The following is a 46,461-nucleotide window of genomic DNA, read 5'->3' as shown; positions in this document are numbered from 1 at the left end:
GGTAATCGGAAACCAGGCCCCGGCTTTTACTGTCGCATCATTCGCTACGACAATACACTGTTTTCCTTTAATGTAGCCGATTTTGACCACCACACCACCCGATGGGCAGCCTCCATGCTCAGCATACATGCCGTCACCTGTAAATGCACCGATTTCAATGCTTTTAGCTTTCTCGTCCAGCAGGTAATCGATGCGTTCCCGCGCCGTCATTTTTCCTTCGGCGTGAAGTTTCGCAATCCTTTTTTCGCCGCCGCCCAGTTTTACCTTAGCAAGTTTTTGCTTTAATTCAGACAATAATAGCCTGTTGTGATCTTCATTTTTGTTGAAGTTGATATCCATCGGTGTTGTATGAGTTTGTTATTATTTTGCGGAAGCTAAATTACGAAAACGTTTGATTCCTGAAAGTAATCAGTAAAAGGTATCCAAATTAACATTCTGTTAAAGTCATAATATTGACTTAACATTAGCTTAACATTACAGGAATACATTTGCGGCGTAATTTAACATCATTATGACTGTAAATAATTTCTTCCAGTTCCTGGTCCCGAAAGATAAAAAATTCTTTCCGTTATTTGAGCAAGCAACGGCTAACATGATCCTAATGGCAAGCACACTGCATGAAGTGGTTAACATGCAGCCATCAGAAAGGCATGAGCATTTCCTGAAAATTGAGGAAATGGAGCAGGCCGGAGAAGAGATCACGCGCAAAATTAACCTGGAATTGAGTAAGAACTTTATTACTCCTTTTGACAGGGAAGATATTTACGCACTGACAAAGGCCATTGATAATATTTCGGGCAATATCTACGGAGCGTCAAGCAGGATGCGTTTATACCACATCGAGAAAATTACAAAATCAATCCGTAAACTGACGGAGATCAACCTCGAGGCCTGCCAAAATATTGACCTCGCGGTGAAGGAATTAAAAGACCTTAAAAAAATTAAAAGGATTACTGACGCCTGCGCACGCATCAACAAGCTGGAAAATAAATCGGATACGGTTTACGATAAAGCCGTTGCCGATTTGTTCGAAAACGAGAATGATGCCAAAAACATTATCAAATACAAAGAGGTACTTTCCGTGCTCGAGTCTGCTGCAGACAGATGTAAAAGCGCATCCAATGTATTGGAATCTATTGCTGTAAAACATTCATAAGGACTCACTCCGAAAAATATGACGTTATTAATCATCATTATCGTTTTAGCCCTTATATTCGATTATATCAATGGTTTCCACGATGCCGCCAATGCAATTGCTACGGTTGTGGCTACAAAGGTCCTTACACCTTTCCAGGCTGTAATCTGGGCAGCTTTCTTTAATTTTCTGGCCTATTGGGTTTTTGGATTTGGAGTAGCTGATACGGTGGCGAAGACGGCGCACACGATGGAAATCAACCTCACCGTGATCCTCGCCGGCGTCATTGCGGCAATTATCTGGAATTTATTTACATGGTGGCAGGGAATCCCTTCCAGCTCGTCGCATACGCTAATCGGTGGTTTTGCCGGTGCTGCCATTGCTCACGCTGGCTTTGGCGTCGTTTCCTGGTACAAGGAAGGAAAAGACGGCGGATTACCGTCTGGGGTACTCATTATCATCGCATTTATCGTATTGGCGCCTTTACTTGGAGCCTTGGTATCGTACTTAATTTCGCTATGGCTGTTGCATTCCTACAAGAAAAGGGCATTGCCAAAATTATTCACCATCGGACTGATGGCGCTAACCGTTTGGTTTGTAGAAAGTCAGATTAAATATTACGACAAAATTGAAAAGCCGAGATTTGATTCACATTTCTGGAGTGTGGCGCTTGAGCAGCACAATATTAAGTGGTTCCTGATTGCATTCATTATACTTTCCGTAAGCACTTTCTGCCTGTTGTTCAGCAGATTGAACCACAACCAATCCGAGTATTGGCTGAAGAAAGTGCAATTACTGTCTTCCGCCGCCTTCAGTCTTGGCCATGGTGGAAATGATTCCCAGAAAGTGATGGGTATTATCGCAGCAGCAGTTGCGGTATATGTACATACAAACACAGGAACGACAGTGATGCCCGACTGGCTCAATGTGATCCTTCCCGATGAAAATGGCGATGGGGCACGCATGCCTGAATGGATTCCGTTAGCCTGTTATACTGCTATTGCAGCGGGTACATTGAGTGGTGGATGGAAAATTGTAAAGACAATGGGTTCCAAAATTACCAAAGTGACCTCGTTTGAAGGTGTTGCAGCGGAAACTGCCGGCGCATTGACATTATATTTCACAGAGCACCTTAAAATCCCTGTAAGTACGACGCACACTATTACAGGTTCGATCATTGGTGTCGGATTGACTAAAAGGATTTCTGCCGTGCGGTGGGGAGTAACCGTAAGCCTCGTGTGGGCATGGATTTTAACCATCCCGATTTCAGCGATACTGGCAGCGATTGTATATTACGCGCTGAGTGTTTTTATTTAAGTTTCAAAGTAGCAGCGTAGCAAAGCTTCTGCTGTTTGACCATAAAAAAAAGTCCCAAATTATTGGGACTTTTTTAATTTATATGATGCGCGCTCTGTAACGTCGCTACTATTTCGAAGAATCCCGAACCAGCCTTTTCAATATAGCCCACTGTTTTAATGCGTCGCGCGCCTCAACAGCTGGATACCCCAGCATTACCTTGCCAGCTTCTATGTCGCAGGTAACCCCTGATCCGGCTCCTACCGTCGCGCCATTTCCAATCGTGACGTGGTCCTTAATGGAAGCACTGCCGCCAATAATAACCCCATCGCCTAAAGTTACCGATCCTGCCAGGCCACTGTTTCCGGCCATAATGCAGAACCTACCCAATTTACTATTGTGCCCAATCTGCACCAGGTTATCAATCTTACAGCCATCTCCAACAATGGTAGAGCTGAATTTGCCACGGTCGACACATGAATTGGCGCCTATCTCCACACCGTTTCCTATAATGACATTCCCAATCTGCGGAATCTTCACCAGGCCTTTTTCAGCACAGGGCCTGAAACCAAATCCATCCGCGCCGATAGTGGCGTTTGGGTGGATAATCGTATGATGTCCGATCTGGCATCTTTCCCGAATCACCGTACCGGACCAGATCGTCGTGTGATTGCCAATTGTACATTCGTCTAAAATAGTCGTGTTTGGATAAATCGTGGTGTAATCGCCAATGGAAACATTCTTGCCGATGTAGCAACCCGCGCCAATCCTTGTGGATTTTCCAATGGTCACCGAAGCATGTACCACCGCACTAGGATCGATATCGACATCAAAGTCGGGCAGGGGTGGCGCAAACAGTTCCAATACCTGTGACATCGCCAAATCGGCATTGCCCACTTTGATAAAAGCCCTGTTCTCACCGGGTTCAATGGAGATGTCCTGATTGACCACGGCCACAGACGCTTTTGAAGTCGCCCACAACCGTTCGTATTTTTTGCTGCCAATGAACGTGATTTCAGATACAGACGCGGCTTCAAGTTGTTCCGGACCGGTAACCTGCAGGTCAGTACGCCCCACAAGCTCACCTTTTAAGAGGTCGTTGATTTCATTGACATTGAAAGTTTTCATTGGCTTTATTTGTTTAATAAAATCAAATAAAGCCTTTTAATGCCATTTTACCAAATTTGAGTCGCTGATTTATGATTTTAACAAATTATTCAACTAATGGTGACTATAATAAGCATTATCCTCAACAATCTCAACGAGTTTGTGTATCGTTTTCCAATTCCGTGAAGTGGCTTTCACTTTAAGCCTGCTTTCGATAACCGCATTTGTAAGTTTTGTCTTCCCAGCGCCGTTTTTAAAAGTCAGGTAAATGAATTTCTCCGCAACCACCAGTTTATCATGTCCAAAATCGATGCCTGCAAGCAGGGTAATATTTTCAATTGTGGGCTGCTCGGACAGGAACGCGACATAGGGTTGTGCGGGATCGGCAATCATTGCCATATTAATCGGATTGTTCGCTACGACAAATGCAAGTGATTTAGGGGTTATTACGATGACTGTGACATCAAAACCGAATTGTTCCTGAATTAAGGCAGCGATATTCGATTCCAGTGTTGGTATATCTGTTTGGCCACTCTGGAAAATAACATTCCCACTTTGGATGTATGTTTGTATACGCTGAAATTCCAAAGTCTCAAGCGCTTTTCGCAATAATTCCATCTTGATAAGCCTTTGCCCGCTAACATTAATCCCCCGCAGCAGGGCAACATAAACCTGCATTACTTTTTCAAAGTGAGTTCGATGTACACGGGAAGGTGGTCAGACGGGTATTTGCAGTCCTTTGAATCGCTGAGCACCGCGTACTTGTTGACCGCAATATCATCCTTACTGGTAAAAATATAATCAATCAGCAGGGTGACGGGTTTGTTGAATTCAAAGTTATTGAACGTACCCGTTGGCCCAAATGGGAGTTCTTCACTAATGACTTTGGAATCGTTCATCCACGAAGACAGGAAGTTGTAAGCAGTACTCTTAATCTCGCTATTGAAATCTCCTGTGAGGATTACCGGAACATTTTCCGTATTAATGGCGTTTATTTTCGAAATGATCATTTTCGCACTTTTGGACCTGGCGACTTCGCCCACGTGGTCAAAGTGGGTGTTGAAAACATAAAAACGCTGCTTGGTCCTGATGTTCTCAAATAAGCCATAAGTGCAGATGCGCTCAAACATCGCATCCCATCCTTTCGAGACTTTCTCCGGTGTTTCAGACAGCCAGAACGTGGATTGTTTCAACACCTTAAACTTTAGAGCGTTGTAAAAAATAGCACTGAATTCTCCCTGGTTCGCTGAATCGTCGCGTCCCCGTCCGATATAACTATAGTGTGTCATAATGCTGTCAATATACTTTAACTGGTGCATCTTTCCTTCCTGTGTACCGAAGAAATCCGGTCCGTAAAACTGGATTTGCCTGCACAGGAATTCTTTTCGCAGTTCCCAGCGGTTTTCACCGTCGGCGGGATTATCAAACCGCAGGTTGTAAGTCATTACCTTCAGATTCTGGCCAAAGGCCGTAACGGTAAACAAGAGTAAAAGGACGGTTTTTTGTAAGGTATTCATTTTATGTTTATTGGATTTGGTTTATTCGTCTGCAATTTTGATCGGGAGCGAAAATATGGCGCGTACTGGTTTGCCTTCCTGCATCCCCGGACTCCATTTCGGCATACTTTCCACCACCCTGATGGCTTCTTTATCGAGCCGTCGGCTTACGCCTTTTTTCACGGTCACCTCAGTCACAGTTCCATCTTTTTCCACTACAAACGTAACAATGATGGAACCGGTTGCGGTACCTTTTACGTGAAAATTATGGGCTACAAAAGCATAAGCTTCTTTGATACCGCCAGGATACTCCGGCATTTTCTCCCGAGGAAAGAAAGCTACTTCATTTCCGGATTCATCGTAGCTTTTGCCCACCACAAGCTGTCCATTGGAAAACGTTTCCTCGCGTTTCAAACGACCACCCGGCCAAAATGTTTTAGACTCGCCGTGGCGCGTTCCATCGCGATAATGGATAAACCACTCGACACTGCCGTCCGGATTGAACAATTGTGTCTTCCCATCAGGAACCCGTGTTTCCGATAGCAGCGAAACTTCACTGATCAGCACATCACCATCAGTTTTATACAAGCGCTTGATCTTGTGTATGGAATCGGGTAATCGCGTTTCCATTTGGTACTGTTCTGAGACCATATCTCCGGTAAGTTCTCCCTTGTTGTTCACATAAGTCTTCTGCTGGGCCGAAACCGACAGCACTGTAAAAAGTAAGGTAGAAACAGAAAGTAAAATCGTTTTCATGTTTGGGTAATTGGTTTCCAAAATTAGCTTTTTAAATACCATTCCCAAAAAATGTATCCGGAAAATGCACATCCAGTTCGAAACAATGTTTAAGCAGACAGCGGTTTTAAAGGTATTGTTTTACGGCGCTAACTTACCCTCACTTCAAAAAGGTATCCTACCAGAGCAGACATTGCCATCGCAAAGGTTCCCCAAATGCAGATGCGCATCACTGACCTGAATACGAGCGATCCGCCTGCCTTCGCGGCAAACGTACCCGAAACCGCAAGAAATAAGATCGAAAACCCGTACTGGAGCACAATCATTTGCTTCATCGGGGCGAATAAGGATAGGAGGAGCGGCAAAAGTCCGCCGGCGATAAACGAGATCCCGGAAGCAATAGCTGCCTGAAACGGCTTCGCCTGGGTGATTTCATTGATTCCCAGCTCATCGCGGGCATGCGCTTCGAGTGCATTATGCGCTGTCAGCTGTTTCGCGACAGCAATCGCCAGTGTTTTGTCCAACCCCCGTTTCTCGTAAATCATCGCCAACTCCTGAAGTTCACTTTCAGGGAAGTTTTCGAGTTCATCCTGTTCCCGAAGTAAATCTGCGGTTTCAATATCGGATTGTGAGCTCACAGAAACGTATTCTCCCGCAGCCATCGACAGCGCACCAGCAACGACACCGGCCAAAGTGGCCAGGATAATGGGTTCCCTTGTGGTACTGGCGGCAGCAACGCCGATAGCGAGACTGGTGGTGGATAGGATGCCGTCATTGGCACCGAGTACTGCCGCCCGAAGCCAGCCGCTTCTGTTGATGTAATGCTTTTCTATTTCCATGGTCAGCAGGTTGCGTTTTAATTTTTCGTGAAGTTAACAAAAACCACCGCAAGGAAATCATTCGGTTGAAATCTTTAGCAGAAATTAAGTGTTGTAAGAGGAAACATTACCACGATATCGGCCTGTAATCTTTCAAAAACTTTCCAGACCAGTGTTTTCCTGTATTGATCCCATCAAATAAAGGATCCATAACCCGTGCTGCACCGTCCACAATGTCCAGCGGCGGTTGGAAATCTTCTTCTTCCTGCTTCCTTTTTGCCAGTTCTGCCGGGTCTTCGTCCGTAACCCAGCCTGTATCCACAGCGTTCATGAAAATGCCATCTTTCGCTAACGTACCCGCTGCCGTATGCGTGAGCATGTTCAGTGCCGCCTTAGCCATATTCGTATGAGGATGCCGGTCGTCCTTATAGCCGTAATAGAATTTTCCTTCCATCGCCGATACATTGATAATGTGTTTCTTCCCGGTATGGTCTTTCTTCATCACTTCGGACAGCCTGTTGCACAGCACGAATGGCGCTACGGAATTCACCAATTGCACTTCAATCATTTCAGTAGTTTCAACCTGTCCAAGTTTCAGTCGCCAGCTGTTCGTCTTCCGCAAATCAACCTGTTGCAGATCCGCATCCAGCTGCCCTTCCGGAAATACTTCTTTAGCCACCAGGCCCTGGTCAAAAGAGTAGGGGATCTGAGACAACCTTGCTGAAGCACGCAGCCCGATGCCTGGTTCCGGTCCATGCCAGGTGACGGGCATGTTTTGTTGGTTGCCCGCGCCGACTGTCAATACGGCGAGCTCTTCCAGGCAACCTGCGTGGTCGGCCAATAAATCCTGCACATTTTGTGTTAACGATTTTATTGGCCTATCTTCATTTTGCATCAAGTGCGCGTAAAACCCTGCCGGACGGCGCACTGTCTGCGCAGCATTGTTGATCAGTATGTCGAGTCGGCCATATTTTTGTTCAATGAAATTGCAGAAAATCTCTACGCTGGGGATATGTCGCAAATCCAGGCCATGGATCTTCAGCCGGTCTCCCCAAATGGGAAAATCCTCCTCTCTTGCAAACCGCAACGCCGAATCCACCGGAAAGCGCGTCGTGGCAATGACCGTCGCACCGCCGCGCAACAGCATCAGCGTGATATGGTATCCGATTTTGAGGCGCGAACCCGTAACCACCGCAACCTGTCCGTTGACATCGGCGGTTTGGAAACGTTTGGCATAATTAAAGTCCCCGCAATCTGTGCACATCGTATCGTAAAAGTGGTGTAGCTTCGTAAACGGTGTTTTGCACACGTAACAGTTTCGCGGAGTTTCCAGTTCTGGTTGTTCCTTGTGTGAAAGATCGGCGGCGGCCAATAACTTCGGAGCCACAAAAACCGCAGCTTCACGCGCTGTCCTGATTCCAGTCACTTTACGTGCGGTCTTGTCCTTTTTTTCCATTTTCCGTTTCAGTGCCGACTTCCCATCCTTTTTTCTTCTGGCAAGCTCCTCTCGGTCAGGCCTTGAGAATTGTCCTGCCGCTTTGATAAGTGCAGTGCGCTGGTCTTTTGGAATGTCAAAGATCTGGTCGGTATCGGAGTTCAACTGTGTCAGCAGTGCAATACATTTCGCTATTTCTTCCGGGGTTATTGCTGTGGTGTTATTTATTCCGTCGTCAGTCATCATTAAAAAGGAGGTTTTCAGAGGACGTAAAGATAGTTTTTAATGCTTCAAACACAATGAAGCACAAAATCGTTAGCATAGTTTTTCGTGTAGGTCTTCGAAATTGGCAATTAAAAGTTTCCCATGGTTAAAAAACACAAAGCCTTCGGATGATCGCAGGCTTTTTTAGTGCAGCCGACAGGCAACTTCAACAATCATAAGAAAGATTGTATTTGCTGTTTACTTTGGCTATAATGAATAATTGAGGTTTACGCCCCATCTATAATTTGCCTTGACATTCCCACCGGTGAGGTTTTGGTGGATCGGCTGCATCAGGTTCAGACCTATCGAAAGCTTGTTACTTCCTACTTCAATGCCATATTTACCGAAAATGACGTCACCCGATGTGTTTGCCAGCGCCTGGCCGTATTGCGTGTTTCCTTCATACCGTTCGCCAGCGATCCCTGCCTGTGGCGCAATCCTGACCTTTCCACGGTTCAGGAGGTAAAATAACATGCTCCCGTAATTGAGCTGGTTACCGAACTGGTAATTTTTTTGATTCTCCGTTTTAACGGAATAGTTTACCATTGAATTCAGCCCGAGCTGTTTTCGCTTGATGACGTACTCCGCAACAATAAGGTAGTCCCAGCTTCCGGTACCGACCTGGAAACTGGGGTTTACACTTCCCAGATTGTTGGCACTGCTGTATTTTCCAGTAGGCGCTTTTACGCCACCGCCAAGCTGGAGTTTGTGGGAATAGGTAACGCTGTGTTTCATCGTCTGGATTATGGCATACATTGCCATGACCGTGATGTCGCCCAATCCTTCAATATTTTCTGTTCCGGTGGAAAGCGCGCGGTTGTGAAAGTGGTAAGGAATCAACGCAGATACCTGGATCCTTTTGGTGATCGGAGCGCGTGACCAGATTTGGATCGTATTGAAATGCTCGTCTACCCAGGGCGAATTCGCAAAAATACCGTCACGGCTGGAGTAGTTTTGGTAGAAATAACGCACACCCACAAAATTGTTGTTCAACATCGAGCTGAAACCCATGCTGCCGCCACTTGCAGAGCATCCGCAGGCATCACATTTTCCTTTGGCTGAGCCGAAATTCAGTCGCTTGAGTTCCATTGGATAAAATCGGGAATACGCCACGGAGTCTCTTTTCGCAAGTGAATCTTTCAAAGGGAATGCCAATCCCGGAGTACTAATCAAAAGTATCAGCAGTAATGCATGTATTTTATATTTCATATTTTTTAAAATTCTGAAAACCGCGTATCTGTGAGGAACTGGTTATCGGTTAATGTTTTTAAAAAGGCAATGAGTTGTTGTTTCTCATTTGCAGTTAACGGAATCCCGATGGCCCCGCCTTGTTTCAAAACTGGGTCGAGGGTCGCCGAATCGGTTACCCCGGACGCATAGTGATTAAGTACCGTTTCCAGTGTCCCAAACCTGCCGTCGTGCATGTATGGTGCGGATTTCTCCACATTCCTTAAACTGGGTACTTTAAATTTGTATAGGTCTGCGGGTTGTAGCGTCACCCGGTACCTTCCCACATCATTGACCAACGGATTAATGGCCAGGCCGTTGTTCCTGAAGGAATCGTCAGTCATTAGGTCTGTGGCATGGCAAGCCGAACATTTCGCGGTAAACAGCGAGTATCCAGCGAGTTCTTGCGGCGTCAGGGTGCCGCCGGGTTCATTTCGCCTGTACTTGTCAAATTTCGAATTCGACGAAGTTATTGCGACCATGAACTGTGCCAATGCTTTCAACATGTTTTCTGAATTTATGGCACCATCCCGAAAGGCCTGCTTGTATAGCGTCCTGTACGAGACGTCTCCATTCATCATGGCCACAATCTGATTCAGGTCGCCATTCATTTCAATCGGGCTGGTTAAAGGAATCACCGGTTGTAGATCCAGGTGTGTCGTTGCACCGTCCCACATGAATGCCTTTTGGTAGGCGAGGTTTTGGATGGATGGTGCATTCCGTGTACCTGACTGGTTGTCAACGCCATGGCTGACGGTATGCCCGTGGTGGGTAAATGCATATTCCTGTACATGGCAAAAGGCACAGGACACGAGGCCGTCAGACGAAAGCCGCCCGTCATAAAACAGCTTTTTTCCCAATTCAAAACCTTTCTGCGTCGGTGGGTTCAGTGCAATATCATACGCCATCGCAGGAAAATTGGAAGGCACTGCTACGTCGATTGGTACGTTAACGTATTCGCTATCGTCCTCCTGATTAGAACATGCCAGTATCAACGGCAGCAAAAGCCAAAGAAAATATTTTATTTTCATGGTATGTCTTATTTATAAAGCCACTGTCCCGTTTTTATTTCGGGACAGCTGCTCTATAATGTTTAGTCGTTGTGGACGTGTGCTACCGTAAACATGTTGTTTAGATTTGCGGTGATTAATGGCAGGTTTGCACCGCCCATGATCATCGCGCCCATTCCCATATCGTTGTTGTCAGACAACTTGACTTTATGGGTTCCATCAATAATTTTTGAAACATCGGCGATGACGTGAATCTCTGGTGTGATTGTGGTCCTGACCAGTGCTTTTGAGGGAAGGTCCAGCGTGACTTCTGTATAATTATAGTCGGTGCCGGTTTGCCCCGTGTGAACCATGAACGGCGTTTCAGTGGTGACAGATGCCGAAGTAAACGTTCCTTCGAACGCTAAAAACTTATATCCAGCGGACCAGCTCCACAGCATATCGGCGGCCTGTGCCTGCGCGAGGAAGTCGCCCTGTCCTGATGCTCCAAGGTTGAATTGCTCCTGGTCAACACCAATACCAAATTTAATCTTTACGTAGTCACCCGCAGGAATGTCAGTGAGTTCGAGTACATGGCTGTTTTCATCAGCTTCGCTGACGATAAAATAGCTTTGGCTTTTAGGGTAAGTAAACGTAGTGCCATCTTCTTTGGTCAGGACAACATTGCTTACAATGTAACGTACACTGTTGATGTGCAACAGCTCTCCCTCGGAGGTGCTGTTTGACTGCGTATTCAGGATCAGGTCGTTGCCTCCGAACGCGTTGTCGAATTCAACGCCCAAATTACCTGTCCCTGAAACCACAGGAGCGTCAGCGTCATCGTTGCAGGAAGTCATAGAACATGTGATCGCCAATAAGGCGAGGCCGTATTTTAGTATATTTTTCATCGTTTATAGGATTCTTAAATTTTTAATAAGTAAAAGCATACCGCAGTCATCAAATGATTCAAATCAAGTGATGGCGGGTGCAAACGGGTTGCCAATAAAATTTAAGCGGTGATGATGGGTGGGTGAAACACTGAAAAGTGGATGGGATTGTGGTAAAGATCGCTATAGCCTGCGTTCAATGAAGCCTTGAAGGGATTTGCGATGAAAAGGACATCATAATTTGCAAGCGCTGAAAAAAACAAATCGGAAGTTTCAATAACTGGGGTGTGTTTTTTATCCGAAGAAGCAGGCTTTTCTGTTTCGGCTGCCGCTGCCAGTTTTTTCATCAGATAACATTTTCCGTTGCAATGCATCTCGGGTTTGGCTTTGTTGACGCAAAGTTTCGTGCTGATGTAATCATAATTAATCACATATTCAAAAACCGGGACAATCGGCTTGATGAGTATTGTAAAACAGATTATGAACACCAGATTTTTCACGTTGCAAAATTAAGAAAACAGGCATTGATTCTCGCAGTTTCCGGGGATTTTTATGTGGCTGTCATTGCGATTTCTATAGTAATAAGAAAAACAGGAAGTTATCCGCATGAAAAGCGTAAAATTTGCGTCTAATAGATTGAAATGATGCTGGAGGCCTATCTTCGCATCATTAGAATTACTATATTATTTTTATGAACGTCAAAGTACTACTGTATGTATTTCTCGGGATTTTCGGTTATCAGTCACTGGCCGCGCAGACAGCAGCGGACACTATTGTCCTGAAATGCGATATCCGGTTTGGCGAAAAGCCGTTGGCGCTGCATCAGCATTATGTTTCCCGAAATGATACGCTGCAGTTCACGATGCTGAAGTTCTACTTGTCCGCACTTGAGTTTACATTTGCCGACGGAACCATTTTCAAAGAAAAAGACAGCTATCATTTAATCGATATTGAAAATAGCCAATCACTGCAAATCGTCGTTCCTTCAAAAGACAATAGCCCAATTTCGACGATACGGTTTGCCGTTGGTGTTGATGGCGGTGCCAATGAATCAGGGGCCAACGGCGGTGATCTGGACTTACAGAACGGCATGTATTGGGCCTGGCAAAGTGGGTATATCAATTTTAAAATGGAAGGTAAAAGCAACAGCTGCAAAACACGGAATAGTGAGTTCCAGTTTCACATTGGGGGATACCAACAGCCGTTCAATGCCTTCCGGACGATTGAACTTCCGGCATTAACGTCAAAAGATCCCAGTAAAATCGACTTGATAATCAATTTGGCGAAGCTGTTTGATAATATCGCACTGGCTAAAATCAATTCGGTGATGGTGCCGGGTAAAAACGCAATGGCGATTGCCGATATGTTCAAAGAAGTATTTTCGATAGAATGAAACACAGTACATTTTATATTGCAATCGTTTCTGTTGTTTCAATCGCATTGATAGGATTTGCCTGTTGGCATAACACGCCGCTTTATTTTGAAGTGCCAAAGTCGTTTCCGAAACCCGTTTACGATTTTCAAAAAAATCCTTTGACCGAAGAAGGATTTCAATTGGGGCGAAACCTGTTCTATGATCCGATTTTATCCAAAGACAATACCATTTCCTGCGCCAGCTGCCATTTACAGCAAACCGGCTTTGCGCATGTAGATCATCAGTTAAGCCATGGAATTGATGGCAAAATTGGCACGCGGAACGCACTGACGATTCAGAACCTGGCTTGGGCTAAAAATTTTATGTGGGATGGTGGTGTTAACCATCTTGAAGTGCAGCCTGTCAACCCGATCACGAATGCATCGGAGATGAACGAAACCCTCGCTAATGTGGTTGTTAAATTGCAACAATCCGAGAAATACAGGGCGTTGTTTGAAGCCGCTTTCGGTCCGCAAAAGATTACTGGGCAATTGACGTTGAAAGCGCTGGCGCAATTTGTAGTGATGTTAAAGACATCCAATTCGAAATATGATCATGTCATAAACGGGACTGAAAAGTTCACGGATGTGGAGCAGAAGGGGTATGCACTGTTTCGCCAGAATTGTGCTTCCTGCCACCAGGAGCCGTTGTTTACGAATGATAAATTTGAGAACAATGGTTTAACCCCTGATTCCACGTTAAATGACATCGGACGGATGAGAATCACACAAAAATCAGCGGATTACCTGAAGTTTAAAGTACCGACGCTGAGGAATATTCAATTCACCTTCCCATATATGCATGATGGACGTTTTAAGACCCTAAATGAAGTGGTTAACCACTATAATTCGGGTGTTTTGCAGCAGAAAACGCTGTCAGCAAAATTAAAAAAGCCGTTGCATCTGTCAGATAACGAAAGGACCGAAATCGTAGCCTTTTTAAAGACGTTAACCGATCGTGAATTCCTGTTTAACCCGGCATTGGGCTATCCCAGGAATTAAATTGAAGGATTAGCGCAAGAATAATTAGGTTACATCGTCTAACCATTACAATAAAGCATACGGGTATATTTTTTAAATTATTGAACTCAAAACAAATTGAATATGAAGAAAAAAATTACGTTCATGGCATTTCTTATTTGCGGATTCATAAACGCACAAACTGATCCGATCATTACAAGCTGGCTGCAGAATACCACAGGTATCACTGGCAGGCATTACGTAGCAGGTAATTCTACTCCAATTGTAGACAATGTCCAGGCGAATGTACAGTCGGTTCGGTATAATGCCACTTATGTATATGTTTCCGCTACGGGTATTCCGGCTTACATCACCGGACCCTTTCAGGATGGAAATCCGTCTTTGGCTACTGCGCAAAATAAAATTTTCCGGTTTCCGCTGTCGCCCACTCAAAATACGGGTACTCCTACAGCCACGTCAGGCGGAAACATTGGAATATTTAAGAATGGCGTAGCGCTATTTGATTATCGTGATGGCGTGGCATGGAACAATACCTCACAAAGTTTATGCGGCGGACCAGGAAATTCCCCTTGCCCTGGGGGCCCCAATGCTACCCAGGCATGGAACAGAGATGCAATTCCTGCGGAAAGGGCAGGCTTTGATTGTGCTAAAGCGCACCCTGCGATGGGCAACTACCACCACCATCAAAACCCCAGTGCCTTCAATCTGGACTTGGTTGTCACGTCGAACGTTTGTGATTTGTATCCTTCAGATGGGTTATATGTTATCAATGCCTCAGAACATTCTCCGCTGCTGGGTTTCGCTTACGATGGTTTTCCTATTTATGGGGCATATGCTTACACCAATACAAACGGTACCGGAGCAATAGCGCGGATGAAATCGGGTTACCAGCTAAAAGTTCAAACTACCAGGACAAATGGGCCCTCGGTAAATCAAGTAATTGGGACACAAACTATTTTCAACGGTTATTTCAGGGAGGATTATGAATATGTTGCACACCCATCCGATCCGACCTATCTCGATGCGCATAACGGGCGGTTTTGTATCACACCAGAATATCCGAATGGAATATACTGCTATTTTACAACGGTAGATGAAAACCATAAGTCGGCTTACCCGTATGTTGTAGGGCCTACATTCTATGGCAATGTCACCGCGACTACGGTCACCAGCGTTCCATCAGGGACTACGACTTACCTCGGAAATGACCAGTTTGATTTTAATAATGCTAAAATAACAATATATCCAAACCCGGCCGCCGACTTCATTGCTGTACAAACCCAGGCTACTGAAACGGATCTAAACGTTGCACTCATTGACGAATTGGGAAAAGTGATCAAATCTGCAAAAATCCTGCAGGGGAGTACCTTGTCGATTATTGAAACCGACTCGGTTTACAATGGCATCTACTTTGTGAAAATTACCAGCGGACAGGATTCAAAAACGTATAAGGTTGTTATCAGTAAATAGTTTGCGCTAAAGAAACGATGTTACCAGTCACGAATTTACAGTGGCTGCTCCATTAAAAAAGCCGAAACGCAAGTTTCGGCTTTTGTGTGCAATGCTGGTTAGATTTACTGCGCTAACCCTGTATAAGATCTGTAATAAGAAAGTGTATTCAAAGGGTTTCGATTTCGCATCTGTATCAAATCGCCAATATTTTAAATTCAATCAATGTAAGGGCACGTATTTTAAAGCTTATCGTGCAACGCAATTGCACAGAAGTTGAACTAGTCACTAATGATTTCGGGCGTTGATTATTTCATAAACGGGAATCAGCAGTAGTGATTTTCACCGTTTTAAGGGAGAATATTTTGACTAAGTTCATTATGTTCCCGGAGATGGGTACAATTTATTTTAGATCATTTTTTACTTTCTCGGCGGTACTTTTACACGGTAGATAAATTTGAAAGCCAAATGCCAAGTTCAGATTACCCTGATAAGGCGTACTTCCCAATCCAACAAGGCTATTGTATTTTAGCAGCACTTCCAGACCGACATTGGGTGTAATAAAGTAGGCAAACCCGGGACCGGCACTAATGTTCAGTCCATTGGTATTGTCGGCATCGCTTACATTTACACCACCGAAGCCGGCTGTAAGCTCTCCAAAAAAGCGACTGTGTTTTACGATTTCGACTTCTTTCCCTAAATAGTAGCGGCCTAAAACTCCTAATCCATAGTTGGTAGTAGTTCCCGAGTTTTTTGCAGTTTCAATGCCAAAATCAATGTAGCCACCCAATGCAAGATTATCTTTGATAAACCATGCGACTTTTGGCGTGATTTCCGCACTGAGAATCTTGGGATCATTAAGCCCTAAATTAATGTTGGCTAAATTGCCTCCGATTAACATGTTGCCCTTTTGGATTTGTGCACTTGTGCTGAATGACGCCGCGATGACTGCAACCGCCAGTAAAATGTAATTATTTTTCATTATTTTAAATTTTAGCTTTATTGTTTAATACTGAGACAAAGGTGTGCCATGTTGGAGTTTTTTCAAGTGATGGATATCATTAGGTATAGTGACAGGTGTTACTCTAAAAAGTCTTATAAAAAAAAACTTCCCAAAAACTCCGCGGAATTTTGGGAAGTAATTACTGCTTGTTTTTCAATTGTTTAGAGTTAATCGCCAGGAATTTTGGGTAACTGGGGCTGTCATTTGAGGCATAACCACCAAACTTAATTGCAGCCCGCAAAAGTTATTCAATGTCATTTTTGGAATTTTGTTGATTGTGTTATCAGGTTACCTTTTTTATAAAAACAGGAATGTTACCGTTCAGTAAATCCTTTCGCTTCCCCGGCTTTATTTCCAGCGGAAAGCACCAGAATTGACAACACTAAAAAAATGTTTTCATCAGAACTGGTCTTTGATGCCTATTTTTTTCAGAATATCCTCCATAAGGCACCATTTGGTAAATGCCGATTGCAGGAGGTTGGCTCCGAAAAAAGCGGTAAACCACAGCCAATTTTGGCTTACATATATAGCAAGCAAGATGCTGATGAGGATAAAGCTTCCGGCGATTGCCCGTATGATCCGACTAATCATAATTTAGATTGTTATATTGGTGAATTGCTCGATGTTTACCATTGCGACATGAATGTGGGATGTAGTATCCTGCAACTTGTTGAACGCTGCTGCAAGATTAAAAAGGGTTTCCACATTTTCGGGTATGGCGAATGCATAGAAAAGTATGGATTCGGTTTCGTTGTTTTCCGCGGCGAACCAATTGCTTTCGATTGATTCGCGGCCGGTGTCGCTGACACCCGTAATTTTTGATTTTGCCGCCTGCCTGCCGTAGAACCCGTCAAGGTTAATCAGCGGTTGCAATATTTCGAATTTTGTAGCAAAATTTTGCGTTTTATATGGTGACCAAATGCCGGGCATTCCTTTCGGGAATTCGGGTGGTGTTGCCACTTCGATGGTTGGTCCATTTTCCTGGATCAATTCGGGTGAACACAGCGTGCCTTTGCGGTCTGCTGTCCAATTTACATCTACTTCATAAAAATGCGCTTCCCTATTATTTTGTTTTTTCTACAAATATTATTGTTAGATAACCAAATCCTGATAAAGGTACTTTATGGAACTGCCTTTAAATGTGATATTTATCACCCAGGCCGTTAATTCTTTGCAAAAAAAAAATGCCCGGTTACCCGAACATCTTTTTTAAAAACCAATCTATAAAATTATGATTTTTTAGCGCAACATCCCGCTTTCTTATCTTTAGTGCAGGCTTTCTTTTCCGCTTCCGAACAGGTCTTTTCTGTCTTTGCCTTTTTCTTTTGTTTTGGTTTTTCCTGCGCGTTTGCGCTAACTGAGAACAGGAAGGCACCCAGTGCCATCATTGCAATTGCTTTTTTCATTTGTTTAAATTTATAATTATTATTCATCCTTATTTTTAGGGTTCTTTTTTTGAAATTCAAGCTTGTATATCAACCAGCTAAAACCGATTACCAAATGCAGGATGATAATGCCAAAAAATATTTTATCCATTTTGAAAAATTTTATGATCAAGTTTGAAGATGGCCAGCCAATTGGTTTCAGCGTGGCTTATTAGGAAGTTCGGGCCAAGTACTTTTTTCAAGAATTGTCCTGATTATCTCTTCCTTTGAAAGCACACCCGACTGTCGCCAAAGCTGCTTGCCGTTTTGAAACAGCATCATCGTAGGCACTCCCTTAACACGATAATGCGCTGCTGCCTCCTGATTTTTATCGACATCGATTTTGATGATCGATACCCTATCACCCAGACTATCCTTTACCTCCTTTAGGATTGGACCCAGCATCTGGCAAGGGCCACACCACGTGGCAAAAAAATCTACCAACACCGGGATTTCCGAGTTGATTATGGTTTCGAATTTATCATTCATATTCGCTTGTTTCTATTGGTTCGATTTGATACTTTTTGTCGTAGGAAATTGTGTCCTTCAATACGTCGATTGCTACCGGCGCAACACTCACTAACAACATTTGCGTGAAGTCCAGACTGATGCTGCAATTCAGTACACCATCAATCGAGCGCATTTTCTCGGTTATTGTTTTGCTGCAGCCCTTGCATGTCACTCCGCTAATCCGATATAGGGCGACCGTACTTTTGTCATTTTTCTTCATTTCGAAAAACAATTCCATTCCGGCACGCTTTTCAACGGAGTTTGGGCAAATACCCATTTGCGTAATCATAAAAGTATCTGTAAAAAGATCTTCGTATTCCGGTTTGCTTCCTCCGAATGGCGGCCCGTCTTCAAAATTGCGGTTGAATAGCAAACCCGCCAAGGTTCCTTCTGTTTTTAACAGCCGGTGCATCTGAAATACATAACGCTGCCTGAGTTGAGGTGGCAACGCACAAAAAAAGGTTTGCTCAATGATAAGGTCATACTTGCTTTTGTGGTCGAAGAAATCGCCGAGGATAATAGTGATTGCTTTTTCAGAAGCAAATTTGTTCTGGAGTTTGGCAACCAGCAGCGGCGCAATGTCAATTATGGTGATATTGGTAAATCCTTTTTCAAGAAGGTATTCGGCTTCGTAAGCGTTGCCACAACCGGGAATCAGGATGCTGAGGTCTTTTGATGGCAAACTGTTGATGTAATTCTTGATTGCGGGGGATGCAACACCCAAATCCCAACCGACAGTATTGGCGGCGTATTGCTGGTTCCAATAATTTTCGTCAATGGGTTTGTCGCAAGACACGACGCAACATTTTTCTTCTTCTTCCATGTTTAGCGTAATTTGGATTGCCATTAGGGTATTAAGCTGCCTGCTAATTTAGTTTTCCGATGGCACAACTAAGGTACGATTTTGCTTTGCAAAAAACAGTGTTATTTCCTTTTTCCGGATAGCCTATTTCTGCCAGTTTTTCCACAATCTGCTGCCTGTCGGCGTCACCAACGATTACTATGATGTTATTATCCACATTGACTTTTACGGATTCAACCTTTTGTAATTTCAGCAGTGCTTTTTCGATACTGTTGGCACAGCCACCGCATTTAAGGTTTTCGACTTCAATCTGGTGCATTATCGTTTAATTTTGTAGGTATTGATATTTAAAATCGCATAGAGCGGGCAAAAACTGATTAACGAAGTCGCGACAAAAATTACTGCGACGATGCCCAGAATGATTGCCAGTGTACCGCTGATCACACCTGTGAAATACAATATTGCAATCAGCACCGCAACAATGATGCGGATGGTTTTGTCTGTAGTACCCATATTTTTTTTCATGGCTGTTTCTTTATTTGTTAATGAAACTGTTTACTGACTGCCAGGTGCCGCCGTTGGTGACATTGGTGAAGCCATTTCTTTCGAGTGTGCTTTTTGCCTGACTGCTCCTCATACCGCTGCGGCAAAATACCACGATATGTTTTTTGTCCTTAAATTTGGCTAATTGGCTTTGCACCTGATCGACCGGTATGTTCACCGAGCCGTTGACATGGCCTTCAGCAAATTCGGCAGCAGAGCGTACGTCGACGAGAAAAGCGCCGTCGTTAATTAAGTTTTCCATTACTGAATTATCCTTTTTTGAAAAGATGTTTTTTAATATTTCGAACATCATCTTACTTTTTAAATTGTTTTTAAAACTTTACTTTGGCAAATGAAATCGGTTTTAGGCAAGGCTGTATTGGCAATGGCGTTGAACCCGCCTTCAATCTCTGTAAAATTATGGTAGCCGCGTGCCTGTAAGATTGATGCGGCAATCATGCTGCGGTAACCGCCCGCGCAATGCAGGTAGAAGTGTTTTTCGAGATTGATATCCTTTACCCAATCATTGATATAGGCCAATGGCTTGCTGTAAGCCTCTTCGAGGTGCTCAGATTCGTACTCACTTTCCTTACGGACATCAATGACCTCATCTTCGCCGATTTTCACTTTTTCAGCAAATGCTGCTGCTGTAATGCGGTCGATGGTGTCGAAGTCATATCCAGCTTTTTTCCAGACTTCGAAACCGCCATTGATGTACCCGATGATGTTGTCGAAACCCACACGGCTTAAACGGGTCACGGTCTCTTCTTCAAAGCCACGCTCGATTACCAAAATCACTGGCTGGTTTACGTCTGCAATCAGCGCACCAACCCAAGGTGCAAAATCACCGTTGATTCCGATATTTATAGATTGAGGAATAAAACCCTTATAAAAAATTTCATTGGGTCTCGTATCAAGAATTAAAGCGCCTGTTTCTTTGGTTACCGCTTCAAACTCGTCGGCATCGATTTTTCTCATGCCATTGTTGAATACGCTTTCAAAGCTTGCAATGCCCGATTTGTTCATGGCAACATTCATCCCGAAATAAGCAGGCGGCGGTAATAGCCCGTCAGTGACTTCTTTTACAAATTCGCTTTCAGTCATGTCTGCACGCAGCGCGTAATTCAATTTCTTCTGTTCGCCAATCGTAGAGACCGTTTCTTTGCTCATATTTTTTCCGCAGGCACTTCCGGCACCATGGGCAGGATAGACAATTACGTCATCGGGCAGTATCATGATTTTATCACGCAGCGAGTGGAACAGTGTAGCTGCCAATTGTTCTTTGGTCATCGATGCAGCCCTTTGCGCGAGATCTGGTCTTCCGACATCGCCGATAAAAAGGGTATCTCCTGAGAAAATAGCGTGTTCTTTTCCGTTTTCATCAATAAGCAGGAACGTTGTGCTTTCCATTGTATGCCCGGGCGTGTGCAATACTTTGATGCGGACATTTCCCAAGGCGAATTCCTGGCCGTCTGTGGCGGATATATGCCTAAAATCGGCAACGGCATTCGGACCGTAAATGATTTCGGCACCAGTTTTATTGCTAAGGTCGAGATGACCCGAAACAAAATCGGCATGGAAATGCGTTTCGAAAATGTATTTAAGGCTGACCTTATCGCGCTCCAGGCGTTCCATGTAAGGCTGTGTTTCACGAAGCGGGTCAATGATTGCCGCTTCGTTGCCTGAAGTGATATAATAGGCTCCTTGGGCCAGGCATCCAGTATAAATTTGTTCGATTTTCATTGTTTTGTTTTTATCAGGTTTTAATTCAAAATTACGGCAATGGACACCAGCACACAGTGACAAATATTACATTGCAAAAAAAGTTATTAATTTTCAGATGGAACCTTTACCGTCAATGGTTCAGGAGTATGGTACTTGTCATCATCGTGGAAAAACCACGATAGCCATAACAAACGTAACCATCGCATAAAAAAGGGCTGCAGCAGAATCAACAGTACGACATTTAAGATGAGCCAATAAAAAATGCGGCTGTCTCTGATTCCAATTCCTGTTGATGCGATCCAGGCAACAAATGTGACAATCGAAAACCCGACCGTCAGTGCATAGCTTACATAGCCTGTTCCATGGTAGAAACCAGGCTCTAGTTGGGTGCGCTGTCCGCAAACTTTGCAGCTCTCGACCATTTTATTGTTGGATCCCAATTGGTACCATTTGTGGGTGAACATTTCTCCTTTATGGCAACGCGGGCATTTTTCGGATAAGATATTTCGGATGTAATTGAACATGTTTTATTTTTTTGTAAAATTAGTGTGGAGCAGTTTGAGCTACAGTGACATTTGTTACACAGCCAGAACAATTGCTATTTTGTTCGATACAAGTTTATGGAGATGCAATGCAATAGCCGGTGACTAAAGTCACATAGGGTTTTTACTGTATAAAAAGTTCTTTTGCAATGATGTATAATCCCATCACCAAAACAAACCAGCCAAATACGGGCTTGAGTCTCGCGCCGTCGATTTTTTTGGACAGGGCTGTCCCGATGAGCATTCCGATAATCGCGATTGCGGCAATAGAAAGCAGGAGCTGGTAGTTGATGGAAACACCACTTAAGACATCTCCGCCAAAACCAATCATTGAATTGATAAAAATAATGAGCAATGAAGTTCCGACCGCTTGTTTCATCGGAAGTTTTGCGAAGAACAGCAGGGCAGGAATAATAAGGAAACCGCCGCCAGCGCCAAGGAATCCTGTGACAATGCCTACCAGAAACCCTATAAGCGACAGCCGAAGGGCATTAACACCACCAACATCTTCAACACCGGCTTTGGATTTCCTGATCATTGATGTGGACGCAGCAATCATCAACGCAGCAAAAACCACCATAATCAGCAGGTTTTTCGTTACGGCTACATTGCCGATCTCAAAAAGATTTGTGGGAATCGCGGGAAGCAGCAACTTGCGGACAAACAGCAGTGAAATTATCGACGGAAAGGCAAAAATGAGGGCCGCTTGTATTTTGAGGTTGCCAAGCTTATAATGCCTATAAGCACCGACCATTGCAGTGATGCCGACGATAAATAGCGAATAGCTCGTTGCATTTTCGGGATTTACTTTGAACAGGTATACCAGAATGGGTACGGTTAAAATGGAGCCGCCCCCACCAATCAAACCTAGTGCAATCCCAATTATTACCGAAGCGAGGTAGCCAAAATATTCCATCTTTAATAAATTTAAGTAAATATTGCGCTATAAATTCCGGTGGACTGTAACTTTTATCACACAGTGATTTATTTAAGCAACTCGATATGGTTGCGGTGCAGCTTGAGCAGTTGGCGTTGCTCCATTTTTTTCAATAATCTTGAAATCACTTCGCGTGAAGTATGGAGTTCCGAAGCGATATCCTGGTGCGATAATTTTAGGTCATAGCTGCCTAAGGCTTCTTTGTGACGCTTAAGATAAAACTCCAGGCGTTCGTCCATGGCACGAAACGCAATGCTGTCGATCACCTCTAAAACCTCTTCAAAACGGCTTCGGTAGGTATCGATCACGAATTCATACCATGAACGGTGTTGCATCATCCATTTGTCCATGAGTGGAAGTGGCACCATCACCAATTCGGCATCCTCGACAACCTTGGCCATAATCTGGCTCTTTTCGCTTTTGGTCGCGCAAATCATTGAAATCGCACAGGCCTGTCCGGGTTGCAGGTAGTACATAAAAAATTCACCGCCGTTATCGTCTTCACGGTAAATTTTGATAGTGCCACTCAGTACCAGTACGGTACTTTTGATGTATTGGCCGGTGCGCATGATTACGTCACCTGAGTGTACCGTCTGGAATACGGCGTTGTTGTCGATATCTTCGAGCAGCGGTTTTGAAAAAGTGGGGAACAGGGTTTTAATTTCGTTGGTCATTGATAATGTCTTTTAGTAAAGATCGTTTATTCGTGTAATAATAGGTAAGAGTGATTGACAGTTGTAAACCTAGCCCGCAAATTTTGCATGTCTTTGCTAACTTTGCTGTCAAGCACTCGTGCATAATGCTGAGTGGTTTGGATACTTTTATGACCTGGTATTTTGCTAACGCTTTCAATTGGAACTTCGTTTGTCAGCGTGACAGAAGTTGCAAATGTATGCCTGGCCATGTGAAAAGCGATTTCCTTTGTATTTTGGCAAAAGTAGCCAATCTCTTTTAAATATCCATTTTTGTCCATCGCCACCAAATTCCAATATGATCGCGGTGAAGTCCTTTTACATCAAACTAAGCAAGGCCAGTAAAGGCGCAGAAAATAACAATGTCGCGTTCCAATCCTGGTGTACGGAATTTCTTTGAGTAAATGTCTTTGATTTCTTCATCGGTTAAAAATTCGGTTTCAACTTCTTTCATTTTTCCATCGTACTTAACAAATGGATCCTTCTCAAGCCAGTCGTTATTGAGACAAATTTTGATGATTTTCCTAAATTTTCGGACATACTTAACAGCAGTATTGTTGTTGCAATTCTTTTCACTTCTTAAATAGAAATCAAACTCGGTAATCATTGCAACATCGATTTTAGAAATGGCAATGTCCTTAACATCGTATTTCCAAATTGGGAATTCTTTAAGGTATTTTAGGGAAATTTTGAAATGTTCAAGTGTTCCCGGTGCGTATCCATTTCCAAGGAGCCCTTTGATCTTATCATTATGCGCTTGGTAAATTGGGATAAGCATTCTGTCACGATCGGTTTGGCCAAAGAGGTGCTTCCTACAAGGTGTCAATATTTATAGCCTATCTTTTATGTGTTAACCTTTTAATTATTATTCAATTTATCTTTCTGAGCGATAGCAAACAAGATGTATAAATTTTGAACAGGTTATTGAACAGGCTTTAGATACTCGATGTTGCAAGCTTTAAAAGGTTTTAAGCGAGACCCTGATTTCAGTAATATTTTGGGTCTCGCTTTTGTCTCTTAAGAAATAAGATTAAATGAACAGTTTGAAATAGGCACCAAAGCAAAAAGCCGATAAACCATAAGATTTATCGGCTTTTGAAACCATTTGTAATTAAACTTGTGGGCGATGAGGGATTCGAACCCCCGACCCTCTGGGTGTAAACCAGATGCTCTGAACCAACTGAGCTAATCGCCCTAACATTCTTTAATTTCTTCCGACCACTTCCGATGAAAATCGGGATGCTCTGAACCAATTGAGCTAATTGCCCTGAATTGTGTCTGCAAATATACGTTTACAATTCAAATCCGCAAGGGAATTGCAAAATTATTATTGCTTTTTGATGTCGCGAAGTTCCGCCGCATCATCATAATTGATGACTTCCAGCGTGATGGCTTCTCCTTTTGAGTTCTTACCGTAGATGGTATATAGCTTGCCCGCTTTCAGCTTGATATTGCTTTTTTCAAAATCGACATCGCCATAAGTAAGTGTTTTCCTGACATCTGCGGTATCCACCCATTTTTCGCTGAGTTTCTGCAAAGCAAGGTCAGAGTACTTAAAAGGAACTTCGCGCAGGTGTTTTAAAACGCGGGCATTGGGGAAATAACTGCAGCTGGTTTCCTTACCATTCAAAATAAAAAACAGGAATATCATGCCAATCGCAAAGCCGCTAAGGTAGTAAGCCAGTCGTGTGTAAAATTTCATAGGGAAATAAATTTCGCCAAAGGTACGTTAACGCGGATTAAAACACAATTAAATTGATGTCGCTGTGCGCAATCCCAAACCATTCTCCAATCGCTTTGTTTGTCAAAATACCGTGGTAAAAATAGACACCGTGTTTCAGGCCGCTATTACAGCGTATCGCACTCTCTGCGCCGCCGTCTTCCGCAATCTGGATCAGGTACGGCGTAATGATATTACTGATTGACAATGAGGCGGTCTTGGAATATCTGGACGGAATGTTCGGCACGCAATAATGGATTACGTCATGTTTTACAAATGTTGGGTTTTCGTGTGTCGTGATTTCCGACGTTTCAAAACAGCCACCCGTGTCAATGCTGACGTCAACAATAACGGCTCCTTTTTTCATATGGGCCACCGTATCCTCCGACACTACGACAGGACAGCGGTCTTTGCCGCGCATGGCACCAATAGCGACATCACACCTGCGAAGCGCTTTCAATAAGGCTTTCTGTTGTATGGTCGATGTAAATATCCTGGAATTCAGGTTGTTTTGCAGTCTCCTGAGTTTGGTAATCGAATTGTCGAATACTTTCACACTGGCGCCCAGTCCAATCGCGGTCTTTGCCGCAAATTCACCGACAGTGCCCGCACCAAGAATCACCACATCAGTAGGAGGGACCCCGGTAATATTACCGAACAAAAGCCCTTTTCCATGGGCATTGTCAATCATCAGTTCCGCGGCAACTAGGACCGAGGCAGTGCCTGCAATCTCGCTCAATGATTTCACAGCAGGGTAAGAACCATCATCGTCCTTTATAAATTCAAAGGCCAGCGCCGTAATTTTCTTTTTATGCAACGCCTCGAAATAGCCTGCCTTCCGCGTTTTGAGTTGTATTGCCGAAATCAAAATCGTCTGTGGATTCATCATCTTGATTTCGTCAGCGGTTGGTGGTTCGACTTTTAAAATAATGGGACAACTGAAAACCTTCTTCGTATCCTGCGTTACCTCTGCGCCGGCATCGCTGTATTCTTTGTCTGAGTAACTGGAACTAAGGCCTGCACCAGCCTCAATCATGATGCGGTGCCCATGGGAGCATAGCGAATTTACCGCATCGGGCGTGAGGCATATCCTTCTTTCCTGATAACTGGTCTCCTTAGGGATACCGATAAAAAGTTCGCTTTTATGCCTGGCAATTTCCAGCTTTTCTTCCTGAGGCAGTAATTGCTGCTTCGTAAACGGGGTCAGTGACATAGGGCTTGGTGTAATTTTGCCCTAATTTATAAAAAAGTTACCATCTGGCAATGCCATTACCCAATCTGGAACAAATTTAAGTTATTACGAGCAGTACTGTGGCGCGCCCTTCTGGCCGGGCTCAACGCGGTCCACGAAAAATTTACAGAAATTTTCGGAGAAGTAAGTTCACAGCTATTGCAGCAGCAGCCTCCGACTTCCGTCAGCGAGCACGCTGATGTGGATTGTCGAATGTTGCTGCGGAATCAGGCTTGGGATTTTCTCTGCCCATTCAATGAAACACCATTCCCCAGAGTACAAATAGTCATCCATCCCCATGTCATAGGCTTCCCCTTCATTTTTCAACCGGTAAACGTCAAAATGGAACACTTTATGGCCCTCGGCCGCATCGTATTCATTCACTAGTGAGAACGTCGGGCTGCTGGTCGCGTCAGTAACGCCCAGCTGCTTCGATAATGATTTGATGAAAGTCGTTTTTCCGGCGCCCATATCGCCGTTAAATAAAATGACTTTTTTCGGGTTTTGGGCGAGAACATGCTGCGCGGCCTGTCCAATTTCGTCGAGGGAAAAAATAATTTCCAAAGTGTTGGTGTATTTTAGGTTTTAAACAATTTATTTCGGATTAAAGACTAAAAATGGCACAATCACTTCTTCCAGTGAGATCCCACCATGCTGATATGTATTTCGGTAGTAACTCACGTAATGATTGTAGTTGTTGACATAGGCAAGGAACAAATCATTTTTCGCAAAGATATAAGAACTGCTCATGTTGATGGAAGGCAGACCAATTTTCTTCGGGTCTTTTACCGCATATACGTCGCGGTCCTCATAAGTCAGGCTGCGTCCGGTTTTATACCTGAGGTTCAGGCTGGTGTTTTTATCACCGATTACTTTTGATGGATTCTTCACATTAATGGTACCGTGATCTGTGGTAATAATGAGTTTGAAACCAAGCTTTTGTGCCTGCTGTATGATTTCGAGCAAAGGCGAATTCCGGAACCAGCTTAATGTTAACGAACGATAGGCTTTGTCATCGGAAGCCAGCTCTTTCACAACGTCCATTTCGGTCTTGGCATGCGAAAGCATATCAACGAAATTATAGACCACAGTAACCAGGTCATTGGATTTTAACGACTTAAAATTTTCAACCAGTTTTTTACCGCCTGCAAGGTTTGTAATCTTAAAGTAGTCCTGTTTCAGGCTGCTAAGTCCCAGTTTTCTCAACTGTTCGGTAAGGAATTCTGCTTCATACAGGTTTTTTCCACCATCCTCTACGTCGTTTTTCCAATACTGCGGGTACTGCTTTTCCATGTCGGCAGGCAGTAATCCCGAAAAAATAGCATTTCTGGCATATTGTGTCGCCGTCGGTAAAATCGCGTAATACGGTGTTTCTTTTTCCAATTTATAGTAATTGGCTACGACGCTTTCAAAAACTTTCCATTGGTCGTAACGCAGGTTGTCAATCACCACAAAAAGCACCGGATGGTCTTTTTTCTTTAATTCAGGCACAACAAGTTCACGAAAAAGTGTGTGCGACATCACCGGACGGTCTGCTTTTGGTGCAAACCAATCTTCATAATTGCGTTCTATAAATTTTCCAAACTGGCTGTTGGCCTCGACTTTTTGGGATTCGAGAATCTGAATCATGGCCTGGTCCTGGATGTCCTCGAGCTCAATCTCCCAAAACAACAGTTTTTTGTACATTTCAATCCAGTCTTCATAACTATTGACCATCGCAAGTTCCATGGCAATTTTACGGAACTCCTTTTGGTAATCTAATGTTGTTTTTTCGGAAACAAGTCTGGAATGGTCAAGGTTTTTCTTTAAACTCAACAATATTTGGTTTGGATTTACGGGCTTGATCAGGTAGTCGGCAATTTTAGACCCGATGGCTTCCTCCATAATGTATTCTTCCTCACTTTTAGTAATCATAATTACCGGCGTGGAAGATTTTTTCTCTTTAATTTCCTGCAGGGTTTCCAGTCCGCTCATTCCGGGCATATTCTCATCAAGGAATACAATATCAAAATTGCCTTCTTCGAAAATATCAACAGCATCGCGGCCATTGTTACAGGTTGTTACGTTATAATTTTTCTTTTCAAGAAAAAGGATGTGCGGCTTCAACAGATCGATTTCGTCGTCAACCCATAAAATTTTTATCTGATCCATGCGATATTTTTTGAATTTGTTCGGCAATTTAACATTTATTGAACGATGTTTTCTTAAAACTATTGTAAAGTTGGAAGCGTCGGATTTTGATAAATTTATAAAGAAAAACTTATCTTTACAAGACGAAAAACACAAATCTATCCATGATGAAAAGAGCTTGCTTGGCCTTATTTCTGCTTATTACATTAACCTCTTGTCACAAAGAAAAATTAGACCAGAACAACGCTTTTGAAAATTATTCTAAAAATTTTGTCGAATCGTTGTGGTTGAATTTCCCGGATTATGCGGCTGCAAGCGGATTTCACAAATATGACAGTATTCTTTCGATTGATGACGCCCAGACGCTCACAAAGCAGCTTGCATTTGCGAATGCCAATCTGGATTCATTAAAAAAGTACGACGAAAAAAGCCTCAGTCCGGCAAACTATACGGATCAAAAAATGGTCCAGAATATGCTAAACGGATTTATTTTCAATATACAGGAAATGAAATCTTATGAGTGGAATCCGTCTGAATACAATGTCAGTTCTTCTTTTGCGGACATCCTGAATGGAAGCTATGATTCGCTTGCAGTCAGGCTGAGAAACATCAGCCGTAAATTAGAAAAGGTTCCCGATTACTATGCCGCCGCAAAGAGAAATATTAAAAATCCCACTTTAGAACATACAGCACTGGCTATTGCGCAGAATACAGGTGGGTTGTCTGTGTTCGAGAAAGACTTACCGGCTGTGCTTGCAAATTCGAAATTATCAGATTCAGAGAAGAGTGAAATCAAGAACAAGTCGGTGAAAGCCATCGATGCCATTAAGGATTATATCAACTGGCTGCAACATTTAGAAAACAAGACGCCAAGGGACTTCAGGTTGGGGCAAGCGCTATATGATAAAAAGTTTCAATTTGACATTGAATCCGCATACACGTCGGCGCAGATATACGACAAAGCGATCCAACACAAGAACGAACTGCATGCAAAAATGTTTGCAATTGCCGATAAACTGTGGAAAAAATACCTTGGCGATGCACCAAAGCCTAAAGACAAGAACCAACTGATCCGACAGGTAATTGACAAAATTTCGTTACAGCATACGTCGCCTGAATCATTTCAGCTGGAAATCGAGAAGCAGCTTCCGGAATTACTGGCTTTCATAAGGCAAAAAGATTTGATTTACATCGATCCGTCCAAACCGCTTGAGGTGCGCAAAGAGCCGGATTACATGGCCGGTGTCGCTGGTGCTTCCATCTCAGCACCGGGACCGTATGATAAAAATGCGAAAACGTATTACAATGTCGGCAGTCTTTCAGGATGGAGCGCAGAAGAATCAGAAAGTTATCTTCGGGAATACAACGACTATATTCTTCAGATTTTAAATATCCATGAAGCGATTCCGGGACATTACACACAACTGGTTTACAGCAATCAATCCCCAAGTTTAATAAAATCGATTGCAGGCAACGGCGCTATGGTAGAAGGCTGGGCAGTGTATTCAGAATTGATGATGCTGGAAAATGGCTATAAAAATTCGGACGAAATGTGGCTGATGTATTATAAGTGGAATTTAAGAAGTACCTGCAATACGATTCTTGATATCGGTGTGCATACCAAAAACATGAGCAAGGCGCAGGCACTTCATTTATTGATGGATGAGGCATTCCAGCAACAGGCTGAGGCAGAAGGGAAGTGGCGGCGTGTGAGTCTGACACAGGTGCAGCTTTGTTCTTATTTTACCGGATTTACCGAGATTTGTGAACTGCGTGACTTATATAAAAAGCAGGAAGGCAAAAATTTCAACCTGAAAAAGTTCCATGCAACATTCCTTAGCTACGGTAGTGCTCCGGTGAAATACATTGAGGATTTGATGATTACTAAATAATTATAACGGCTCGCTCACGTAATTTGCTTTAATGAAATCGGTGACCAGATAGCCGATTAATTTCCCAATAAGGTGTTTGTTTTTATCCTCTCCTAAGTCTGGAGCGCCTTCGCAGATATGGAGGTAGGCTGCATTCGGATTTTTGCCAAAATAGCTCACGAACAAACGGGTTTCTTCAATCGAATAACCACTCATGGTCATGGCACTGCTTGCAATATTGGGTAATGCGTCAAGGTCAATTTCAATGCCAAAAGGCTCGTTTCTGATAAAGTTCAGCGCATTGAACATTTCTTCATTAAAGCCCTTCTGCTTTCGGATATTGACTTCGTCATATGTGTTGTATCGCACCCTGTCTTCAATTTTTTTGATAATGTCCAATACGTTTTTCGAGGTATAACTTTCGTGCAATCCAAAAATAAAATATTTTCTAAGGAATCCTTCCTCATAGGCATATGAAAAACCATTTCCGCTGTGCCTTCCTTCAAGGATCCGGAAGTCAGAATGGGCATCGAAATTTATGGCATTTATCGGTTTTCCAAATGCCAGTGCGGCACCTTTAATATTTCCATAAGCGTTGTTGTGACCACCGCCGATAACAATCGGAATTTTCCCGGCCTTTATGATTGTAAATATAATATGGGCGACTTCCTTATCAATTTTTTCAACTGCGGCACTGAGTTTCTTGCGATCCTCAATCATGTTGAAATCCAAGCCTTCGACTTCCTCCATTTCTTTTTTAACATCCAGCGCTCCCAGGACAAGTATCCTTCCACCTTTACAAAAACGATTGTGCTGTATGTTTGCGATGCTGCTTATGGCACTGTACCAGGCAGACGCTGTGCCGGGACGTCCATAATTTGCGCGTACGCCGATATCCTCAGGAATTCCAAACAGCACATACTTCGCTTCGCAGGCTTTCATAAATTTCTCGGGGTCGGCACCAACAGGAATGGTGTGCATCTTCTCGCCGAATTTTATCTCGCCGCTCCTGAAGTTTGTCACTTTTGCCAGATCAGAAATCGTAAAAGGAATCAGTTTTTCCATCACAAAATTTTAGGTTTTAAAAATACTATAAAAGTATAAACTTACGTTAATTTCCTTGGTTTGGGAATTGTTTATTTTAAATTTGTTTAAATGAATAAGCACCAAACTATTATGAAAATCAGTAAAAATTTATTTTATGGAAAATCAAAAAAGTAATTCAAGTTTAAAAGCGGTAGTGGTTGTTTTGGCGCTTTTGCTGATGGGTAGCCTTGCCTACATTTTCAAAATGACGACCGATGCAAAAAAAATGGAGACAGAAGTAACTTCGGTGAAGTCTGAAAAGGATAATCTTCTGGATTCCCTCGCCATTGTAAAAAATACCTATGAACAGGCATTAAAAGACAAGACTGCTGTTTCGGATGAATTGATATCCGAACGCGAGAAGGTAGTCAATCTTATTGCAGATCTTAAAAAATCAAAAGGAGATGCTTCTTCTTTAAGGAAATACAGGGCGCAATTTAACGCGCTTCAGGCCAATATGAAAAAGCTGGTCGCTGAAAATGAAGAACTTAAAAAGCAGAACGAAACGCTTACCGTACAAAGGGACAGCACTGTTGTCGCGCTGGGACAGCAAAAGAAGTTTAATGATACCTTGGTTGTGCAAAATGAGAATCTGGCCAAGACCGTTGAAAAGGGTTCCAAACTAGTAGTGATGAATTTGAGAACACAGGCTATCAAAGAAAGAAGTTCCGGTAAACAAATCGAAACTGAAAAAGCAAGCCGCGCCGATAAAGTTAAAGTTTGTTTCGCTATTGCTGCAAATTCAATTGCAAAATCGGGGGATAAAACGTATTATATCCAGATTATTGATAGCAAGAACAATGTACTGGGCGACAAGAAAACGGAAACCTTTGGCGATATGAGTTTAACTTATAGTTTTACGAAAGTGGTGCCTTACAATAATCAGGCGGTTGACGTTTGTGAATACCTTGATGGGAATGGCAAGGATTTTGCTAAGGGAAGTTATTTTGTAAATATATTTGACAAAGGCGAATTGGTTTCTAAAACGACTTTTACACTAAAATAGAATTTTTCGGTTGGTTATTGATTCAAAACAGAAAGAGCCCCACGGGGGCTCTTTTTTTATGAGATAATTTCACCGTTAATGATCACATCTTCTATGTTATTATTTCCAAACTCATAAGGAAGTTGATAGAAAGAAGTCACCGGCTTGGTAATGATTAGATTCGCGTGCTTCCCTTTCGTTATGCTGCCATGGGTTTGCGAAATGCCCATTGCATAGGCGCCATTAATGGTCGCTGCGTTTACCGCTTCTTCCGGAGTCATTTTCATTTTGATACAGGCTGTTGCTACAACAAAATTCATATTTCCCGATGGTGTGGTACCGGGATTATAATCGGTTGCCAATGCCAAAGGCAAACCTGCGGCAATCATTTTGCGGGCTGGAGTGTAAGGAATACTTAGGAAGTAAGAGCAGGAGGGAAGTGCAACGGGCATTGTTCCGGATCCGGAAAGCGCTTCAATATCGTTGTCGGTCAATACTTCGAGATGATCAACCGAAAGTGCACCATGTTTCACGCAGGCTTCAATACCGCCAATTGCAGTAAATTGGTTGACATGGATTTTCGAAAGCAGGTTGTATTTCTTTCCCGCCGCCATAACCTGTTCCGTTTCTGCGACTGAAAAGTAACCCGTTTCAAGAAAAGCGTCAATATAATCTGCCAGGCCTTCTTTTGCAATTTCGGGAAGCATTTCATTCACAATCAAGTCAAGATATGCGGAATGATTTTCTTTAAAATCAGAAGGAAAAGCATGTGCGCCAAGAAAAGTGGCCTTAATGGCTACCGGGTAATTTTCTTTCAGTCTTTTGATCACGCGAAGCATCTTGAGTTCACCCGCAACCGTCAATCCATAGCCTGATTTAATTTCGACGGCACCCGTTCCCAGGCGCATGATTTGCTCGAGCCTGATTTTTGATTCATGGTAAACTGTATCTTCGTCAGCTTCATTTAGTTTTTTTGCTGAGTTTAGAATGCCGCCGCCCCGGTTAGCGATTTCCACGTAGCTTAGCCCGTTAATGCGATCGACAAACTCCCCGATACGGTTGCCGGCATACACCAGATGCGTATGGCTGTCGCACCAGGCTGGTAAAACGACACGTCCCGAGCAATCAATCTTACGGATATTTTTTAAATCCGGCACACAGTCCATTGTTCCAAAATCTGCAATATACGCGCCTTCAATCAACACCCAGGCATTTTCAAGCATCGGTAATGTAGCCATATCCGCGCCAGAAACTTTGTCAACGTGGATTTCACGAACTTGTAACAACTGGCTGATGTTCGTAAGTAGAGTAGTCATTCGGGAATTTTTCGTAAATGTAAATTGGAAATTTAAAAACTCCTATCTTTATGTAAAAATTATAGCCGTTGAAAAGAATTAAATACAGCAAAGTAAGGAAAGTACAGCCAAACTTATTTGAATATACCGGAAGCTATAAGAAAGACCCCGTCGAAATGCAGCTTTTTGTTTACGACGTTGAGGGATACGAGGAATATAGGAATGTAAGCATCGAAAGGGTTCGGAAAGAACTCGACGACCCTGAGCAGGAACTCGATGTGAAGTGGCTGAATATTCATGGGCTGCACGATATTGAGCTCATAAAGGAAATAGGAAATGTACTGCGCACTGAAACTTTTATCATTAGTGATGTCTTGAACGTACTACGCCGTTCCCGTATAGACGAATTTGACAACATGTTATTTTTCAGTATTAAATCAATTCTCGAAGAAACAGGATCTAATACTGTTAGAATTGAGCAGATTAGTTTTTTATTGACGGATAATACAATCGTGTCTTTTCAAGAGCGAAAGAGTGATTTCTTTTCCCACATCAGGGAACGGATTCGTACCGGTGGTGGGATTGTCCGGAAAAAGAAAAACGATTATTTGCTGTATCTGATGTTGGATGCCATAATCGAAAACTTTTTTATTACAATTGAAAACTATGAAGCCGATATTGAGAAATTGCTGATCGAGGCACAGCATTCTCATAAATCGGAATTCCTAAGCAGGATTGAACACGAACGTGAAAATTTGAACTACCTAAAACGGGCTATACTGCCGTTGCGTGATGCGCTTTATACATTGAAAAGCATTAAGGATGACGATGAGTTTGATGGAATTGAAAGTTCTAACTACACCTTTTTTGCACGCCTCCATCAAAAAGCGCTCGAGCTTTTGGAACAGATCGAATATGACGTCAATAATCTCGAAAGCGCTTCAAATATTTTCTATTCATCGCAGGCACAAAAGATGAATCAGATTATGAAAACGCTCACGATTTTTTCTGTAATCTTTATGCCTTTGACGTTTATTGTGGGCGTGTATGGAATGAATTTCGATAACATGCCGGAACTGCGGAGCAAAAACGGTTACTTTATCGTCCTTGGCGTAATGTTTGTTACGGTAATCCTAATGGTATTTTATTTCCGGAGAAAGAAATGGTTTTAAAGCAGAAAGTCCGCTCATGGCGGACTTTGCTATTGTATTTACAATTTTACTTAAGGCTTCCGACCATGTCTTCGGGTTTTACCCAGGCATCAAAATCTTCCGCGGAAACATAACCGAGGCGAACCGCTTCATCTTTTAAAGTAGTGCCATTTTTGTGTGCTGTCTGCGCAATTTCTGCAGCTTTATAATAACCGATTTTGGTATTTAAAGCGGTGACCAGCATGAGTGAATTGTCAACCAATTCCTTGATGCGTATATAATTTGGCTCGATTCCCTGTGCGCAGTGCTCGTCAAAAGAAACACAGGCATCACCCAATAGCCGTGCAGATTGCAGGAAGTTAGCGGCCATAACCGGTTTGAAGACATTCAGCTCATAATGTCCCTGCATACCGCCAACCGAAATGGCGACGTCGTTACCCATTACCTGTGCGCAAACCATCGTCAAAGCCTCGCATTGTGTTGGATTTACTTTCCCAGGCATGATCGAAGATCCCGGCTCGTTTTCAGGAATTAATATTTCGCCAATTCCGGAACGTGGACCTGAAGCGAGCATACGAATGTCGTTCGCAATCTTATTCAGGGAAACTGCGAGTTGTTTTAAGGCGCCATGTGTTTCGACGATCGCATCATGAGAGGCAAGTGCTTCAAATTTATTGGGCGCCGTTACGAAGGGATGGCCTGTGAATTGTGCAATATACGCGGCAACTTTTACGTCGTAGCCGTCAGGGGTGTTCAATCCTGTGCCTACTGCAGTACCGCCTAGCGCGACTTCTGATAGGTGAGAAAGCGTGTTTTTCAATGCTTTCAAGCCATAGCCCAGCTGTGCAGCATAACCTGAAATCTCCTGTCCCAAAGTTAATGGCGTCGCATCCATCAAATGCGTTCGTCCGATCTTGACGACATTTTTATATTCCGCAGCTTTCGCATCCAATGTCTTTTTTAATTTTTCCACACCTGGAATCGTGACTTCAACGACTGCTTTGTAGGCAGCGATATGCATTCCTGTTGGAAAAGTATCGTTTGAGGATTGCGATTTGTTGACGTCGTCATTTGCTTTAACGACGGCCTCACCTTCGCCAATGTTAAAGCCTGCCAACACTTGTGCGCGGTTTGCGATCACCTCATTGACATTCATATTGCTTTGTGTCCCAGAGCCGGTCTGCCAGATTACCAACGGAAATTGGTCGTCCAGTTTGCCTTCAAGAATTTCATCGCAAACCTGTGCTATCGCGTCGCGTTTTTCTTTGGGAAGCACGCCCAAATCGTGATTGGCATAAGCGGCAGCTTTTTTGAGGTAAGCAAAACCGCGGACAATTTCCAGCGGCATTGAAGCGGATGGACCGATTTTAAAATTGTTTCTGGAACGTTCTGTCTGGGCGCCCCAGTATTTATCGGCGGGTACTTTTACCTCGCCCATTGTGTCTTTCTCGATTCTGAATTCCATGGTAGTTATTTAATTTGAATTGGTTTGTCCGGCAGGGAGTCGTCCTAGCCCCGATCGCAGCGGATATCCTTTTTGTGTTTTTGTAAGAACACAGAAAGATAGCAGCGAAGAGCGGGAAAATGCTCCTAAAAAGCCTTGCCAAATTTAGGGATTAGCGTGGGTTTAAAAAAATATTTTGGCTGGTTTTATTGGCTGGTAAAAATATATCATTTACCTTTGGAAAGAATTCATAAATTCCGGAAAACATGTTTGAATTTCAACAGTATTTAGGCTTTTTAGCATTCCTTACCGTCCTAACGATCGGCTTTTGGCTGATGATTTTTCTGGTGAGTTTCGTAACCTATTGGGTTGGAGGCGCATTGGTCGAATTGGCGAAGGAGAAAAAAGCCAGGAGAAAATTAGAACAAGCTTAGTAAAGTTTGGTTTTAATAAAAAAGGTACGCAAAGCGTACCTTTTTTTTATGCGGTGTTTTTTCTTATTTTTTAACCACTTTGAAAGAAGAGGTTGTTTTTTCAAATTGCAGCATGCATATGTATGTTCCCGTTGCGAAAGCGGAGAGATCTACTACTGCATCGAACTGTTTTTTGTTAAATTCTTCCAACAGTTTTCCATCGAGGCTAAGAACTTTAATTCCCGTGATCTCGGTTTTTGACTTGATGTTAAGCAGGTTCGATGTTGGATTTGGATAGTAGGAGAAATCAACAATTCCTGCCTGATTTGTACCCAGGTTCATGCAGCTGAAATTTGCGTCCCAGCCCGCCAAGTTAGTATTTGTATCCGCATCAAACTGAAATGTGAGTGCACCACTTGCATGGGTTGATGTATATGGCCCAGGGGTTGTAAATCCAGTGATGGTAGCAATATTTGGAGAAAGACTATCAGGTCCGTCGAAAATGTAAAGAAAATCCCAGCCATCTTCGATAGCAACGCTGTTGAAAGAAACTTTTATTTTGTCATTTGGATTTAACGGCATTACCGTTCTCGTCCAGTCTTCATAATCAGCATAATTATTGTCCAGTCCACCTGAATCGGTAAAAGACTGTCCGGCACAAAAGTCGGCGCCTGTCGTAAAGTAATAACATTTTGGCACGGCTTCCATGCTAACCGGACACGCCGAGCGTACACAAATATTGTAATTGGTATTGGGTGATAAACCAACCAATGTATATGGATTTGTACTCACAGGCGTCCAGGTAGTCGGCTCATAAGGATAAGTAGAAACAGAAACTTCCCAGGCGGAATTTGTGGTGTCTGCATCTGTCCAATTTAAAGTTGCGCCTGTTTGGGTTACCTCCGTAATAGTAAGATTGTACACCTGTGAAATGCAGGTGTTTACACAATCGGAGCTTAAACAAGTTGAAGATTCTACATTTTGCAGAATACGGGCAGCCGGTTGTGGTCCAAACCCGTTTGCAAAATTAATCCCAACGCCCTGAAGTAAATGGCAATAACTCATAATCGTACCACCTGTGTCAGCTGTGGGAACATCGCCAATAGGACAATTGCCTTCCGCATAGATTGGATTTGCAGTGGTAGCACAACCATCAATCGCAGATCCATCACCGTTCCAATAGCAGCCGTGTGTATGGGGTGAGCCGAGTAAATGGCCCAACTCATGCGTAATCACTTCCACGGTCCAGGAAAAAACAGGGACCGTATTCACTTCAAAAAATACATCGGAGTAACTATAATTATTGTCAGAACAAAGTCCGTCAACAACTGCAGCAACGCCACCAAGGCCGCTGTCAATCCCAACCAATTGTCCCACATCTCCGTTAAAAACGGGTCGCTGGGCGTGAAACTGCTCAAGAAATTGCCAGGAGAAATCTCCGGTATAAGGGTCGGGTGAAGTCCAAATATATATCGATTTGATGGCAACATTAATTCCGTCATTGCTGTACAAGGTCTGTACATTATTGAATGTAGAAGCCATCCAGATGTTGGTTTGTGTTACATCACTGCCATTTGCCACAAACATATCGTAATCGATCTCGAAGTAGACAGTGACACAGCGCAATGAGGCAGTGGACCTATTGGTTTCTGAAATTTGCGGTGTGTTTTCAGCGATTTCCTTTGCTTCACATTTGAAAGAATTGTCAATTTTGAGCTTTGCGTCAGAATAAATAATGTAATTGGTAAGGTTGTCTTTGATTTCCAGTTTAGCAATTACAATATTCCGGTATTGATGTCCGGAGATGATCCCGTTCATCTGATTGTGAAAAAAGTTAAACGACACCAGTGAACTGTTATCTCCTTTAATAATGCCGCGATAGTGGACACCTGATGCCAATGAAAGATGTCTTTCCTTGTCTGTATTGACTTCAAAGCCTTCAGCCTGGATTTCAACTTTGTAAAGCACAACTGAAATTACAGTGTTATTGTAAGGGATTTCAAGTTCAAGATAATCAGCCTTACGAGAAACAATTTCATTGACAACGTCGGCATTGATGGTGGCAATCGTGGCGTTGTCGACCGTATTTTTATAACCTGAAAACGACGGTGACGCATTTACGGTAAATGGGGAATAAGTTCTAAAAACCGTATTTGCCCGATTCAATTCCGCGATTTTCCCGGCGACCTTTCCGGTTTGGGCAAAAGCAGTGAAGCTGAGTAAAAAGAATAGTATTATTTTTTTCATAGCGTTTGTTTAGTTTCCAAATGTATCAAATAAATGTAAAACGTTAAAAATTAGTCCGCCAAAATGTTTGAACTGTAAGTAATTACGTAGATTATTATCCTGAGGATTAAAAAACATGTAATTAGTTGATTCTGTTGTTTAAAAATCCGAAACTACTCGACATCGCCGGAATACATTTCATAAATGACGAGTCCAAAATAGCCGACAGATGCGAAAATATGGTCGAAAATGTCCGCCATAATATACTCGTAATTTTCAAATCGCTTGTCACTTGAAAATGTATAAATTTCAAGCGGAATACCGTGCGGAGTAGGTTGAAGCTGGCGGCAAAGCAAAATCATGTCGCGGTTGAGGCCGGGATAGTTTTGCAGGTATTGCGTGATGTATTTCCGGAACAAACCAAAATTGGTCATGTTCCTGCCATTGATCAAAATAGATTTGTCGATATTGCGGGTCTTGTTGAATTTGTTGATGTCTGTCTGGCGCTGGTCGATGTAAGCCGAGACCAAATGAATTTTTTTCAGGTCTTCCAATTCGTTGTCTTTCAGGAAACGAATGCTCGAGGCTTTAATCAAAATATGCCTCTTAATCCTCCGACCGTCAGAACTAAGCATACCGCGCCAGTTGCGGAAAGAATCTGAAATCAGGCTGTAGGTCGGAATAGTAGTAGTGGTATTATCAAAGTTACGTACCTTGACGGTCGCAAGATTGATTTCGATCACATCGCCATCCGCACCGAATTTATCCATTGTGATCCAATCCCCGATGCGGACCATATCGTTCACGGAAACCTGGATGCTCGCCACAAAACCAAGGAGTGTATCGCGAAAAATCAACAGCACAATTGCCGAAATGGCGCCAAATGTTCCCAATAAAGCCTTGAAAGAAATATTAAAAAGGGAAAGGAATATCGCGGTGATGCCAAATGTCCACAAGACGATCATGATGACCTGAATGTAGCTGTCAATCGGTTTGTCGCTGTAGCGCGGAATCTGTTTGAGGTAATCGCGAAGCGCATTAAAGATGCTTCGGATAATCCATAGCACCAGCAAGACGATATACATTTTGGTCAGTTTTCCAAAAATCGGTTCCCAATAATCGAAATTTCGGAAAATGATAGGTACTGATTTGTAAACGAACAGGAGCGGAATCAAATAAGCGATGTATTTGGCGGTTTTATTGGAAACCAGCAAATCGTCAAAACGCGTTCTTGTCCTGCGTGCCAGCATGATCATTGCCCTGACCAGCACAAATCGAAACGCTACATAAATTCCATAGGCCAGGAAATAGAGCAGCACCAAGTCGAATAAAAGGCTAAAATAGGATGCCAACGTTTCATTGACATGCCAGGATTTTAGCAATTTGTAGGACCAGCCGAAAATAATTTCCATGACTTTATGCATGGCCTAAAGGTATTTTTTTTCTACGTAAAATGTTCCAAAAGGCAATATTGAAGCGACTCCTATGATGACAAATTTCTTTGTTGGCCAACTTAGCTCAATCTTCAGTATGATGGCAAGGATCACATAAGCGACAAACAAAACACCATGTGTCATTCCGATCGGATATAAAAGCTGATGGTATAACTCCGGGTTGTTGTGCTTTATGAACAGCATGTTCGAAAACAGGGCGAGATAGGAAATCCCTTCCAGGATTGCAATGACTTTAAATAGTTTCAACATTAATTTGTATATTTAGTATGGCCGGAAAATGATGATACAAAATTAAGTATTATACTTACATCATTTAAGACAAATACACATTAGTTTCAAATTATAGACATGAGCAAACGCGACCTAAAGAAATACCTTGCGGGACTTACGAAAGAGCAGCTGGAAGAACAGTTTACAACGTTGTACGAGAAATTCAGCGAGGTAAAAACGTACTACGATTTTGTCTTTAACCCGAAAGAAGAAAAATTGATCGGCGTTGCAAGGGCTAAGATTGCGAACGAATATTTTCCTGTAAAATCGAAAAGGCCCAAATTGCGCCGCTCTGTCGCCCAAAAATACATCAAACACTTTATCACACTTGGCGTTGATCCTATTGCACTTGCCGACCTGATGCTGTTTACCATCGAAACCGCCCAGAGATTTTCGGCGAAACGCGAAATGAAATATGCTTCATTCTACAAAAGCATACAAACGGCTTATGAGCAGGCGGTAAACTATATTATTGCAAATGGCCTGGCAGCCGATTATCGGGTCCGGGTCCTTGCCATCGCAGAGGAAGCTAAACGCCAATACTGGGAAAACCAATACGAGTTCGAAAGGCTGGGGGAGACGATTGGGTTTCTGGAGGATTAATTTTTGGTTTTTGAACGGTTGTTTATAATGCGAATTGGATTAAGGCAGTATAACTTTGCCAAAAATATCCAGCCAAAGGATAAATCCTGTGACCCCGCCGACAATTCCGGAAATCATAAAAGTCAGGCGATAATCACGTGGTATGAAACTTAAAATCACCCATAAGAGTACTGAACAACCGATGGCTCCGGTAGAAAACAGAATCGTCCATTTGGGCCATTCAAGATAAGCGGCCAGCCGGAACTCGTCTCCGCGACTGGAGAATTCCCCACTGTCAAGATATCGTATCACCAACATGACGCTATTTGAGAATTGCCTTAGCCAGAATAAAGCTGTAAATACCATCAGCCATTGCCGCCAATTGAGTTTTTCAGCGCGATAAAAATCTTTGCGGAAAAGGTATAGTAAAATAACGCCTATACTTCCTGTGAGCATCGTCTGCAACGGTCCACCAAGTAGAAAAACAAGTCGGGCGGTTCGTGGCATTCGTGGCCCATGATGTGTGGTCATCCCATAATGCACCACTGCATCAAATCCCATCAATCTGCAGGCGATATAATGGCCGCATTCGTGAGAAACTGTTCCGATGACTGTTGCTGCAATAAAACCCAGCGTAAGGCAAACGAATAGTTTTGGATCAAAACGTAAGGGTATTAAATTGGAGTCCACCATTATTGATTTGTATTATCGGTCATAAAAATAAATCAAATTTGTAAAGCAGTACTAAAAGTTAAATTGAAAATAAAAGTCCGTTTAACTTCTTTTTAGGTGTACTTTTGCAAAAACCGGAATTTTTCCCACTACGGAATACATGAAACAAAACCCCGCCGACTTCGAAGTTCTGGATAAGAAAGAGCTGTATGCCTATCAAAAAGGTGACATTGACACTATTTTTGAGCGTATGGACAATACGCCGCCTGATTATCATCTGCTTTACCAATTGCCCACAGGGGGCGGTAAGACGGTAATTTTTTCGGAGATTGTGCGCCGTTACCTTCAAAAGCACGATAAAAAAGTGGTGGTTTTAACACACCGGATTGAGCTGTGTCGTCAAACGTCAAAGATGCTCAGTGGTTTTGGTGTAAAAAATAAAGTCATCAACAGCAAAATAAAGGAATTGCCGGACCAGGAAGATTATTCCTGCTTCGTGGCGATGGTTGAAACGCTGAAGAACCGGCTTAACGACGAAATCCTGCACATTGACAATGTGGGCTTGGTTATTATTGATGAGGCGCATTACAATTCGTTCCGTAAATTACTGGGCTCCTTCAAAAATTCGTTTATCCTGGGTGTGACTGCAACACCGCTAAGTTCGAATATCAGGCTCCCGATGAACGAGAATTATGACGAGCTGATCGTAGGCGATACTATTGCGTCATTGATAGAAAAAGGTTTCCTGGCCAAAGCCGTAACATATACCTACGATGTCGGGCTGACGTCATTAAAAGTGGGGATCAACGGTGATTATACGGTAAAATCCTCTGACGAACTGTATTCAAATATGGTGATGCAGGAAAAGCTACTTCATGCTTATACGGAGCAGGCATTGGGAAAAAAGACACTGATATTTAATAACGGAATCCATACGTCGTTGTACGTTTATGAAACCTTCCGCAATGCCGGTTTTGGCATCAGGCATCTTGACAATACCAGCAGCGCCGAGGAACGCAAGGACATCTTGAAATGGTTTAACGAAACTCCGGATGCGATTTTGACTTCGGTTGGCATCCTCACCACCGGTTTTGATGAGCCTACTGTTGAGACGATTATACTCAATCGGGCTACAAAGTCGCTCACGCTGTACTTTCAGATGATTGGCCGTGGATCGCGAAAACTGGAAAACAAGGATGAGTTTGTCGTCATTGACTTAGGCAATAATGCGGCGAGATTTGGGCTGTGGAGTGACCCTGTGAATTGGCAACACATTTTTAAAGCGCCTGAGTTTTATCTGGAAAACCTGCGAGACGATGCGGATATCGAAATGAATTTCAGGTATACGATGCCGGAAAGTTTAAGGGCAAAATTCAGCAATACGCCAGACATTGATTTCGATGTGGAAGAAGAACATAAATTAGCCATAAAGCAAAATTTACGTTCCAAAACAGTATTGGACAAGTCTCTGGAACAACATGCAGCGATGTGTGTCGACAATACAGAGACGCTGCCTGAAGCCAGAAACCTTAGTAAAGAATTGCAGGAAGATATTGAATACCGGATTCGTAAATACTCCAACTGCCTGAGCCATTGCAGCAAAAATTACAGGGAGTGGCTTGTTGAGGATTACAAGCTAAAATTGTTGTTGCTCATTGGTAAAAAATACCGTGAAAAGATTTTCCGCGAAGCCGAATAAAAACCAAAAACGCCCACTGTTAAACAGCAGGCGCTTTCAGCGATTTTAGATTTATTCAAGATTTTAAAACACTACTTTTTTAGTAACCGTGACACCATGGTCATCGGTGACCTGTACAATCAGTACCTGTTGCTCTGCGCGTAAATCGTTCAGAACGAAATTGTTGGAGCGGACGGTATCTTTTTCCAAAAGTTGCCTTCCCCGAACATCAAAAACCTTAATACGCTCCATAGTGGCAGAACCGGATTCAATATGCAATACGCCATCGCGTTTAAACGCAACAATACGATATTCGTTAATTGAAGGGTTTTGGATTTCGAGCGGCGCATTTTGGTAAATGATCGAAAAACGTGCTGCAAAAGACCCGGACACAGAAGCAAAACTATACGCCGAATTTTTAAGGTCGTGAACCGCGCCAGACAAGTTATCTCTCAGGAAAATGTGCTGGTCACCGCTGAATAATCCGTCGGTATGGTCAATCGAAATCGTGTAAGTTCCATTGGTCGCTGCATTAAACGATAACGGTACTTCATCGATAATTTCAAATGGAACAGGACGGGCCTGTATTACAAATTCCCCATTGTTGATAAGGCTTGAGATGGAACTGCTGTTGGTGGGCATCATCCTTCCGTCCATAGCGGCATCTTCACCTATAGTTGCGTTGGTTGCATAGGCCACAAGCATTTGATTGGCAGGTGACTCACCTTCAGCAAGATTTAGCCAGATTCGGTGTTTTTCGGTTTGGGCCGTTCTGAAGAACTGGTTTTGGTTATTTCCTATTCGCATCGCATTCGTGAAATTTGCCATCCCAGCGGCATCAGGCCGAAACACAAATCCCTGGCCTACCTGAATACTGCCATTCGGCTCCACGCTGCCGGACGCCGATGCGGTTCCGCCAATGGTTGTATATGTGGAATAATTCTCCCCTGATCCCGCCGCCTGGTTGTTGTGAGTCCAGAAATACATAGTCCCGGGATTCTCAGCAAGGAAAAGATTGCCGTCAACGGTTGAAGGGTAGGGATTTCCGATTAAATTGTAACCCTGGTTGTTCATGGATGCTAAAATAGAATAGTCGCCATTGCGCGGAACACCTGTAAATATTCCTGTAAACGTGGAAGGGGTCGTGGTGAAATTATTTGGCGCACGGATGGCATATCCCACCGCTGGTGCAAACGAAGTTGTTGCGGCATTTTGCTGAACAAAAGCGTTACTGGTTTCATCGATTGTCATAAACCGATTTGCGATTGTCTGAGGAGAAAAGGAGAGTAGCATTTGGTTATTCACCGGTGAAGCCCAGTAAGTGTAGTCAAGACGTCGCATCGTAGTCGCTCTTTTCACCTTAATATTTCCAGAATTGGTGCTTTGATCAACCTGCACCAGGTTCGCGTTGCTTTCGAAAGTTAGTGTTGACCCGGGATCTACCACGACTGCCCCTGTTATTTTAAAGTCATTTCCTCCCAATACAACCACCTGTGCGTTATTGGTAACGGTTAATGAACATGCCTGAAGGTCTGAAATCGCCGTGAAATTACCCGCAATTATTGCCGGCTGATCTGCTACGGGATAGTTGTTGCTCCAAACGGTACCGTTCCATGTAGTTGGTACGGTACAATAAGGAACTGCATCAGTCATTCCGTTGCAGTCGTCATCGATGCCATTGTCCAATATTTCAAACACACCAGGATGAACCGTGTTGTTATTGTCATTGCAGTCAAATCCGTTTGTTGTTTCCATATAAGGTGCAGGCACTGCCGCTCCATAACACACGATTTCTGTGCCGCCGTCGTAACCATCCTGATCTTCATCGATATATAGCGCATTGCTTTGCCAAACCAAAACGTCACCATCGTTGCAGTCCGTATTGCTGAGGACACCGTTGCAGGAAACTTTCAGCATAGACCCAAATCCGTCTCCATCGGTATCGGCATAGCGTAGTTGGTCGTCGTTGCAATCGATGTTATTTGCTACGCCGCAAGCCACCGTCGTATTAGATCCAAAGCCATCGGCATCGGCATCGAGGTATTGTAACTGGTTGTCATTGCAGTCGATGTTATTCGTAACGCCACAGGCAACCTGCGTGTTCGAGCCAAATGAATCGCCGTCGAAATCAAGGTATTGGATTTGATCGTCATTACAATCAGTATTGTTTGTAACACCGCAGGCAACCAGCGTATTTCTTCCAAAAGTATCGCCGTCAGCATCGAGGTACTGCAATTGATTGTCGTCACAATCGTTACTGTTTGCGAGACCACAAGCCACCTGAATATCCGAACCAAAACCGTCTCCATCTGAATCGGAATATTGAATTTGGTCGTCATTGCAATCTGAATTGTTTATAACGCCACAGGCAACATAACTATTCCTTCCGAATCCATCGCCATCGGCGTCAAGGTATTGGAGTTGGGTGTCATTGCAATCCAGGTTATTTGCGAGTCCGCATGCCACCTGGATGGTCGATGCAAAGCCGTCACCATCGGAATCGAGGTATTGAATTTGGTCGTCATTGCAATCTGAGTTGTTTATAACGCCGCAGGCTACATATGTATTCCTTCCGAATCCATCGCCATCGGCGTCAAGATATTGGAGCTGGTTGTCATTGCAGTCTGAACTATTGGGTACGCCACAGCCTACAAGTGTAACAGAACCAAACCCATCGCCATCTGAATCCAGGTATTGAAATTGGCCGTCGTTGCAGTCACCATTGTTTGCTACACCACATCCGACGAGGGTATTTGCTCCAAATCCGTCTGCATCTGCATCGAGGTACTGTAATTGTGCATCATTGCAGTCTGAATTATTGGGTACGCCACAGCCTACAAGGA

General features: G+C 43.2%; 49 protein-coding genes and 1 tRNA gene. 11 read left to right on the top strand and 39 right to left on the bottom strand.

Features of this window, described 5'->3' with window-relative positions:
* On the bottom strand, positions 1 to 339 hold a 339-nt coding region (locus CFE23_RS13175), incomplete at its 3' end, for a carboxyl transferase domain-containing protein (RefSeq protein WP_291088768.1).
* A 172-nt stretch (positions 340 to 511) separates the two neighbouring features.
* On the opposite strand from CFE23_RS13175, the gene CFE23_RS13170 reads away from it, so the two are divergent.
* Entirely contained in the window at positions 512 to 1,156 is a 645-nt protein-coding gene (locus CFE23_RS13170; protein WP_291088766.1) for a DUF47 family protein, read from the top strand.
* Between the two features lie 18 nt (positions 1,157 to 1,174).
* Positions 1,175 to 2,452: an inorganic phosphate transporter gene (locus CFE23_RS13165; protein ID WP_291088764.1), complete on the top strand. Its 1,278-nt coding sequence runs from the start codon at positions 1,175 to 1,177 to the stop codon at positions 2,450 to 2,452.
* Between the two features lie 108 nt (positions 2,453 to 2,560).
* On the opposite strand, the gene lpxD is transcribed toward CFE23_RS13165, so the two are convergent.
* The 10 genes from lpxD to CFE23_RS13115 all read right to left on the bottom strand — a co-directional run bounded on the left by lpxD (position 2,561) and on the right by CFE23_RS13115 (position 11,877).
* Complete coding sequence (lpxD, locus tag CFE23_RS13160; RefSeq protein ID WP_291088762.1) at positions 2,561 to 3,559, bottom strand: UDP-3-O-(3-hydroxymyristoyl)glucosamine N-acyltransferase; 999 nt, start codon at positions 3,557 to 3,559, stop codon at positions 2,561 to 2,563.
* Positions 3,560 to 3,652: 93 nt separating this feature from the next.
* Complete coding sequence (locus CFE23_RS13155; protein ID WP_291088760.1) at positions 3,653 to 4,216, bottom strand: DUF1697 domain-containing protein; 564 nt, start codon at positions 4,214 to 4,216, stop codon at positions 3,653 to 3,655.
* Positions 4,216 to 5,055 carry an endonuclease/exonuclease/phosphatase family protein gene (locus CFE23_RS13150; protein ID WP_291088758.1) on the bottom strand — a complete coding sequence of 280 codons (840 nt, stop codon included), beginning with the start codon at positions 5,053 to 5,055 and terminating at the stop codon, positions 4,216 to 4,218. The genes CFE23_RS13155 and CFE23_RS13150 overlap by 1 nt, the downstream gene beginning before the upstream one ends.
* A 21-nt stretch (positions 5,056 to 5,076) precedes the next feature.
* The gene (locus CFE23_RS13145; RefSeq protein ID WP_291088756.1) at positions 5,077 to 5,790 is read right to left on the bottom strand and encodes an energy transducer TonB; all 714 of its coding nucleotides are present in this window, start codon (positions 5,788 to 5,790) and stop codon (positions 5,077 to 5,079) included.
* Between the two features lie 128 nt (positions 5,791 to 5,918).
* Complete coding sequence (locus CFE23_RS13140; RefSeq protein ID WP_291088754.1) at positions 5,919 to 6,608, bottom strand: VIT family protein; 690 nt, start codon at positions 6,606 to 6,608, stop codon at positions 5,919 to 5,921.
* Between the two features lie 106 nt (positions 6,609 to 6,714).
* Positions 6,715 to 8,265: an SDR family oxidoreductase gene (locus CFE23_RS13135; protein ID WP_291088771.1), complete on the bottom strand. Its 1,551-nt coding sequence runs from the start codon at positions 8,263 to 8,265 to the stop codon at positions 6,715 to 6,717.
* Between the two features lie 228 nt (positions 8,266 to 8,493).
* Positions 8,494 to 9,495, bottom strand: a complete 1,002-nt coding sequence (locus tag CFE23_RS13130) for a transporter (RefSeq protein ID WP_363331608.1) — start codon at positions 9,493 to 9,495, stop codon at positions 8,494 to 8,496.
* Positions 9,496 to 9,500: 5 nt separating this feature from the next.
* Positions 9,501 to 10,544: a cytochrome c peroxidase gene (locus tag CFE23_RS13125; protein WP_291088752.1), complete on the bottom strand. Its 1,044-nt coding sequence runs from the start codon at positions 10,542 to 10,544 to the stop codon at positions 9,501 to 9,503.
* A gap of 62 nt (positions 10,545 to 10,606) precedes the next feature.
* Complete coding sequence (locus CFE23_RS13120) at positions 10,607 to 11,410, bottom strand: MbnP family protein (RefSeq protein WP_291088750.1); 804 nt, start codon at positions 11,408 to 11,410, stop codon at positions 10,607 to 10,609.
* Positions 11,411 to 11,511: 101 nt separating this feature from the next.
* Entirely contained in the window at positions 11,512 to 11,877 is a 366-nt protein-coding gene (locus CFE23_RS13115) for a hypothetical protein (protein ID WP_291088748.1), read from the bottom strand.
* A gap of 203 nt (positions 11,878 to 12,080) precedes the next feature.
* Between CFE23_RS13115 and CFE23_RS13110 the strand changes: the two genes are divergently transcribed.
* The 3 genes from CFE23_RS13110 to CFE23_RS13100 all read left to right on the top strand — a co-directional run bounded on the left by CFE23_RS13110 (position 12,081) and on the right by CFE23_RS13100 (position 15,253).
* The gene (locus CFE23_RS13110) at positions 12,081 to 12,782 is read left to right on the top strand and encodes an MbnP family protein (protein WP_291088746.1); all 702 of its coding nucleotides are present in this window, start codon (positions 12,081 to 12,083) and stop codon (positions 12,780 to 12,782) included.
* Positions 12,779 to 13,804: a cytochrome c peroxidase gene (locus tag CFE23_RS13105; RefSeq protein WP_291088744.1), complete on the top strand. Its 1,026-nt coding sequence runs from the start codon at positions 12,779 to 12,781 to the stop codon at positions 13,802 to 13,804. The genes CFE23_RS13110 and CFE23_RS13105 overlap by 4 nt, the downstream gene beginning before the upstream one ends.
* A gap of 102 nt (positions 13,805 to 13,906) precedes the next feature.
* Positions 13,907 to 15,253 carry a YHYH protein gene (locus CFE23_RS13100; protein WP_291088741.1) on the top strand — a complete coding sequence of 449 codons (1,347 nt, stop codon included), beginning with the start codon at positions 13,907 to 13,909 and terminating at the stop codon, positions 15,251 to 15,253.
* A gap of 382 nt (positions 15,254 to 15,635) precedes the next feature.
* On the opposite strand, the gene CFE23_RS13095 is transcribed toward CFE23_RS13100, so the two are convergent.
* From CFE23_RS13095 to CFE23_RS13000, 20 genes are all read right to left on the bottom strand, one after another.
* Positions 15,636 to 16,214 (bottom strand): hypothetical protein, encoded by a 579-nt coding sequence (locus CFE23_RS13095; RefSeq protein ID WP_291088739.1) that lies wholly within the window; start codon positions 16,212 to 16,214, stop codon positions 15,636 to 15,638.
* Between the two features lie 420 nt (positions 16,215 to 16,634).
* On the bottom strand, positions 16,635 to 16,826 hold the full coding sequence (locus CFE23_RS13090; protein ID WP_291088737.1) for a DUF2892 domain-containing protein: 192 nt from the start codon (positions 16,824 to 16,826) through the stop codon (positions 16,635 to 16,637).
* 3 nt (positions 16,827 to 16,829) lie between these two features.
* A complete protein-coding gene (locus CFE23_RS13085) occupies positions 16,830 to 17,225 on the bottom strand; it encodes a hypothetical protein (protein ID WP_291088735.1) in 396 nt (131 codons plus the stop codon).
* Positions 17,226 to 17,464: 239 nt separating this feature from the next.
* Positions 17,465 to 17,641: a hypothetical protein gene (locus CFE23_RS13080; protein ID WP_291088733.1), complete on the bottom strand. Its 177-nt coding sequence runs from the start codon at positions 17,639 to 17,641 to the stop codon at positions 17,465 to 17,467.
* A gap of 177 nt (positions 17,642 to 17,818) precedes the next feature.
* Complete coding sequence (gene trxA / locus CFE23_RS13075; RefSeq protein WP_291088731.1) at positions 17,819 to 18,148, bottom strand: thioredoxin; 330 nt, start codon at positions 18,146 to 18,148, stop codon at positions 17,819 to 17,821.
* Positions 18,141 to 18,992: a methyltransferase domain-containing protein gene (locus CFE23_RS13070; protein ID WP_291088729.1), complete on the bottom strand. Its 852-nt coding sequence runs from the start codon at positions 18,990 to 18,992 to the stop codon at positions 18,141 to 18,143. The genes trxA and CFE23_RS13070 overlap by 8 nt, the downstream gene beginning before the upstream one ends.
* Before the next feature lie 43 nt (positions 18,993 to 19,035).
* Positions 19,036 to 19,290 carry a heavy metal-associated domain-containing protein gene (locus tag CFE23_RS13065; protein WP_291088728.1) on the bottom strand — a complete coding sequence of 85 codons (255 nt, stop codon included), beginning with the start codon at positions 19,288 to 19,290 and terminating at the stop codon, positions 19,036 to 19,038.
* Positions 19,290 to 19,496 (bottom strand): DUF2892 domain-containing protein, encoded by a 207-nt coding sequence (locus CFE23_RS13060; protein ID WP_291088727.1) that lies wholly within the window; start codon positions 19,494 to 19,496, stop codon positions 19,290 to 19,292. Before CFE23_RS13060 ends, CFE23_RS13065 begins: the two co-directional genes overlap by 1 nt.
* A gap of 10 nt (positions 19,497 to 19,506) precedes the next feature.
* Entirely contained in the window at positions 19,507 to 19,776 is a 270-nt protein-coding gene (locus CFE23_RS13055; RefSeq protein WP_291088726.1) for a rhodanese-like domain-containing protein, read from the bottom strand.
* Between the two features lie 59 nt (positions 19,777 to 19,835).
* Positions 19,836 to 21,257 carry an MBL fold metallo-hydrolase gene (locus CFE23_RS13050; RefSeq protein ID WP_291088724.1) on the bottom strand — a complete coding sequence of 474 codons (1,422 nt, stop codon included), beginning with the start codon at positions 21,255 to 21,257 and terminating at the stop codon, positions 19,836 to 19,838.
* A gap of 86 nt (positions 21,258 to 21,343) precedes the next feature.
* Positions 21,344 to 21,763, bottom strand: a complete 420-nt coding sequence (locus CFE23_RS13045; RefSeq protein ID WP_291088722.1) for a DUF983 domain-containing protein — start codon at positions 21,761 to 21,763, stop codon at positions 21,344 to 21,346.
* A 142-nt stretch (positions 21,764 to 21,905) separates the two neighbouring features.
* Entirely contained in the window at positions 21,906 to 22,697 is a 792-nt protein-coding gene (locus tag CFE23_RS13040; protein WP_291088719.1) for a sulfite exporter TauE/SafE family protein, read from the bottom strand.
* 68 nt (positions 22,698 to 22,765) lie between these two features.
* Positions 22,766 to 23,392, bottom strand: a complete 627-nt coding sequence (locus CFE23_RS13035) for a Crp/Fnr family transcriptional regulator (protein WP_291088717.1) — start codon at positions 23,390 to 23,392, stop codon at positions 22,766 to 22,768.
* Positions 23,393 to 23,418: 26 nt separating this feature from the next.
* Complete coding sequence (locus tag CFE23_RS13030; RefSeq protein ID WP_291088715.1) at positions 23,419 to 23,691, bottom strand: tyrosine-type recombinase/integrase; 273 nt, start codon at positions 23,689 to 23,691, stop codon at positions 23,419 to 23,421.
* Positions 23,692 to 23,738: 47 nt separating this feature from the next.
* On the bottom strand, positions 23,739 to 24,188 hold the full coding sequence (locus CFE23_RS13025) for a phage integrase SAM-like domain-containing protein (RefSeq protein ID WP_291088713.1): 450 nt from the start codon (positions 24,186 to 24,188) through the stop codon (positions 23,739 to 23,741).
* 342 nt (positions 24,189 to 24,530) lie between these two features.
* A tRNA-Val gene (locus CFE23_RS13020) sits at positions 24,531 to 24,605 on the bottom strand.
* Between the two features lie 132 nt (positions 24,606 to 24,737).
* Complete coding sequence (locus CFE23_RS13015; protein WP_291088711.1) at positions 24,738 to 25,112, bottom strand: DUF4258 domain-containing protein; 375 nt, start codon at positions 25,110 to 25,112, stop codon at positions 24,738 to 24,740.
* A gap of 37 nt (positions 25,113 to 25,149) precedes the next feature.
* Positions 25,150 to 26,343, bottom strand: coding sequence for an alanine dehydrogenase (locus CFE23_RS13010; protein ID WP_291088709.1), 1,194 nt, complete (start codon positions 26,341 to 26,343; stop codon positions 25,150 to 25,152).
* A 174-nt stretch (positions 26,344 to 26,517) separates the two neighbouring features.
* Entirely contained in the window at positions 26,518 to 26,925 is a 408-nt protein-coding gene (gene tsaE / locus CFE23_RS13005) for a tRNA (adenosine(37)-N6)-threonylcarbamoyltransferase complex ATPase subunit type 1 TsaE (protein WP_291088707.1), read from the bottom strand.
* A gap of 30 nt (positions 26,926 to 26,955) precedes the next feature.
* Positions 26,956 to 28,512 (bottom strand): response regulator, encoded by a 1,557-nt coding sequence (locus tag CFE23_RS13000; RefSeq protein ID WP_291088705.1) that lies wholly within the window; start codon positions 28,510 to 28,512, stop codon positions 26,956 to 26,958.
* Positions 28,513 to 28,655: 143 nt separating this feature from the next.
* On the opposite strand from CFE23_RS13000, the gene CFE23_RS12995 reads away from it, so the two are divergent.
* A complete protein-coding gene (locus CFE23_RS12995) occupies positions 28,656 to 30,383 on the top strand; it encodes a DUF885 domain-containing protein (protein ID WP_291088703.1) in 1,728 nt (575 codons plus the stop codon).
* Here CFE23_RS12995 and CFE23_RS12990 read toward each other — a convergent pair whose 3' ends face one another.
* Positions 30,384 to 31,427, bottom strand: coding sequence for a formimidoylglutamase (locus tag CFE23_RS12990; protein ID WP_291088701.1), 1,044 nt, complete (start codon positions 31,425 to 31,427; stop codon positions 30,384 to 30,386).
* Positions 31,428 to 31,563: 136 nt separating this feature from the next.
* Between CFE23_RS12990 and CFE23_RS12985 the strand changes: the two genes are divergently transcribed.
* The gene (locus tag CFE23_RS12985; RefSeq protein WP_291088699.1) at positions 31,564 to 32,454 is read left to right on the top strand and encodes a hypothetical protein; all 891 of its coding nucleotides are present in this window, start codon (positions 31,564 to 31,566) and stop codon (positions 32,452 to 32,454) included.
* Between the two features lie 56 nt (positions 32,455 to 32,510).
* Here CFE23_RS12985 and hutI read toward each other — a convergent pair whose 3' ends face one another.
* A complete protein-coding gene (hutI, locus tag CFE23_RS12980; RefSeq protein WP_291088697.1) occupies positions 32,511 to 33,749 on the bottom strand; it encodes an imidazolonepropionase in 1,239 nt (412 codons plus the stop codon).
* Between the two features lie 68 nt (positions 33,750 to 33,817).
* Between hutI and corA the strand changes: the two genes are divergently transcribed.
* On the top strand, positions 33,818 to 34,900 hold the full coding sequence (gene corA / locus CFE23_RS12975; protein WP_291088695.1) for a magnesium/cobalt transporter CorA: 1,083 nt from the start codon (positions 33,818 to 33,820) through the stop codon (positions 34,898 to 34,900).
* A gap of 46 nt (positions 34,901 to 34,946) precedes the next feature.
* Here corA and fumC read toward each other — a convergent pair whose 3' ends face one another.
* A complete protein-coding gene (gene fumC, locus CFE23_RS12970; protein ID WP_291088694.1) occupies positions 34,947 to 36,344 on the bottom strand; it encodes a class II fumarate hydratase in 1,398 nt (465 codons plus the stop codon).
* 245 nt (positions 36,345 to 36,589) lie between these two features.
* On the opposite strand from fumC, the gene CFE23_RS12965 reads away from it, so the two are divergent.
* The gene (locus CFE23_RS12965) at positions 36,590 to 36,757 is read left to right on the top strand and encodes a hypothetical protein (protein WP_291088692.1); all 168 of its coding nucleotides are present in this window, start codon (positions 36,590 to 36,592) and stop codon (positions 36,755 to 36,757) included.
* Between the two features lie 63 nt (positions 36,758 to 36,820).
* Here the strand turns inward: CFE23_RS12965 and CFE23_RS12960 are convergent, their stop codons facing one another.
* From CFE23_RS12960 to CFE23_RS12950, 3 genes are all read right to left on the bottom strand, one after another.
* Complete coding sequence (locus CFE23_RS12960; protein WP_291088690.1) at positions 36,821 to 38,983, bottom strand: M12 family metallo-peptidase; 2,163 nt, start codon at positions 38,981 to 38,983, stop codon at positions 36,821 to 36,823.
* A gap of 152 nt (positions 38,984 to 39,135) precedes the next feature.
* A complete protein-coding gene (locus CFE23_RS12955; protein WP_291088687.1) occupies positions 39,136 to 40,386 on the bottom strand; it encodes a mechanosensitive ion channel domain-containing protein in 1,251 nt (416 codons plus the stop codon).
* Positions 40,387 to 40,389: 3 nt separating this feature from the next.
* On the bottom strand, positions 40,390 to 40,665 hold the full coding sequence (locus CFE23_RS12950; protein WP_291088685.1) for a DUF3817 domain-containing protein: 276 nt from the start codon (positions 40,663 to 40,665) through the stop codon (positions 40,390 to 40,392).
* 99 nt (positions 40,666 to 40,764) lie between these two features.
* Here CFE23_RS12950 and CFE23_RS12945 point away from each other — a divergent pair, with 99 nt between their 5' ends.
* Positions 40,765 to 41,289, top strand: a complete 525-nt coding sequence (locus tag CFE23_RS12945) for a DUF6155 family protein (RefSeq protein ID WP_291088683.1) — start codon at positions 40,765 to 40,767, stop codon at positions 41,287 to 41,289.
* A gap of 39 nt (positions 41,290 to 41,328) precedes the next feature.
* Here CFE23_RS12945 and CFE23_RS12940 read toward each other — a convergent pair whose 3' ends face one another.
* Positions 41,329 to 41,961: a hypothetical protein gene (locus tag CFE23_RS12940; protein WP_291088681.1), complete on the bottom strand. Its 633-nt coding sequence runs from the start codon at positions 41,959 to 41,961 to the stop codon at positions 41,329 to 41,331.
* Between the two features lie 139 nt (positions 41,962 to 42,100).
* On the opposite strand from CFE23_RS12940, the gene CFE23_RS12935 reads away from it, so the two are divergent.
* Positions 42,101 to 43,639, top strand: coding sequence for a DEAD/DEAH box helicase family protein (locus tag CFE23_RS12935; RefSeq protein WP_291088679.1), 1,539 nt, complete (start codon positions 42,101 to 42,103; stop codon positions 43,637 to 43,639).
* 63 nt (positions 43,640 to 43,702) lie between these two features.
* Here CFE23_RS12935 and CFE23_RS12930 read toward each other — a convergent pair.
* A partial coding sequence (locus CFE23_RS12930; RefSeq protein ID WP_291088677.1) for a T9SS sorting signal type C domain-containing protein occupies positions 43,703 to 46,461 on the bottom strand: 2,759 nt, incomplete at its 5' end.

The organism is Flavobacterium sp. BFFFF1, from assembly GCF_002256285.1.
In the GTDB taxonomy this organism is placed as follows: Bacteria; Bacteroidota; Bacteroidia; order Flavobacteriales; family Flavobacteriaceae; genus Flavobacterium.
Note: the sequence above shows the minus strand (reverse complement) of the source record. Positions and strands in the feature narration are given on the sequence as shown.

Bases quoted from the DNA above. Each gene is read 5' to 3' on its own strand.
- CFE23_RS13170 (WP_291088766.1), top strand. From the start codon at position 512: ATGACTGTAAATAATTTCTTCCAGTTCCTGGTCCCGAAAGATAAAAAA.
- CFE23_RS13165 (WP_291088764.1), top strand. From the start codon at position 1,175: ATGACGTTATTAATCATCATTATCGTTTTAGCCCTTATATTCGATTAT.
- lpxD (WP_291088762.1), bottom strand. From the start codon at position 3,559: ATGAAAACTTTCAATGTCAATGAAATCAACGACCTCTTAAAAGGTGAG.
- CFE23_RS13155 (WP_291088760.1), bottom strand. From the start codon at position 4,216: ATGCAGGTTTATGTTGCCCTGCTGCGGGGGATTAATGTTAGCGGGCAA.
- CFE23_RS13150 (WP_291088758.1), bottom strand. From the start codon at position 5,055: ATGAATACCTTACAAAAAACCGTCCTTTTACTCTTGTTTACCGTTACG.
- CFE23_RS13145 (WP_291088756.1), bottom strand. From the start codon at position 5,790: ATGAAAACGATTTTACTTTCTGTTTCTACCTTACTTTTTACAGTGCTG.
- CFE23_RS13140 (WP_291088754.1), bottom strand. From the start codon at position 6,608: ATGGAAATAGAAAAGCATTACATCAACAGAAGCGGCTGGCTTCGGGCG.
- CFE23_RS13135 (WP_291088771.1), bottom strand. From the start codon at position 8,265: ATGACTGACGACGGAATAAATAACACCACAGCAATAACCCCGGAAGAA.
- CFE23_RS13130 (WP_363331608.1), bottom strand. From the start codon at position 9,495: ATGAAATATAAAATACATGCATTACTGCTGATACTTTTGATTAGTACT.
- CFE23_RS13125 (WP_291088752.1), bottom strand. From the start codon at position 10,544: ATGAAAATAAAATATTTTCTTTGGCTTTTGCTGCCGTTGATACTGGCA.
- CFE23_RS13120 (WP_291088750.1), bottom strand. From the start codon at position 11,410: ATGAAAAATATACTAAAATACGGCCTCGCCTTATTGGCGATCACATGT.
- CFE23_RS13110 (WP_291088746.1), top strand. From the start codon at position 12,081: ATGAACGTCAAAGTACTACTGTATGTATTTCTCGGGATTTTCGGTTAT.
- CFE23_RS13105 (WP_291088744.1), top strand. From the start codon at position 12,779: ATGAAACACAGTACATTTTATATTGCAATCGTTTCTGTTGTTTCAATC.
- CFE23_RS13100 (WP_291088741.1), top strand. From the start codon at position 13,907: ATGAAGAAAAAAATTACGTTCATGGCATTTCTTATTTGCGGATTCATA.
- CFE23_RS13095 (WP_291088739.1), bottom strand. From the start codon at position 16,214: ATGAAAAATAATTACATTTTACTGGCGGTTGCAGTCATCGCGGCGTCA.
- CFE23_RS13090 (WP_291088737.1), bottom strand. From the start codon at position 16,826: ATGATTAGTCGGATCATACGGGCAATCGCCGGAAGCTTTATCCTCATC.
- CFE23_RS13080 (WP_291088733.1), bottom strand. From the start codon at position 17,641: ATGAAAAAAGCAATTGCAATGATGGCACTGGGTGCCTTCCTGTTCTCA.
- trxA (WP_291088731.1), bottom strand. From the start codon at position 18,148: ATGAATGATAAATTCGAAACCATAATCAACTCGGAAATCCCGGTGTTG.
- CFE23_RS13070 (WP_291088729.1), bottom strand. From the start codon at position 18,992: ATGGAAGAAGAAGAAAAATGTTGCGTCGTGTCTTGCGACAAACCCATT.
- CFE23_RS13065 (WP_291088728.1), bottom strand. From the start codon at position 19,290: ATGCACCAGATTGAAGTCGAAAACCTTAAATGCGGTGGCTGTGCCAAC.
- CFE23_RS13060 (WP_291088727.1), bottom strand. From the start codon at position 19,496: ATGAAAAAAAATATGGGTACTACAGACAAAACCATCCGCATCATTGTT.
- CFE23_RS13055 (WP_291088726.1), bottom strand. From the start codon at position 19,776: ATGGAAAACTTAATTAACGACGGCGCTTTTCTCGTCGACGTACGCTCT.
- CFE23_RS13050 (WP_291088724.1), bottom strand. From the start codon at position 21,257: ATGAAAATCGAACAAATTTATACTGGATGCCTGGCCCAAGGAGCCTAT.
- CFE23_RS13045 (WP_291088722.1), bottom strand. From the start codon at position 21,763: ATGTTCAATTACATCCGAAATATCTTATCCGAAAAATGCCCGCGTTGC.
- CFE23_RS13040 (WP_291088719.1), bottom strand. From the start codon at position 22,697: ATGGAATATTTTGGCTACCTCGCTTCGGTAATAATTGGGATTGCACTA.
- CFE23_RS13035 (WP_291088717.1), bottom strand. From the start codon at position 23,392: ATGACCAACGAAATTAAAACCCTGTTCCCCACTTTTTCAAAACCGCTG.
- CFE23_RS13030 (WP_291088715.1), bottom strand. From the start codon at position 23,691: ATGGACAAAAATGGATATTTAAAAGAGATTGGCTACTTTTGCCAAAAT.
- CFE23_RS13025 (WP_291088713.1), bottom strand. From the start codon at position 24,188: ATGCTTATCCCAATTTACCAAGCGCATAATGATAAGATCAAAGGGCTC.
- CFE23_RS13015 (WP_291088711.1), bottom strand. From the start codon at position 25,112: ATGAAATTTTACACACGACTGGCTTACTACCTTAGCGGCTTTGCGATT.
- CFE23_RS13010 (WP_291088709.1), bottom strand. From the start codon at position 26,343: ATGTCACTGACCCCGTTTACGAAGCAGCAATTACTGCCTCAGGAAGAA.
- CFE23_RS13000 (WP_291088705.1), bottom strand. From the start codon at position 28,512: ATGGATCAGATAAAAATTTTATGGGTTGACGACGAAATCGATCTGTTG.
- CFE23_RS12995 (WP_291088703.1), top strand. From the start codon at position 28,656: ATGATGAAAAGAGCTTGCTTGGCCTTATTTCTGCTTATTACATTAACC.
- CFE23_RS12990 (WP_291088701.1), bottom strand. From the start codon at position 31,427: ATGGAAAAACTGATTCCTTTTACGATTTCTGATCTGGCAAAAGTGACA.
- CFE23_RS12985 (WP_291088699.1), top strand. From the start codon at position 31,564: ATGGAAAATCAAAAAAGTAATTCAAGTTTAAAAGCGGTAGTGGTTGTT.
- hutI (WP_291088697.1), bottom strand. From the start codon at position 33,749: ATGACTACTCTACTTACGAACATCAGCCAGTTGTTACAAGTTCGTGAA.
- fumC (WP_291088694.1), bottom strand. From the start codon at position 36,344: ATGGAATTCAGAATCGAGAAAGACACAATGGGCGAGGTAAAAGTACCC.
- CFE23_RS12965 (WP_291088692.1), top strand. From the start codon at position 36,590: ATGTTTGAATTTCAACAGTATTTAGGCTTTTTAGCATTCCTTACCGTC.
- CFE23_RS12960 (WP_291088690.1), bottom strand. From the start codon at position 38,983: ATGAAAAAAATAATACTATTCTTTTTACTCAGCTTCACTGCTTTTGCC.
- CFE23_RS12955 (WP_291088687.1), bottom strand. From the start codon at position 40,386: ATGCATAAAGTCATGGAAATTATTTTCGGCTGGTCCTACAAATTGCTA.
- CFE23_RS12950 (WP_291088685.1), bottom strand. From the start codon at position 40,665: ATGTTGAAACTATTTAAAGTCATTGCAATCCTGGAAGGGATTTCCTAT.
- CFE23_RS12945 (WP_291088683.1), top strand. From the start codon at position 40,765: ATGAGCAAACGCGACCTAAAGAAATACCTTGCGGGACTTACGAAAGAG.
- CFE23_RS12940 (WP_291088681.1), bottom strand. From the start codon at position 41,961: ATGGTGGACTCCAATTTAATACCCTTACGTTTTGATCCAAAACTATTC.
- CFE23_RS12935 (WP_291088679.1), top strand. From the start codon at position 42,101: ATGAAACAAAACCCCGCCGACTTCGAAGTTCTGGATAAGAAAGAGCTG.